This window comes from Streptomyces sp. NPDC047525, from assembly GCF_040643025.1.
GTDB classification, from domain to species: Bacteria; Actinomycetota; Actinomycetes; order Streptomycetales; family Streptomycetaceae; genus Streptomyces; species Streptomyces durmitorensis.
In genome coordinates, this window is sequence record NZ_JBEYTL010000020.1 from 59418 (window position 1) to 117088 (window position 57671).

Genomic DNA, 57671 nt, shown 5'->3' on the forward strand with positions numbered 1-57671 from the left:
GAGGTTCTCTAACGTCTGATCGAGCTGGTGCTGGATGTGCCTGCCGGCGTACGCGTGCGGCGCCGTTCCTCGTGACTGCCCCACTTTGCTGCTCAGCTGAAGCGGCAGGTCCGGGTCCTGGCGGAGGAATCGGCCGATCAGCCGTTCCGAGTGACCGCAGCCGTACGAATCGGCAGTGTCCAAGAAGGTAGCCCCGCGTTCGACAGCCCGATGGAGCCCGTCGAGAAAACTGCTGGTGGTCGTCGCCCCATCGAGGGCCCTACCTGGATCGGCTACTTCGCAGTGCAGCCCGAGTGGATGCGTGACAACACCACGGCACAGGTGGCGGGCTCCGAGATCATGAGCTGTCACGTGCTGCTCCCGCCCAGGATGAAGGCGGCGGTCACGACCTTGCCACGGTCGGTCGATTCAACTCCCCATGCAGTAGAGATCGCTGAGATCAAGTACAGGCCCTGCCCGTTCTCGGGTAGGGCCGCCAGATTGACTGCGCCGACCTCGTCATCAGCCAGGTCAGCCAGGACACTTTCGGGTGTGTCCGGAATGACGCTGGTGTCCGTTCCTCGGTCGACGACGCCTACGGTGACGCCCTTTTCGTAGAGGTCGAGAGTGAAGGACACCGGCCCACCTGCGTGCTGGATCGCATTGGTCACGAGTTCGTTGGTGACCAAGACGGTGTCGTCGATCCGGCTCGGGTCGGTCCGGCCATCCAGCGTTTTGCGCACCACCCCACGGACCCACACCGCGGGTTCAGCCACAGCAATGAGTTCGAAGGTACGGTGCTCGACCAGTTGCCCCAGGGTCTGGTCCTGGACGAGTTCGGCTGCAGTCGGCGGCACCGTCGTCTCCTCGCGTGTCGAGTCGCCTTGTGGCGCGGGCCGAAGGGTCGGGCCCTGGTTCTCAACCCTCCCCGACAGGCTGGCCGACGGATACGCCATACCTTGGCCACCTTGTGGCCATCTCGGTGGCTTGGATCTTGTCTGCAGCGCCCCGACGCTGCTGAGATCGGTCCACAGGGCCGGTTCTCGGGCCTGAGCGGGCACCAACGCATGGTCGACGACGGCAACTTGGCCACAAGGTGGCCAAGGTTTGGCGTATCCAAACCGCTTGGGATCGATCAACCTGGCAGAGCCGACGGCATCTGTCGCACTGTCCTCCTCTGAATGGCGGCGCAGAGCCTCGGATCAAGTAGCTGGACAGCGCGACCGCGACGTACTGGCAAGGACCGGGCCAAGCCCGAGAACACCGCACAGGTCGACGGACAACGCTGCCCGGGACCTTCGACACTGACCGGGACGACCTTCATGACCACCCATCGAATTCATCCCTCCGCGCGCCTGAGCCGGCAGTTCACGGACCGAAGCCAGCCCGAGCTCCTGGCCCATGAGCAGAACTCGCTCCACCGCGCCACGGTGGCTAGCTCGTGACCGGGCCCACGCCGGAACCACAGCCAGCAGCCCCTATGGCCGAGGTGGCCAGGCATCTCCGGCAGTCCGTCGAGAGCGCCGAGACAGACGACGTCTCTCCCTCCGCGGCGACGGCGCCCGAGTTGGTCGAATCCGCCCTGCTGCAACACCCGTCCGTCACGGCGGCCGCAGCGGTGGTGGTACCGCACTCCGCGCTGGGCACCACCATCGGGGCGCTGGTCGTGCTGGATGGCCACGCCTCGGTCGACGCAGTGACCGAGCACGCGCGGCAGCTTCTGCCCGAGGAGCTTGTCGTCCGGCCGGTTGCCCGCGTCGCAGAGCTGCCGACTACCCACGATGGCCGGTTCAACTCTCGCCGTGCGGAAGCAATGTTGATCGATGTTTCCGAGTTGCCGCTCGACGGCCCACCCCCGTCCCGTCGTCGCGCAACGGGCATCGCTCGCGAGTGGGAGGACCTCGTGCTCATTGCCGAGGACGAGCAGGTTCTGCTCGCTGGGGCGCTGAGAACTCTGCACACCAAACCGGAGCTCGAGGGTCTCATCAATCAGGCGTTGGGATACCCGGACTGGCCCATGCCGTTGACGCTCCTGCCGGACGTTGCACCCGATCTCGCAACAGCAGACCCCGACCTCGAGTCGTACTTCGAGATGTCCCAGGCAGCCACCGAGCACGTCCTTGAAGCCGTGAATCGTCACGGCTGGCCGCGGGCGCGGCGCGACGGCGCGCATGTAGCCGACGCTGCGTGGCTGCTGCTGCAGCACGCCGACCGAGAGAACCAGGCTCGTGAGGACGCTCTCGCCGCCGTCACCCAAGATGTAGCGCGAGGGCACTGCGACCCCCGCCACCTGGCGCTCCTGAAAGACCGCACGCGCACCGTGATGGAAGAAGAACAGATCTTCGGCACACTCATGCTGGCCGCAGGCGGACAGCCGCGCTTCCTCTATCCGACGCAAGCCCTAGAACAAGTCGAGCACCAACGACGCATCATCGCGATGCCATCCCTGTCGGAGGACCTGCCCAACGCCACTGTCCCGCTGCTGCCCTACGGACCCAGCCGCCGTGCCACCGGCCCCACTTCCCGGCATACGCCCAGAACACCGAACATCACCGAGCTGGCACCGCGCACGTACCTTCCCTGTCCCGTCCCCCACGGCGTCGTGCCCGTGTACCTGGCCGGCTCAGTCCAAGACCAGTCAGACCTGCGGGCACTGCGTGAGCGGATGTCGGCCCCCCTCCACTGCACCGCTCGCTGGCTCGACCTGGTTGCCGCGAAGCGCTGCGTCAGTCAGTTCGACGCGGGGCCAGCCGCAGACTGCGTTGCCTTCCAGCTCCGCACCGAGGACATCCTCCGGTCCCGACTCGTCATCGCGGCTCAGGGCGATGCCCAGATGGAAATCGGCATCGCTCTCGGCGCCGAGATCCCCGTTGTTCTCATAGGAGTCAGCGGAGATCCCCTGGACGCCCACCCCGCCATCGCCCGCGCCGCCGATGCCGACTGCGCCCTCGATGCGGCGATGGACTGGGCGGCCCAATGAGGACCCGCACTACGAACCCCCCAAGCAGTCCACATAGGTCCCTCGCACGTGCAGCTCACCGGGTCCTGTCACGTGCTTTCCAGAACGTGGCCATGAAATGGCAACCCTTGGCGCACGTCGCCGGACACAACCCGCATCCGCTCTTCCGATCTCCGGATTCACCCCATTCGGAATCCCCTGAAGGTCGGCCTACCTCTCCCCTTCCGGAGTTCCCATGATTCTCGCCACCCGTCACCCTTGGCAGCTTCAATGTGCTGCGACGCCACGCCCGAGGGCGCTGCCTGGTTATGGGATCCACGTTGTGAGTACGGGGTTGCGTTTAGGAATGCATGCGCTCGAGACAATGCGCGACACCGCCTCTCCGGTCGGACCAGTCCTTTGTTGCCAAGCCCACGGGGCGATGCACATTCCCGTTCCGGATGGCACGCGCGATTGGTGGGCCGGCGCCCACTCGAAGTGCACTGCAGGCACCGGGACTTGGGAGTGCAGCAACCTCGCTTCACCTGCCCCTATCGCATGTCCGAGGACAAGCTTTTGGCTCCTCCCGCACGAGAACGATCACGACACCACCGAGCCCTACGCGCTCCACACGGAACTGAGCTCCTCTCGTGCCCTGTTGCGGTTGGTGGTAGCCGCGTGAACACAGGGAGAAGGAGGGGACGCCACCGTGGTAGTCCACCTGTCGCTGGTGGTCGTCTTGGCAGTCGTCGTCGCGATACTCATCCGCAGCAGTGGATTGAAACCCTGGCACGCCGTCCTGGCCGTACTCCTCGGCTTCTATCTGCGCGAAAGCTCGCTCGCCCCCAGTATCAGCCGCGCTGTTCAGTCAGTAGCCGATGCAATGGCTCGATTGATCCTCTAGACCGGCCGTCGGGGCGTTGTACCGCCCCGGTCGTCGATGGCTTCGCCCCGTGGCCTTCCCTGCCCGTGAGGCGCGTCTCGATGGCCGATTACCTTCTGCCTCAACGTTCAGCCAGAGGACGTTCATGATTTCGCATGTAGTGGTTGAGACCTTCCTGAGCTCCGGGTTGGTGGGCGTATCCGGCGCGCTGGCTTGGCAGATCCGCGCCAAACGCGCGGTATGCGGCACACTGACCCAGGACCGGAATTCCTTGCGCGTGGCCGAAGGTTCTGCCCAAGAGAACCTTGAACTCGCGCAACGCAACTACCGCTTCTTCAATGCGGTGATCGACGAGACCAGACACTTCGTAGAGGTGCGCCTGCCCGCGCTGGTGGATGCCGAGGCGCGTCGGCACCCTGGGGTCGTCGTACCGGAGTTCAAGGACCCACTCCTCAGTCAAACCTCGCTCCCGGAGCTCCACACCCTCGCTGCGGCCACGGTCCACGAGGCGATCGAGGTAGTCCGGGATGACGTGAGCCGCTCAGCGCGCGCCGGCGTCCGCGCTGTAGCCGAGGACGCGCAGACAGCGCTCACCCGCTGCCACCAACTCATCGACGAGGAACTTAAGAAGCCTCCCGCTGTCGGGCCGCAGGAGCCGGATGACGCGCACCGTCAAGCCCTGATCGGCTTCGACCATCTGGTCACTCGGGCCCTGCACTTTGTACAGAGGCTGCGCATCTTGGCCGGGTCCTGGCCAGGAATCCAGCGTGCCGACTGCACCTTCGCGGAGATCATCGAGAGTGCCAGAGGCCGCGTCGACGACTACCGACGTGTTGCCTACACCTACCTGTCCGACACCGCGGAAGTGTTCGTCGAGGGCCTGGTGGCCGAGCCGCTCGCGGTGGCGTTGATGGAACTGGTCGATAACGCAACCTCGTTCTCCAGCGGCGAGGTCTCGGTGTACCTGCGGCGTGTGGAGACCGGCTACGTCATCGTGGTCGACGACGGCGGCCTTGGCATGAACAACTTTCAGCGCGCCGAGGCGGAGCGGCTGCTGTCCCAGGCCAACGACATGGATGTCACGAACCTGACCGATGAGCGTGCCCTCGGTTTCGCCGTGGTCGGACGCCTGGCCCAGACGTACGGGTTCCGGGCCGATGTCAGCGCACTGTCCCCAGCTGGCGGGGTGCGGGCGCAGCTCTGGATCCCTCGGGAGCTGCTGGGTGAGCGTCCCACAGAGCCCGCGCACGCACCTGGCCCCTCGGCGGACACGCCCCCCGGCCAGCGTCCCACGGCAACGACCACGCCCAACGTGGATCCGTCGGTGGTGCCCGGCGAGCAGGGCCTTCCGGCCCTGCCACGCCGGGACCGGCGCGCTGATATTGCGGTGACCGCCTCCGTGGGGATGGAGGCAGCCACCGACAGCGCCGACCCGGAGACCCTCGCCGAGCAGCTCGCCACACGACGCGCGGCCCTCGCTAAGGACCTCGAGAACTTCCCTGCTACCGAAAGTGGACACCACCATGACTGAGAACTCCGCCGACAATGTCGACCTGACCTGGAAACTGGACAAGATGACCGAGGTGCCCGGCATCATCGCTGCTTGCTTGGTAACCGTCGACGGAATCAAGCTCGCCTACTCCAATGCCAGCGTCGACGACGTCGACCGGGCTGCAGCGGCGCTCGCCGGCCTTCGGGCGCTCGGGGCCAACTTGACCGGGCTGTCCGGGAAGACGGCTGACGAGACGAAGGTGCGCCGGGTCACGCTGGACCTGAAGTCCTCAACCATTCTGCTGTTTACCGCGGGCACCAACTCCGTGCTGGGGGTCGCGGTGGAAGGCGACGAGGTAAGCCCCGCAGTGACCGTGGCTACCGGGATGGCCCTCAAGACCATCGCCTCGTTCGGCGAGTCTTTGGCGGCGGCCGAGCGGGCGGTAGCGCATCGGGAGCAGCAAGCTCGAATGGCCCGCGCCTCCACGCTCGCATGAGCCCGGACGGCCGCACGCGCTGGGGCATGGTGCGCTCGCACGCGGCCACGGGCGGAAGAGCCGTGCCCACCCGCAACACGCTGGACGAGGCGACCCTGCTCACCCCGAACCCGAGCCTTTCGCCCACCGGGTTGGGTGCACAGGCCAGCCGCGTCATGGGTCTGTGCTCGGGCGGGATGTTGTCCCTGGCGGAGGTCAGTTCCCATCTGAAGTTGCCCGCCGCCGTGGTCAAGGTCATCGTCTCCCAACTGGTCGACGACGGTCACCTTGCCGCGCAGAACCCCGTCCGTATTGCTGAAACGGACCGATCGCTGCTGGAGGCGGTACTCAGTGGTCTCCGTAAACTCTGACATCCGTTATGTGTCTGAACAGGTCACCCACTCGGTGAAGATCGTCATCTTCGGCGCCTTCGGAGTCGGCAAAACCACCTACGTGGAGACGGTCTCGGAGATCGAGGTCCTCAACACCGAGGAGAAGATGACGCAGGCCGGGGAGAGGATCGACAGTCTCGCGGACCTGGAACACAAGTACACCACCACGGTGGCGATGGACTTCGGGCGCCTCACCATCACCCCCGAGATTGTCCTGTACCTGTTCGGTGCCCCCGGCCAGCCCCGCTTCCACGACACAGCACGGGCCCTGTTGAGCGGAGCCATCGCCGGACTGGTTCTGGTCGATACCCGCAATCCCGACCGGGCCGAGGAGAGCTTCCGCTGGCTCAACCTCCTGGACACTGCCGGCCTGCCCTACGTCGTGGCAGTCAACTCCTTCGAGGGATACCGCCAGTACAGCCCGGAACAGATCCGCGATTCTCTGGCCCTGGCTCCGGACATTCCTCTGGTCTTCCTCGACGCACGTCGCCTGGCCTCCGCAAAGTCCGGGCTGATCGCGCTCGTCGAGCACCTGCTGTCCTATCCCGTTCTGGAGCTCACACGATGACCTCTCCCGCTCTGCCCCGTCTTTTCGGTGACGCGTACGCCGCGCAACCCCACGTGGCCATCGACCAACTGCGTTCTCTGGGCCCGGTTGCCTGGGCCGAGATCGACGAGGGTGTCCACGCCCTGGTGGTGACCAGCCACCGCGCCGCACTCGACCTCCTGCACGACACCGCGACGTACAGCAAGGACGCACGCCGGTGGTGGGCGCTGAACAACGGGCATGTCCCGAAGCACAGCCCAGTGCTGGCGCTCATGGGATGGCGCCCGAGCCTGCTGTACGCCGATGGCGCCACCCATCAGCGGCTGCGTGCCGCGATGGACGACTGCCTGGGCCGCATCGACCTTCAGGAACTGGAGGAGATCACCCGCCGGCACGCGGCCACGCTGATCTCCCGGGTCGCGCCGCTCGGCACGGTCGACGTCATGGCCGACTTCGCCGACACGGTGCCGTTGATGGCCTTCGCCGATCTGCTGGGATGCCCGCAGGAGGTCGGAGCCCGGCTCGTCGCAGCCTGCCAGGGGGTCATCAACGCGGGCCCCGGCGCGGGCCTGGCGGCGCAAGACCTCATCGGGTGCCTGGCCGAACTCGTCGGCCTCAAAAGGCACAGGCCCGGCCGGGACATCACCACGTGGATGGTCACTCATCACGCCCAGCTCAGCGACGAGGAGATTCTCAACCAGCTCTTCGTCGTGGTCGGTGCCGGAACGATTCCTACCGCGGCCTGGATCGGACAGAGCGTCCGCCTCCTGCTGAGCGACGAGGAGTACAGCCGCTCCCTGGTGGGCGGCGCCGTCACCGTGAAGCGCGCCATGGAGCAGACCCTGCGTACGCACTCCCCGATGGCGCACTTCTCGGTGCACTTCGCCCGCCACGACACAGTGCTGCACGGCATCCAGATCCCCGCCGGGATACCCATCATGATCAGTCATCAGGCCGCCAACACCGACCCGGCCCTGCCCGCCGAGACGCGCGGCGCCCGTGATCACCTGGCCTGGTCGGCAGGCCCGCACCGCTGCCCCGCGGTCGGACCGGCCACCCGCATCGCCCAGGCCGCCGTGGAGACCATCCTCGACCAGTTGTGGGCCATGCGTCTGACCGATCAGAGTGTTCCCAATCGGCCCGGGCCCTTCCATCAGTGCCCGAGCGCCGTGAGCGCCACGTTCAAGCCCGCCACCGCGGCCGCCCTCACCGCGGCCGCCTCGTCTGGAGGCACCGCGTGACCAGCACTCCGATTCCCCTCGACACAACCGGCCATCACCTGTACGAGCAGGCTGACCAGCTGCGTGCTGCGGCGCCGGCCGTCCGCGTTGAGATGCCCAGCAACCTGGTGGCCTGGTCCGTCACCCGAGGCGACGTCGTCAGAAACCTGCTGACCGACAGGCGGGTGTCCAAGGACGCCCGCCAGAGCTGGCCCGGCTACCAGCCCTTCTCCATACCGTGGCTGGCCGCCTGGGTCGATGTCGTCAGCATGTTCACCAGCGACGGCGCCGACCACAAGCGCCTCAAGGACCTCGTCGGCAAGGCGTTCACCGCGCGGCGGATCGAGGCAATGCGCCCGGCGATCGAGGCGATCGTCACCGGCCTCCTCGACTCCCTGGAGTCCACCACGCCCGGACGCACCGTCGACCTGCGCGCCGCATTCGCCTACCCCGTCCCGACCCAGGTGATCTGCGACCTTTTCGGCGTCCCAGATAGCCAGCGACCCGAGATGTTGCGGGTCATCGACTCGGTCCTGGACAACAGCGCCCCCGACCAGGAGGTAGCCAAGGTCCGCGACGACATGTTCGCCGCTATGCGCACCCTGATCGAGACCAAGAGCACCCATCCTGGCAACGACATGACCAGCATTCTGCTGGCCGCTCACGAGGAGGACGGCGACCGGCTCAGCCAGGACGAGCTGGTCAGCACCCTCATCCTCATGATCGGGGCGGGCTCGGAAACTGCCGTCTCGCTCATCAGCCATGCCGTCGTCGAGATGTTGTCCCATCCTGACCAACTCGCCGCAGTCCTCGCCGAGCCCGGCCGCTGGGACCACGTCACCGAGGAGGTCCTGCGTCTGCACCCACCGATCATGCACCTTCCGCTGCGATTTGCCACCGCGGACATCGACCTCGGCGAGGGCCTGGTGATCGCCGCCGGCGACCTCATCCTGATCGGGTTCGGCGCGCATGGCCGTGACCCACAAGTCAACCCTGACCCTGCCCAGTTCGACATCAACCGCACCGATCGGCAGCACCTCGCCTTTGGGCACGGCATCCACTTCTGCCTCGGAGCTCCGCTCGCCCGGCTTGAAGCAAGAGTGGCCCTGCCCGCCCTCTTCGCCCGCTTTCCGGGGCTACGGATCGCCGCCAACCAGGGCGACCTGCAGCCGCAGTCATCGTTCATCGGCAACGACTACCGCACACTGCCTGTCATTCTCGCCCCGGCCCACCCCACCATGACGGACTGACCAAGAAGACATAGGGATCGCCCAACCCGTGGGGCTGGATCGCCCAGGGCAACGCTTCGTGCAGCCGCTCCAGGTCCAGCCCCACGCCCTCCCGAACAGTCGCCACTTCGACGCGGCATGGGCACCGGAATCGCCATGTGCTGCCAGCCCTCTCCACACCCACCAGAACGCTGTGAACGCCTTCGCTAGCTGTCCCGAAGGACCCGGCGCCTGGCCCTCTGCCCGCTTCCCTGGAGCCCTCGCATGCCCACACACACCAAGAGCCCCAGCTGCTCTATCAGCCTGTTCGACGACCGCGTCCTGGCAGACCCGCATCCGACGTACGCGGCGCTGCGTGCGATGGGACCCGCCGTGTATCTGGAACACCACGGAGTGTGGGCCGTGCCGGGCTACGCCGAGGTGCGGACCGTCCTCAATGACCTCACGTTCAGCTCGGACGGCGGCGGGGCACTCACTTCGCAGGCCGACACCAGGGTCCTCTCCCGTTCGGTGCTCTCCTCCGACGGCGAGGAACCCGCCCGACTGCGTCACGCCCTGGCACGGCATGTCTCCGAGCGGTCGTTGGCTCGTCTCGGGGCAGATTTCTCCTCGCGTGCCGACCAGCTGGTCGCGGAGCACACCGCTAGCGGCTCCTTCGACGCCGTCGCCCTGGCCCGGCAGATGGTGTCCAACACCGTGCTGAGCCTGATGGGACTGCCCGAATCCGCTCAAGCCACTCTGGTCCAGAGCACGTTCGACGTGTTCGGCCCTGTGAACGCCAGCCTTCGGCAGGCGCTCACGGCGGCCGTTGCGATGCACACGGCCGTACACGGGCCGGCCGACCGCGACACTGTCGCCCCGGACTCCCTGACAGGCGCCCTCTACGCCGCAGTCGACCAAAGCAAGCTCCCGCAACCGGAGGCCATCCGGCTGGCCTGCGACTACATCTGCGCGAGCGTGGACACGACCGTCTTCGGGCTGGCCGAGGCGATCCTGCGACTCGCCCAGGACTCCACACAGTGGGCACGGCTGCGCCAGGATCCCACCCGTGCCGAAGCCGCCCTCCATGAGGCCTTGCGTGTCGATGCCCCCATACAGGGGCGGGGCCGGATCGTGACACGCACCACCGACTTGGGCGGCGTACGACTCGAAGCCGGGCAGCATCTGTGGCTGCTGTACGGGTCCACCGGCCGCGACGAACGCGAGTGGGGCGAGACTGCTGACACGTACGACCTGGGCCGTCCGTTCGCCGACCAGCATCTCGCGTTTGGCCTGGGCTCAGACCAGTGCACTGGGATGCCGCTGGCTCTGGCGCTGGCCAGCGCGCTGCTGCGCGCCCTCGCCGCTCGAGGTACGCACCTGACCCTGGCCGGAGACCCGGTCCGTGCCGTCACCCACGCGCTGCGCGGCTATTCCTCGGTCCCGGTTGCCGTCGAGCTCTCCCCACACACCTCGCAGCCCACGCCGACGGGCAGCCCGGTGCGGAGGTCGCGATGATTACCTGCCTGTCCGGGCTCCGGCTGCACGAGGCCGAGCTCGCAGACCTGATCTTCCGCCACCCTGGCGGTCCGCTGGCCGTCGGCCCCGGCTTCGAGATTGTCCTCGTGACCGAGGATCTCGCCCACGAGGCCGTCGCCCTCCTGGACGAAACTTCGCTGTCCGTCCACCCCATCGGCGCGGTAGTAGCGGTCGCCAACCGATGGGCGTTCTTCGTCCCCGACAAGTCGAGCGACCCCGCGTGGCCTGCCCACGCCGAACACCTCACCTGTGGAGGCACGTTCAGTCTCCCCCCTCCCCCCGGAAGAGACCGATCGCCCGACGGCTCCCGGTGGATCCGCCGGCATCTCGGCCGTCGCGTCCTCACCGCCCCCCTGCTGCTGCAGGTGGCCGTGGACGCCGCCAGCAGGCGGACAACCCGCATGTCCTGAACCAGGAGTTACCCGTGCCGCACCACACCACCTCACTCTCAGGCTGGAGCCGCCCGCTATGTCCCTCGCTCTGAAGGTCGCGCTGTTTGACTTGGACGCCACCCTCACCGACCACGCGGCCGCCTTTGACCTGTGGGCCGAAGAGTTCGCCGAGACCACGGGCTTCCCCCTGCAGTGGATCCTTCAGGCGGAAGAGCGTCACGCCGGTGCGCGGCACGAGTTCTTCAAAGAGATCAAGGAAACCTTCGGCGCCCAGACCTCCATCGCCGCTCTGCACGCCACCTACCGGCAGCGATCCGCCGAGATGGTCCCGCACCGGCCGGACGTCTGCGCAGCCCTGGAGGAGCTGGTGGCCGGCGGATGGGCACTGGGTGTGGTGACCAACGGAGCCCCCGATGCGCAGCGGACCAAACTCGAAGTAGCGCGACTGCGCCGCTACTTCGGCTCGGTCGTCATCTCCGGCGAGATCGGCGTACGCAAGCCAGATAGAGCGCTGTTCCAGCTGGCTCTGGACGAGCTCCAAGCCGACGAGGACGCATGGTCGGTCATGGTCGGAGACGGCCTGGCCACAGACATCGAGGGCGGGCTGCGGGCAGGACTGCACACCGTATGGGTCGCCGCCGGGCGTTCGCGGCGCCCCGGTGACCCCACACCCACCCACACCGTGGACAACGTGGTCGAGGCCTGCACGTGGTTGCATGCCAACGCCCCGAACACGGCGCCGGTCACGGAGCTCGCTCTCTAAGAGCGAGCGCCGACAGGCCGGAAAGGGTGGCAGGCCACTCAGCCCTGCTGCCACGCACCTTCCGCTCAGCCGCTCCAACGCCCAGACACGCGCGAGCACGTAAACCGCCACTGCGGGATCGGTCAGGCCCCGAGTGCGTGATCTTCCCCGGTATGCCCGCCGCACGAGCGGCGTCCCGCCCACCGACACATTCACCACGGAGCCCCGCCCCAGCGGCCCGGCGCCCTTCACAGGACGGACCTCATGGCCAGACGTATCGAAGACCACGCGTTCATCGGCGATTTACAGACGGCCGCCCTGGTCCGCCGGGACGGAACGATCAACTGGCTATGCCTGCCCCGATTCGACTCGGCTGCCATCTTCGCCGGACTCCTTGGCACCAACGACAACGGCGGCTGGCGCATCGGCCCGGCACCTCTGGCAGGCCAAGAATCCCCACCCGCCACCCGACGCAGCTACCGCGGCGACTCGCTCGTCCTGGAGTCGCAGTGGGACACCCCCACAGGCACCCTCAAGATCACCGATCTCATGCCACCACGCGAAGGTCCACCGCGTCTGATCCGGATCGTCGAAGCGCTCACCGGAACCGTCGAGGTGGCCTCCGAACTGTGCGTGCGCTTCGGCTACGGCAAGGTCGTCCCCTGGGTGAGCCAGGTAGAAGGCCGGATGTGCGCTCTCGCCGGGCCCGATGCAGTGTGGCTCGACACGGACGGGGACACCCGCGGTGAACAGCCCGCCACAGAAATGCAGTTCACCCTTGAGGCGGGCGAGCGGCTCGCCTTCACACTGAGCTGGCAGCCCTCACACGCCGGTCCACCGGAGCAGCCTGACGCGAACGAGGCCCTGGAAACCACCGAGAAATTCTGGGCCGCCTGGGTGTCCCAGTGCACCTATGCCGGGGAGCATCGCGAGGCCGTGGTCCGCTCGCTGATCACTCTCAAAGCGCTGACGTACGCCCCCACCGGGGGGATCATCGCCGCGCCGACGACATCGCTGCCCGAGGACATCGGCGGAGTCCGCAACTGGGACTACCGGTACGTCTGGCTACGCGACGCCGCGATCGCCATGTCCTGCCTGCTCAGCACCGGCTACCGCGACGAGGCCCGAGCCTGGCGCTCCTGGCTGCTGCGCGCGGTCGCCGGCGACCCGGAGAACCTCCAGATCATGTACGGCGTCGCCGGGGAGCGTGAGCTCCCGGAAAGCGAGCTGGGATGGCTCACCGGGTACCAGGAGTCGCTTCCCGTCCGCGTCGGCAACGCCGCAGCCCAACAGCGGCAACTGGATGTGTACGGCGAGGTAGTCGAGGCGCTGTACCTGGCGGCCCACGTCGGTCTCGAGCTGGACGAACCCAGCAACCATCTGCTGGGCAACCTTGTGGAAGCGGTGCGGGTCCACTGGGAGCTGCCCGACGACGGGATCTGGGAAGTGCGCGGCCCCCAGGCCCACTTCGTCCATTCCAAGGTCATGGCTTGGGTGGCGGTCGACCGCGCCATCAAGCTGGTCGAAGGGGGACACGCCCAGGGCCCGCTGGAGCTGTGGCGCGAGCTGCGGGACGCGATACACCAGACCGTGTGCGAAAGGGGATTCGATCCCGAGCGCAATACCTTCACCCAGTCCTACGGCTCTACCGAACTGGATGCCGCCCTGCTACTGATCCCGCAAGTGGGCTTCTTGCGGGTCGACGACCCGAGGACCGTCGGCACGGTCGAGGCCATCCAGCGCCACCTCTCCACCTCGGACGGATTGGTGCTGCGCTACCCGACCGAGGGGACGCGGGAAGGGATGGACGGCCTGCCCGGGGACGAAGGCGCCTTCCTTGTCTGCTCATTCTGGCTCGTCGAGGACCTTGCACTGATCGGCCGTCTCGGAGAGGCGCGGACCCTGTTCGACCGGCTCCTCACCAAGAGCAACGACGTCGGTCTACTTGCCGAGGAGTGGGACCCGCGGCTGCAGCAGCAAGTCGGCAACTATCCCCAGGCCTTCTCGGCCTGCGGCGTTGTGAGCGCCGCGCTCGCCCTCGAACGCGGCGCCAGGCGACAGCCGAGCGGCATCGAAGGAGGACTGCGTTGATCACCCGTCTCCTGGAGGCCGTGTACCAGGTACTCATCCTGACACCGGACCCCCTGTCGCCGACCCCCCTCCCCCACGATCAGCAGACCGCCACCTTCCGCACCGATGGCCGCGTGATGGTCCCCGAGCGGTGGGCCACCCCGCGCCGGGAAGCGCCGGCAGGTGATCTGACATGACACAGCTCTTGGACATCCCGCCCAGGGCACAACACCCGCACCGCTCTCTCATGGGCCAACCAGGCTGGCCCGACAACTACCGCTAATAGAGGCTCTTTCGCCACCACTGGCTAAGCACAGAAGCCACCTGTCACCACCGTGGCCACCCCTAGTTCGCGCACCGTCGGCGATCTTGGAATGCCACGGGCCACACCCAACCCCCATCTGGAGACGCATCCATGCCAAGCCCCACAGCCATAGCCACGAGCACGCCGAGACATCCGGAGCAGCTGTCCAAGTTCGACCCGCCTCTCGATCTTCCGGTCATCAAGAAGCGTCGTCGACTCACCGGCGATGAGTACGAGGAGTTCAGGACGAAGGTCCTGAAGGCCTACATGGAACGCCGAGCCAGCATCAACGACATCTGCGTCGCGACGACTCGATCCTATGGAGCAATCCACAAACTGCTGGTGCGAAGCGGGGGCGAGATGCGGCCGCCGGGAGGGGCTCGAGTAACGGTGAAGAGGTAGGAGAGTCTGCCTGCCTCTGCCGTCGACGGGCGGCAGCCCCCGCGCCCCTGCGCCCACCCGCACCACCTGCGGATTGCCTTCGTGCCGACCAACTCGGCATCGGCTTGGGCCCCTACTGGTCGAGCCAAGAACACCGTCAATACCGCGGCCCTCCGAGGCGCCGTGCGCCGGGCGAACGATTGAGACCCCAGCGCGCGCCGGACCTCCCCCGTCACGGTTCCTCGATGTACCGGAGACACCACCCTTGACCACGGCGAATCCGACCGACTCACTGATTTCACCCGCCGCCCCGGCACCACAGAGACCCCGCCGTGCATCCACGGCGTCAGTGCGGAAGGACCTGCGGCTCTACCACGTGACCCAGGTCGTTCAGACGATCGGCGGTGCGGTTTCGGGCGTGGCCGTCCCCATGGCGGCGCTGATCTATCTGACGCCCTCGATCATGCAGATGAGCCTCCTGATCGCGGCCCGAACAGCGCCCCTGACAGTGACGACTCTCCTCTCGGGCGTCTTGGTTGACCGCTGCCGAAGGCGACCTTTGCTCCTGTGGAGCAAGGCCACATCTGCGATCCTCCTGGCCTCCATTCCGCTGGCGGCGATCACCGGCGTCCTCTCCATGCCACTTCTCATCGTGGTCACGTTCCTGGTAGCCGCCGTCAACGACGTTTCCTCCACCGCCTTCGTCAGCTACCTGCCCTCTCTTGCCGGGGACCGATTCACCTCAGCGAACACTCATGTCTGGGCGCTGTGGTGTGGCGCCGAGGCGCTGGGCCGGAACCTCGCGGGCGTTCTGATCAGTCTCTTGGGAGCTGGGCTTGCGCTCCTCTCTGAGGTCGTCAGCTGCCTGATCGGCGCTACGTGCCTGGCACGGATGCGGACTCCAGAAGAGTCGCCGCCACCGCGCGGCGCCAGTATGTGGAACGAGATCCGCTCGGGCCTGACATACACGCGTAGTGAGCCGGTTGTATGGGCGCTGCTGCGCTGCTCCACCGCGAAGAATATGGCGCTGGCGGCCTGGGACACCCTCCTGCTGATCTTCCTGGTCCAGCAGCAGAATTGGTCTCCCCTCACGGTGGGGGTGGTGCTGGGGTGCATGGGCGGTGGGGCCATTGGCGCGCTGCTCGCCCCCCGATACAGGAACCGGTGGGGGGCAGGCCCACTCATGTTGGGCGCCCTTGGCGCGATTCCGCTGGCCATGGCCCCTGTTCTGCTGGTGGGCCAGGGCTCGGCCTGGCCCTTTGTGACCGGAGCAGCTGTCGCGGTGTGGTCCGCCTGCTCGACCGCTGTCGGCTCCACGGAGAGGGAAGCCAGGCAGAGTCTTTGCAGTCCGGAGTACCAGGGCCGTCAACAGTCCGTGAGCACTTGGATCTCTGTGGCCCCGTGTGCGTTCAGCGCGCTCGCGGCCGGCCAACTCGCCGAATTGATAGGCCTGCGACCTGCCATGCTCCTGGTCGCGATTGCATCCGCGGTCGGTTTCATGGTGCTGGCTCGCTCCCCTGCCCGACACCTGCGCCACCTGCCATCCAGCCCTCCAGGCGTGGTGGACGCAGTTCGCTGCCCCAGCGCCCCCGCTGTGCCGGGCTATTCCTCGCACCATCCCTCGGCGCCGCAGCGAGGCCGGTCATGAGCCACTTCGACATCACGGCACACAGCCACACCTCGGCAGCGGCCGATTCCGCCCCCGACCTTTGGCAGCAGTACGCGCAGGGTAATCCGCCGCCAGACAACGGCCGTATGGAATGGGCGTGTTACCCCGGATCCGGTCCTGGCACTGAGCTCCTGGGCCCGGTGCGCGGTTGCCGCGTCATCGAGGTCGGCTCGGGATTCGGACGCAATCTCGCCCACATCGCGCGGCGCGGCGCCGCCTCCTGCACCGGGATTGACGCGTCCGTATCCATGACAGAACGCGCCATCCAGCTCAACGCGCTACTGCCCAACCTCCACTACGTACACGGCGACGCCAGCACCCACCTGCGCCAGAACCTGGCTGGCGCGGACCTGGTCTATAGCGTCTATGGTGCCGTCGATTTCACGGCTCCCGACGTCCTGCTGCCTGCCATTCGCTTGGGACTTGCCGAAATGGGGCGGCTCGTACTTGCCACCTTGCAGTTCGACCAGCACGGTCAGCCACCGGACACTGAGGTGCGGCCCCGCACCATGCTGGTGCCACTCGGCCGGACCGGACGTCAGGCCGAGCTCCAGCGCTGGGTTCTCGACGAATCCGTGTGGCGCCGGCTCCTGGACCGGCACGGATTCACCGTGACCTCCAGCCGCCTCATCGGGCCTCCCGACGCTCAGGGGCTCACAGAATCCTGCCTGGTCATGACCGCACTGAAGGTGCTATCTCGATGATTTCCGATACAGCGGTGGACGGGTCAGCGCACACGTCAGCCGGATCCGGTCTCCTCCTAGCAGCGCGTCTGAACCACCAGCAGCTCAGTCTGCTCATTGTGCTGACCCCTTGTCCGTAACGCCGATCCGACCCAAGGAGCCCGTGATGCCTCCCGACCCCGAACATGAGCGCGCCAAGATCCTGCTACCGGCCATGGCCCGCGCCCTGGGGCGCATCCGATACCTCGCCGAAAGGGACCCCGTCATCACCGACGTGCTCGACACGATGGACCGGGCCATCGCGGAAAGCATCTCCATCCCCGTAGACCGAGTTCCGGAGGCGACCAGCACCGCCAAGTCCCCGACCGAGAGCGAGCGCGCCGTGGACGCACTTTTGTCACGGGCGTTGCTGGTACGGCCGGAAGACCTGACGGCTGGGCTGCGCGAATATCCCGACACGAGCGACCGAAGGGACGGCGTGGTGAACCCCGCTGTGACCACCATTGTCGTGTCCAGCGACGGCGCTGAACGGAGCGGAGCGCCGTACCAGATGCGCCCGCTGACCACCGACGCCGACTGGACGGCAGCCGGGGCGCTCATCACAGACCGCACCATCGCCCTCCGGCTGCGAGGCATCGAAGCGCGCGCCTTCTACATGGCCGCGCTCCAGGACCGCAACTCCCCTCGCACGGTGATCGGCCTGGTCGAGGACGAGCAGCTGCGTGCCTGCCTGATTTTGGAGCAGAGTGTCCTGCAGCCTGGTGACGAGTCGGCCCTCGACATCACACACGTCTGCATCGCGCCCTTGCCGGCGTCCGACCGCGTAGGGCATTTGCTCACGTTGTGGGCCGCCGACTACGCCGCACGCAGCGGCGCCATGACCGTCCGCGCGTCCATACCCGCGATCGACGATGCCAGCGTTGAGAGGTTGCTCGCCCATGCGACCGGCCTCGGCTGGATCAACGTCGGCAAGGGGGTCGACAAGGACGGGAACCGGGTCATCCGGCTGCGGCTGGGTGCACAGGCATACAACGGACTGTCCGCGATGGTGCGCTGCACCGTTCCCCGCCAGGGGTTGGAGGGGGAGGCGCGGGAACTGTGCTGACCGAAGCCGAAACCGAGAGCGGCCGGGGCTTCACGCTGCCGCCGCCCACCCGCCTGTCTCCGCGTCAACAGCGCCCCCTCTACGCCCCTCCGCGTCCTGCGCCGGACCTGGCCACCCTCCAGTCGGAGCGCGCCATCATCAACCGTGCCGCTACCCGTTCTGCCAGCCCTGGTCCCGCACGCGTGCTGCTGTACGCACTGACCGGGCCCGACCGAGGGCCGGGAGACGACCTGGCCGCCGCCCGAGGGTATGCCGCCGCACACGAACTGACCCTCGTCGAGCCGCCGATCGTCGACACCCTTGACCCGGTCGACGTCCGCCGCGGTGTCGAGGCTCCGTTGCAGCGTGCTGGCTACACCCGCGCGCTGCGGACCATCGCCAGCAGCAAGAACGTGCACGGTCTGATCGCGGTGAGTTACCCGGCGATCTCCCCGGACCCGCATCTGTACGACGCCCAGCTGCTCTGGTTTCAGGCCCACACGTCAGGCCTGTGGCTCGTGCGATCCGAGAACACCATCTGACGCCCCTGCTCGGAGCCCTAACTCATGAGGAGGCCCTATGCCCATCGTGCACGCCATGCAGCCCGCATTCGGCCGTCTCTCAACCGTACGTCCATCGCTGACCAGTTCCGCGGTACTCCTCCACCGGGATCGGCTCCATGCCCGCTCGCATGCGCTCGCGATACAGCACTCCGGCCAGGTGATCGACCTCATGGTGAATGAGCCGGGACAGGCCGTGGGTGAACCGGGACAGGTGCATGGAGCCGTCCAGGGCGCTGTGTTCGACGACGATGCTCAGCGGGCGGGGCACGAGGCCTCGTACGTCGAAGTAGCTGAGGCAGCCCTCGTACTGCTCGTCCTCTTCTGCGGCGAACTCGGCAACGGCAGCGTTCAGCAGCACGATCGGGTCCGCGCCGGCATCCGGCGGGATCACGACGGCGGCGGATCGGTCGATGCCAAGCTGGGGAGCGGCGATGCCCATGCCCTTCCCGAACGTGTGGAGTTGACGCACGCGGGCGACCGCGTCCATGAGTGCGCTGACGACCTGCTTGGCCTCATCGGCCTCGCCGGGAAGGTCGAAGGGGCGTGCGGGGCGGGCCAGGATGGGATCACCGTCCTGGATGATCCCGGCGTTGGCCATGGCTTGGCTCGCGGACAGGGTGCTCACGGGGTCGTTCTCTTTCTCGTCGACTGCGTTCTTCAGACGCCATTCAAGGCGGAAACGGGCGTGCAGGGGCGGGTCGAGCGTTGTCCAGGAGAAGACGCTCTGCTCTCCTCGCTCGGTGCGCCGCGGCCGCGTGCGCAGCGGCGCGACGTCGGCGCTCATGGACGTTTCGGTTCCCCAGACGGACGGTTCGAGGTCACGGGGGAAGGCAAGTTCCACTGCCAGACGTCGGGTGGGGAGCCTCACCGCTCGCTGGAACCACGGGCCCCATTTCTCCGCGCCAACGGAGTACGAGTAGGCGATCTCCGCCTCCTGTCCGGGGTAGAGGGGGAAGCGGCTTTTTGGGTTCTGGAACTGCAGCCAGACTTCCTTGAACGCGTCCCGGTCGTGCTTGACGGTCCAGGCCATCGGCTCGTCTCCGCAGTGCGCCGTCAGCTGGAGCTCCTCCCAGGTCAGCGGGTTGCGGCGGTAGAGGGCGTTGGACCGTTCAGGCTCGGACGGATATCGATCGACGGCGATGCGCACGAGGTAGCGGGTCACGGGGTCGGTGCCGTTGTTGCGCAGGAGTCGGCGCATGCTCAGGTGGAAGCGGCCTTCGTCGTAGTGGAGCGCTGCTTCGTCCTCCAGGACCAGCAGTCCGGAGCCGGATGGCGGCTCGCTCAACTCTGGAGCCTGCGGGGACGCGTCGGTGCGTTGCCACGCCCGCCACAGGGCTCCACCGGCGTCGAGTGCTGCCTCGACGCGGCGCGCGAGCTGGAGGCTGCCGTGTTCGCGTCCGGCCTCAAGGTGGCTCACGTACGAGGGGTCGATGTTGAGGCGCCGTGCGAGACCTGCCTTCGACAGGCCCCGCACGTTGCGCCAGTGCGTGAGTTCCGCAGCGAAGGTCGCCCGTTCCTCGCTCCTCAAAGTGACTGTCCTCTCCGGGAGTTGCTGAAGATCGTGAGTGAGCGCCCCTCACGGTCGCCTCATCCTGCCCGGCTGGAGCCCAATGGTGCTAGGCGGCGGCCTCGGCCATGCTCTCGGGCGCCGTGCCCGCCGCCCTCCACGGACCTGCCCGCCACTTCCGAAGGAGCGGCACGGTGAACACCAACACCACTGCCCGCCCCACGGTCGCAGACCAGGGCGAAGAGCCGGCGGCCAGCCGACCGGTCGGCGCCTCCGTACGAGATGCGACCGCTGAGCAGCGACGCCGACCGCATGGCGGCCGCCGCCCTCGTAAAGGGCCGTGCCCGCTGGCTTGCCGAGACTTGCCCCCGACTCACGAAGGAAGATCATGGATCTCAGTGCCGTTCAGATGCCGCCCGGGGCCTTCACCATCGGCAAGAAGTTCGGATTCGAGGCCGGCCACCGCCTTCTCGGGCTGGCGCCCGAGCACAAGTGCGCCCGCCAGCACGGCCACAGCTACGAGGTCGAGGTCCAACTGACCGCTCCCACCCTGGAGGCGCCCGGCTTCGTGACGGACTTCGGCGCGCTCGCCCCGTTCAAGGAGTTCCTGGCCCACGAGCTGGACCACCGCAACCTGCACGAGATCCTCCCCTTCGAGCCGACCTCCGAGAGCCTGGCCCAGTTCCTGGCCGGCTGGTTCATCCAGAACCTCCAGCCCGAGATCCCCGGCCGTCTGGTCGCCGTCCTCGTACGCGAGTCGGCGAGCAGCTGGGCCCGCTTCGATGTGGAGGAGCGATGACCACCTCCGAGCCGATCGACATCGACCCGGCGGCAAACGACACCGCACTCCGCCTGATCGTCGCGGAGTGCTTCGGCGTCGATGTGCCGACCTTCCAGGGAGAGGGCCCGAGCTGCGGACACCCCGCCCTGTTCATCCGCGTGAGCCGGTGCAACCTCAGCTGCGCCAAGTGCGACACGAAGTACACGTGGGACTGGTCCCAGTTCGACCCGCAGAGGGAGTCGACGAAGCGGAAGGCGGAGGACCTCTTGGCCTGGGCCACGTCCTCGTCGGTGGAGCTGGTCGTGATCACCGGTGGGGAGCCGCTGCTCCAGCAGGTTGGCCTGGTACCACTCGTCCATGGACTGCTGGCCGCCGGGAAGCGGGTGGAGTTCGAGACGAACGGCACCATCGCGCCGGTGCCCGAGCTGGTAGTCGACGGGGTCCGCTTCAACGTGTCGCCCAAGATCGCCAGTTTCGGCATGGACGAGGCCAAGAGCGTGGTGCCCGCCGCGCTGGAGGCGTTCGCAGGGTCCGGGCGGGCGGCGTTCAAGTTCGTCGCCTCCTCGGTGTCCGACCTCGACCGCATCGCCGAGCTCGCCGACGCACACAACCTCGCGCCAGTGTGGGTGATGCCCGAGGGCACCACCGCGGACGCGATCACCGCCACGACCCGGGTCATCGCGGACGCGGTCGCAGCCCGGCACTGGCACTTCACTACCCGGCTGCACGTGCTCGCTTTCGCGGACGCGCGAGGCCGCTGACCTCCCGAACCGCCCCTTCGTTCCCCAGCCCCCGGAAGCGAGAGAAGCCCATGACGACCTCCGTCACCAGCCCTGAGAGGGCCCTGAGTGCCGCCGTACCCACACCCGCCCGGTCCGCGCCGGGCATCGACACCGACCGCGTCGCCAGCCTGATCGCCCAACTCCTGGTCGAGCTGGGCGAGGACCCCGCCCGGGACGGGCTGATCGGCACCCCTAGCCGCGTCGCGGCCTGGTGGAAGGCGTTCCTGTCCCCCGACGGCGCCGCCGTGGACACCTGCTTCACCGAATCCCAGCTGAGCGACCAGCTGGTCATTGTGGGCGGCATGACCGTCTGGTCGCTGTGTGAGCACCACATGCTGCCCGTGAGCCTGGAGGTCACCGCCGGATACGTACCCGACGGTGAGGTGCTGGGCTTGTCCAAGTTCGGGCGGATCGCGCAGCGTTTCGCTGGTCGGCTCCAGGTCCAGGAACGCTTCACCCGCCAGGTCTTCGAACACCTCATCGGCGTGATCGGGCGCGAGGACGTCACCGTCCGCGTACGCGGTACGCACCTGTGCATGAGCATGCGAGGCGTGCGGATGGATGCGGCCCGCACCACCACACTCCGGGCCGGCGGCCAGTTCCGAAGCGACCCGGTGCTCTCCCAACAGTTCCTTACCCTCGCCGCCGCCCAGTGACGCACTCCCAGGTCCCAGCCAGCGATCCGACCGACAAGGAGGTTGAGCTGATGGCGCCATCGCCAACTACACCGTTACGTGCTGGCTGGCCCGGCCCGCTGCTCCTGACGTGGGACGACCTCACCACGGCGACGGCAGCCCTCGCTCATCAGGTGGCGGCCGCAGGGGTGCCGCAGGTGGTGGTGGGTATCGTCCGCGGCGGCATGATCCCCGCCGCGTGGCTCGCCCACCGGCTCGCGATCCGCGACGTGCGGGCCGTTGAGGTCACCCGCACCACCAGCGACGGCATCAACGCCGCGAAGAGCACGGTCCCCACCGTCCGTAACCCCGCGTCGCTCGGCGACCTCACGGGCCTGGACGTCCTGCTCGTCGACGACATCGCCGGCAGTGGCGTGACCCTCGCTGACACGGCCCGAATGATCCACGACCTCGGCCCCGCCCGGGTGCGCACCGCGGTTCTCGCGGTGAACCGGGCCAACTGGCCGCAGAGTTCCGACCCCCACCACGACATCGACTGCATCGCCTCGCTGACGGACACCTGGGTCGTCTTCCCCTGGGAGGAGCAGCATGAGCGCTGAACTGGAGCACCCGGCCGGACGCGCCACGGATCGGTGGGAGCCGGGCACGACGGCCCCTGCCTTTCCCGGACCCCGTGCCGCTGTCGGCCGTGTCCTGCCGTTGTGGGTGAGCGTCGAGGGTCTCAACGGGGTGGGCAAGAGCGAGGCGATCCGTGTGGTTGCGGCCGAGCTGGGCCCGCGGTGCCTGCGGCTGAGCGAACTGACGGATAAGGAAGGCGACACGCTGCCGAGCCAGGTGATCGCGGCTCTCCGCGCGACGGGGGACGTCTTCCTCCGGACGGGGCATCCCGTGGTCGAGACCCTGGCCTTCCTCGCCCTGAAGGTCCGCGAGTACGAGCGCCTGAGCGAGAGCGACTTGTCCGGCGTGGAGGTGATCCTCGAAGACCGCGGCGTCGACAGCACGGCCATCTACCAGGCGGTGATCCTGGCCGCCCAGCACCCGGGCGTGCAGCCGATGGCACTGGCGGAGCGCATCCTCGTGACGATGGCCCCGTGGCGTCCCTCCCCCGACGCGACGGTCCTGCTGACCGGTGACCGGAACACCGCCACCAGCCGGTTCGCCGCCCGGACCGGCCAGCAGCTCGACGGCCGGGATCTGGCAGTGATCGAACAGGCCGAGGTCCTCTACCGCGACTTCGCCATCGCTCACCCCGACCGGTTCATCGTTCTGGATGTGGACAGCTACAGCCGGAACGAGAGCTCGAAGGCACTCCTGGCGGCCGTGGAAGACCTGATCCAGCGGCGGGAGACTGTCCATGCGTCGTGACATCACGCTCCTGTGGGGCTTGCGCTCCCGCTGTGCCGTGGCCTGCCTGTACTGCTACTTCGGCACCGTGGAGGAGCACAAGGCCAGCCCGCCGGACCAGCTCGGCATCCTGTCGCACATCTCCCGCAACGACCTGAGCCGGGATCAGATCACCGCGTTCGCGCGGACCCTGGAGGACTCCCCGGTCGAGCGGGTCGTCATCGCCGGCGGCGAGCCGCTGGACTGGCCCGCCGCCCTGGACCTGATTGAGATCATCAAGAACGCAGGATGCGAGGTGGTCATCGCCACCAACGGCATCCCCCTCACTCGACCTGGAATCGCCGAACGTCTCGTCGAGCTTCAGGTAGATGGCGTATCCGTATCCATGGACAGCGTGGACGCGGCCTCCAACGACCGCCTGCGGCCCTCCCGCTCGGGAAAGTTCGGCCACGCCGACGTGGTGGCCGGCATCCAGGCACTGCTGCGGGCCCGCGGCACCGGCCCGGCGCCGCGGGTCGGGATCTACAGCGTGATCATGAGGCCGACGCCGCAGGAGATCACCCAGGTAGCGCGGATGGGCGCCGACCTCGGCGTGGACTACTTCGTGCCACAGCCGATCTCCCTGGCACCCGGTCACAAGCTGTTCGATGAGCTCGCGCACACACCCGAGGACACGATCTCCGTGGCTCAGGAGCTGGCCCAGCTGCAGGCTGACCCGGCGGGCCTGGAGGTTCCCTCTCCCGGCTCCATGTTGCGCTTCGTCTCCGCGATCTCCACCCAGGCCAGCGGTCGTGTGCAGGAGTGCTTCGGCGGTGCGCGGCTGTTCTTCATCCAGCCGGACGGCTCGCTGTGGGACTGCCCGTCCGATCGCCGGATCGCCGCGACCCCCGCCGAGCGGCGGCGCACGATCGCCGGGGCGGACGCCCGGACGTTGTTCGACGGGCGGCCCCCGTGCACGGACTGCTCTCACTTCAGCCGGGACTGCGTGAACATGTGGCCCTTGGTCCTGGACATGCCCCGCCTGCTCAATAAGGAGGCCAGCCGGTGAACCTTCCCCCGGCCCCCGACAGGGCGCCGCTCCTCCAAGAGATGACCGCCAGCCTGTCGGCCATGCCCGACCCGGCGGCCTCCGGCCATCTGCGCATGTTCGAGGACGAAGCCGCGCACGCTCTCGGCACCGCGCACGCGGTCGCCGTGTCCTCAGGTACCGCAGCCGTGCACGCCGCGCTGTCCGCCTGCGGGATCGGACCGGGGGACGAGATCCTCGTCCCGGCGCTCACCGTGATCATGACCGTGGCGCCCCTTCGCGCACTCGAGGCCACGCCGGTGTTCGTCGACAGCGACCCGGCCACCCTGGACCTGGACTACGAGGACGCGGCCCGGAAGGTCACCGCGCGGACCCGGGCGATCATCCCGGTCCACCTGTGGGGCCGGATGGGAGATCCCGGCGCCCTGGCAGCGTTCGCGTCCGAGCACGGACTCGCGGTCGTCGAGGACGCGGCCCAGGCCGTCGGCACCGTCCGGAACGAACAGCTGGCCGGCGCGGTCGGCATGGTCGGCTGCTTCAGCATGAAGGACGGCAAGATCCTGTGGAGCGGCGAAGGCGGGTTCCTCACCACTGCCAGCGGCCAGGTCGCCGAGCACGCGCGCGCCTTCCGCAGCCACTGGCAGCCCGCCCCGCCGGGAGAGGCCCCGCACAGCCGTCTGGCAACCAACTCCCGCCTCGCCGCACCCCTGGCCGCCCTCGCCCTGGCCAACCTCCGCCGCCTGCCCGACCTGATCGAACGGCGCCGCGCCCAGACCCGCTACCTCCTGAACGCCCTGGAGCAGGTCCCCGGACTAACCGCCCTCGCTCCCGGCGCGGATGAGGAGTGGAACGGCTTCTCCCCGCTGCTGCACATCGGCCTGCCCCGCGCCCGGGCATTCGCCGAACATCTCGCGCAGCAGGGCGTGCCGAACTCCACCGGCAGTTTCCGCCTCGTGCCCTGCGACACCCGGCCCCCGTTCCCTACGCCGGAGCAGCCGTGCCGGGGCACGGCCGAGATCCTCGACCGCACACTCGCCATCGTCCTTGCCGAGGGCGACACCCAGGCCACCCTCGACCACTACGCCGACGTCGTCGCCCGGGCGGCGGCCGCCGCGTGGGCACCGTGACCACCGACCGGGGAGCCGGCACCGCCGGACCCCTCCGCGACAGCCGCTCCGGCGCCCTGTCCTCGTCTCCGAAAGGATTCCCGCCCGTGACGATCACTTCGGTACGCCACGCGTGCACCCGCGGCCCGCTGATCTCCGCCGAAGGCCTCAACGGGGTCGGCAAAACCTACCTGACCAACCGCGCCGTCGAAGCCCTCGACGAGAAGCCTCTGATGCTGGACGAATTCTCCCAGTGGGCGAACGGGCGCCCCGGACTGGGCGAAGCCCTGCTCCAGGCGCTACGCGAGGCCAGCACCGGCGACCCGTTCCTCCGCGGGGGCACCCCCATGGCCGAGGCTCTCCTCCTGATCGCCATCAAGCGCCATGACTTCGACACCCTGCTCCCCGACCTGGCCGGCGGGCGCACAGTCGTCGAAGGCCGCAGCGTCGACACCACGGCGGTGTGCCAGGCACTGCTGCTGCACCCCGACCACCCGGACCAGGCCCTGGAGGCCGCCCTGGCCCTGCTCGACCTCGCCTCCTTCTACCGGCCACTGCCCGATCTCACGATCCTGGTCACCGACGACGCCGACCAGGCCCTCGCACGCGCGCAACGCCGCGACCGGCGGGTCTTCACCCCCGAGCAGGCCACATTCATGCGCAAAGCGTGCGCGCTGTTCGAACGGGTCGCCGCCACCGATCCGGCCCGCTACCGCGTCATCGACCGGCGCGTCATCGACGAGTACGAGGCGGCCGCGCAGATTCGGGACTGGATCGGCGGCGCCAGCCCCGGCCTGGTCTGCCTGTGTGAGCCGTGGGCGGGCGAGGGGGCGCCGTGCATGTGCTGCGGACACCGCGCGGAAGCGGTGACGGTATGAACGAGACGACCCTCCCACCGGGCAGCCCGAACCCCACCCCCGGCGTGAGCTGCTCGCCGGCCATCCCCGACGGCATCCTGGCCGTGATCTTCGACTTCGACGGAACCCTCGCCGACACGACGGTCAACCAGGAGCAGTCGCTGCGGACGGCACTCCAGCCGTACGGACTCGGCCTGGACACGGACTGGTTCCACCGGCACTTCGGCCTGTCCATCCACGACCTGCTCGCCGCGCTGCCGGGCGCACGGCAGCTGCCCCACGACGAGATCATCCGCCGGAGCCGCGCCCACCTCCTGGCCCACATGCACGCCATCGCCCCCATCGCGTGCAGTGTCGCGCTCTTACACGCGGCGCGCGAAGCCCGGCTGCCCTGTGCCGTGGCGTCGGCGGCCAGCCGCATCCTCGTCCATCCCGGGATCGAGGCCCTGGGCCTTAGCCCCCAGTTCGAAGCCGTCGTCACCCGGGAGGACGCCGCCCGCGGCAAGCCCGCCCCCGACCTGTTCCTGGAGGCCGCCCGCCGCATCGGCATCCCGCCAGAGCGCTGCCTCGCCGTGGAGGACGCCCCGGACGGCATCGCCTCCGCGCTAGCCGCCGGCATGCACGTGCTCAGGGTGATCGACGGCCACTTGACCCCCACCTGCGCGAGCGCCGCGGACACTGCGGGCCTGCCATCAGGGGCCAGCGCACCGATGCCGCGCGGCTGCGCGCTCGAGCAGGCCGCCGCCCTCAGCGGCCCCCCATGGGCCCCCGCGCCGCCTGCCGCCGATTCCGACCGGTGACGGCCCCAGCCGTCGCAGCAGAGGAGCATGATGCCCGTCCTCCACTCGACCAAGAACCTGAAGATCGCCACCCCTGTCACGGAAGACAGTGCGGGCGTCGGGATCTTCGAATACACCGACGCCTACACGGTGTTCCACTACGGCCGGATGCCGGACCTGATCCCCGGCAAGGGCGAGGCCATCGCCCGCATGGCCGCCTTCAACTTCGCCCTGCTGAAGGCGGCCGGCGTGCGGACCCACTTCCGCCGGTTCATCGCCCCCCACCACATCGAGTTCGATCTCGCCCGCGCTCCTGCCCCGGACGCCGTGCCCCTGGCCCCCGACGTCCGCAACACCCTGCTCCCCGTGCAGGTCCTTGTCCGCACCGAACTCCCGCAGGGCAGTTCCGTCCACCGCCGTCTCGCAGCCGGCACCCTCACCCCGGCTCAGGCTGGACTCAGCTCCCTCCCCGAGATCGGGGAGGAGCTGAAGGACCCGCTCGTCGAGTTCGCGACCATGCTGAACGACGTCAACGAGTACATCGACACGGCGGAAGCCCAACGCCTCACAGGTCTGGACGACGACCGGTTCCAAGCCCTGCTCGACACCACCGTCGCGGTCAACCGCGTGCTGACCGAACACGCGCGCACGGTGGGCCTGCGGCACTGCGACGGCAAACTCGAGTTCGTGGTGGCGGCCGACGGCGGCCTCGTGCTCGCCGACAGTCCCGGTACGCCCGACGAGAGCCGCCTGCTCTTCGACGGCGTGCACTGCGGCAAGCAGGTCCTGCGGAACTGGTACGTCGACAACGGGCTCGAAGTCCCCGTCAGTCAGCTGATCGCCGAAGGCGTGCCCCGACACCGCTGGCCCACTCCCACCTCACTGCCGGACGAGTTCCTGCCGGTGATGTCCGACCTCTACCGGTCCCTGAGCGAGACCTGGACCGGCGAGCGCCGGTGGAACGCGCCGGATCTTCCCGCGGCCACGGAGGCCGTGGCTCAGGTCATCGGGCGCTGACGAGAACCCACCCGGGCAGGCGCCGGTGCGTGCTCTCCTCGATGAGCAGGGCACGCACCGGCCGTGCCACCCAACCGAGATGAACGGCGGACGCATGGGCAGCTTGACCGACGACCCCGACTTCCGGGCAACGACGTTCGTGGTCGTCGACTTCGAGACGACGACGCCGACGGGCTACCCGGCGCAGCCCATTGAAGTCGCCGCTCTCGCCCTGCGCTGCCCGGACGGCGCGTGGACGGAGGCCGGCCGGAGTACCTCCCTCATCCGGCCGCCCGCGTTCGCCCCGGTGACACCGGCCGACACGGCCCAGACCGGCCTGACAGCGGCCGAACTGGCAGGCGCCGCGGACGTAGCTCACGTTTTGGGCGCCCTGGACCGGCGATTCACCCCTGGCGGCCGGTACCTGCTGGTGGCCCAGCACGCCGCAACCGAGGCGAACGTCATCCACAACGCCCGCGAGCACTGCCCGACCCTCTCCCGTGTCGACTTCCTCGACACCATCCCCCTCGCCAAGTACCTGGTCCCGGGTCTGGCGAACTACAAACTCGACACCCTCCTGGCGCACTTCGCCATCGAGCAGCCGGCCGCCCGCCACCGGGCCTACGCCGACGTCGACGTCACCGCGCAGGTGTTCCTCCGCCTCCTCGGTGCCGCGGACGACACCGCGCAGCTCGCCGACCTCGCCGCCCTGGTGAAGGTGGCGGGGCGCACCGCTAAGAGCAACATCCCTGTCCAGGGCGGACTGTTCGACATCTAGCCCGTCCGCCGGATGACGAGCCATGCAGTGCCACTCGCAGATTGGACGGTACGCATCATGACGATCAAGGAAAAGACCCACGGCGACGAGGTCCAGGTCCCGTTCTGGTTCGATCCGCTGTGTCCCTGGGCCTGGATTACCTCGCGGTGGCTACTGGAGGTCGAGCAGGTCCGGCCGGTGCGCGCCGACTGGCGGATCATGTCGCTCGCCTACCTCAACCTCGACCAGCGCGAGGGCAAGGGCCTCAGCGAGGACTACCAGAAGCTGATGAACACGGCCTGGGGGTCGGTGAGGGTCTGCGCCGCCGCCGCCGAGCACGCCGGCCGCGCCGTGCTGGGGCCGTTCTACACGGCCATCGGCACCCGGCTGCACAACCAGCGGCGCCGCGAGGATCCCACCGTCATCACCGAAGCCCTGGCGGAAGCCGGGCTGCCGGCCTCGCTGGCCGCGGCGGCCACCAGCACGGAGTTCGATCAGCGCATCAAGGACTCGCACCACGAGGCGTTCGACGAGGTCGGCCTCGACGTCGGGACCCCCGTCCTGCGGATCGCCGGCACGACCCTGTTCGGCCCCGTTATCACCCCGGCCCCCCGCGGCGAAGCCGCCGGACAGCTCTGGGACGGCCTGGTGATGGTCGCGGCGACGGACGGCTTCTTCGAGCTCAAGCGGAGCCGCAACGTCAAGCCGTCCTTCGACTGAGCCCACCGCGACCCGACCGGCTCCAAGGACACGCAGAACCCCCGGCCCCGCACCGCCGGTTCGGCCCGAGCGGATCCAGATCACCTCCACGCCCGCTACGTGCGGCACCCGACCACGAGAACGAGGAACCCGTTGGAGTACGACGCCCTCACCGGCTGGGACGACGACACAACCGCCGAGACCTACGCCGCCTTCACCCGCGCCTACCCCATGTACAGTGCCTCCAGCCGCGACCTGGCCGCGCGTGCAGGCCTCCCCCGCAGCCGTGTGATCGTCGATCTGTGCGGCGGCACCGGTACGACGGCCGAGGCGATCCTTGCCCTGGCGCCGCCCGACTCCACCGTCATCTCCCTCGACAGCTCCGCCGCCATGCAGAGGATCGGCCGCCGGCTTCTGAGCGACCCCCGGCTGGCTTGGGTCAACGCACCCGCCGAAGCTCTGGCCGACCATGTCCGTGCACGCAGCGTCGACGCCGTCGTGTGCAACTCGGCGGTGTGGAAGACCAACGTCGCTGCCGTGGTCGCCGCGGTGCGCCGTGTCCTGCGGCCCGGAGGCCGGTTCGTCTTCAACATCGGCGGCGCCTTCGCCGACGTCACCCACCCCGACGCCTTGCCCCCGCCGCCCCAGCCCTCCCTCAGCGTCCTGATCGAGCAGATCGCCACCCGGGACTACGGCATCGTCCTGCCGACGGCCGCCGTCCCCCCGAAGCTCCCCCTCCCCCTGGTCACCGGGCTGATGGCCGATGCCGGGCTGCACGTTGTCGCCACGGAGGTCACCGGCCAGCACACCACCATCGCTGAGAGGGCGGCCTGGCTGTCCATCCCCGTCTTCGCCCACCCCGAGGGCGCCCTCTCCTACGAGCAGAAGATGGCGATCCTCGCCGAGGCCACCGCCAAGACCAAGCCAGACGACGTCACGGTGACGAGCTGGCTCGTGATCGTCGCCGAGCTCCCGGAGGAGATATGACGCCGAACGCGCTTGCCCCGGCGTCATCTACGACGGCATCTTCCCTGTCCGCGCCACGAGAGCTGCCGGTGGCGGAGGGGTTACCTGATTCCGGTCGAGGTGGTGACCGCCCGCGCGATCCGGGGCCCGACGAGGCGCTCCGCCAGATACAGCGGGTACCAGGCGGCACCGGCTACCTCGGACTCCTGGATACGCCCGACCTCAGCATCGGCCGTCGTAAAGAGGTAGCCGAAATCCAGGTGGTAGTGGTCCGGCTCGCTCTTCGCGGGCCTGGCCGGCACCCGTCCGAACTCGACATAGACGGGGTGCGCGGAGACGGGGACGACCTGGCCGGGATCGATGCCGGTCTCCTCGGACAGCTCCCGCAACGCCGCGCCGACCAGCGTCTCATCAGTCGGCTCAAGATGCCCGCCCGGCTGCAAAGTGATCCCGTACGCGAGGTGCTCGATCAGAAGGACCTCGGCGCCGTCACGGATCAGCAGTGCGCCGGCGGTGACGTGCATCGGGAAGGTCCGTCGCGAGGCGAACCTCCGGCCTTCGGCCAGGAGCCGCAGTGGCTCCGCCAGTTGTCCGGCCTCCTGCGGGTAGCGCTCAAGGTAGGCGGCGAGCACTCCCGCGATGTCGGAGTCAGTGATCGCCACAGGTCATCGTCCTTCGTTCGGCCCGAGGAGGGGTCCCGCCCAGAGGGCCGCTCGAGGGCGGCCACCAAGCACGTGCACAGTCAGCTCCACAAGGGTCGTGGCGTACCGGAAGTCCCGCACTCTACAAGTCCGCCGGGCCCCAGACGCACCAACGCACCCATTGGCTTACGGCGCTTGGGAACCTCGGCGATTCGGCCAACCCCCCCTTTGCGCCAGTGCCGTTGCGGGAGCTGGGTCGGTGCAGATTCCACGGTTCCTCGAACGCCCTATCCCGGGACTTCAGGACCGACCGAAAAACGTGTGTTCGATATCAGGGCTGTGTCGTTGAGCCTCGCGAACCAGCCGTGACGACCGACAGGGGGATCGACTTGACCTCGGGCAGCACAGCCGCACAACCGAGCACGGACGAAGCAAAGGGGACTCCACCGGACAGCGGAGGTGCGGCGCAGGAGGAGGAGTTCCAATACCGGGACGCGTCCCGGCTCCAAGCCGGCGCGCAGATGACGACGACCACGATGGCGCGGCGACTGCCCGTGCTGGTGCGACGATCGTTGCGGATGGCGTGGGAGGTGGACCGGGGCGCGACGGCCGGGCTGCTCGCGTGCCAGATCGGCACCGGCGTGCTGGCCGCGCTGGGCCTGTTCGCCGTGACCGGGACCCTCACCGCGCTGATCTCCTCGGGCGACATCACCGAGCGGCTGCGGGAGGCGGCTCCGCAGCTGGCCGTCATCGCGGTGGCCGCCGGGCTGCGCGCCCTGCTGGGGGTCACGGTGACCTGGCTGACCGGGCGGCTGCGCCCGGTTCTCGCCCGGGCCGCGGAAGTCAGCATGGTCGAGGCGGCTCTCGGCGCCGAGGCCGCGGCGAACAACAAGCCGGGGTACAACGACCAGTACGACATCGCCGACCGCGGCGCCCAGGTCACTCCCGACCTCGTGGAGGAGGCTCAGGACGTTCTGGCCGCCACGGCGACCCTCGCCGCCGGTGCCACGGTCCTCACCGTGATCCACCCGATTCTCTTGCCTCTGCTTCTCCTGGCGTGCCTGCCGCAGGCCGCCGCGTACGTGCGCGCGGCCCGCGTCGTGTACCTCGCGGGCCTGGAGACGTCGGGGCGGCGGCGGATGCTGCACAAACTGCGCTGGCACATGTCCTACATGGAGTCCAGCGAGGAGATGCGGGCCTGCCTGGCCGGCCCCTTCCTCCTCGGCCGCTACCGGCGCCTGGCCGCCTCCGTCAACGTCTCCGAGCGCGAAGCCGCGAACACCGGGGCCTGGATGGGCCTGGCCGGGGCGGCGGCTGGCGGAGTCGCCTCGGCGGCGGTCTGGGCGACCCTGCTGTGGCTGCTGGTCTCCGGCCGGATGGACCTGGCGGCGGGCGGCGGCGCGGTCTTCGCGTTGCAAACGGCAACCGGCTCGGTGCGGGGCATCATCAACGGCGGGGCCCGGCTCGTGCGCACCGGCTGGTACGTGCAGGACTGGCAGAACTTCCTCGACAACGCGCACGGGCAGGCGATGGTGGCCTCGCGTGGCTCCGAGGTGCTGTCGGCGCCACCGGAACGGTTCGAGGTCCGCGACGTCACCTACCGGTACAACGGTGCGGAGGAAGACAGCCTGGCCGGGGTGTCGCTGAAGGTACGGCGCGGGGAGATCGTGGCGCTGGTCGGGGAGAACGGGTCAGGGAAGACGACGCTGTCCCGGCTGATCTGCGGTCTGCTGCTGCCGACCTCCGGGGATGTGGCCTGGGACCACAAGACCACCGCGCGGCTGGAGCCGTGGAAGGCGTGGAAGCACGTGGCGGTGGCACCGCAGCGATTCACATACCTGCCGCTGACCCTCCGCGACAACGTCACCCTCGGGCAGGGCGACACCAGTGACGCCGCGCTCATGGCGGCCTGCGAGGCGTCCGGAGCCGCGGAAATGCTGCCCGCCCTCCGTTCCGGCCTCGACACCCTTCTGACCAGCGAATGGTTCGGCGGCCACCAGCTGTCCGGCGGACAGTGGCAACGCGTCATCCTGACCAGGGCCTTTCACCGGAAGGCCAGCCTGCTGGTGATGGATGAGCCCACGGCCGCCCTCGACGCCCGAGCCGAGCACCACGTCTTCACCGGCCTGCGGGATCTAGCCAAGGACAGGGCCATCCTTCTGATCACACACCGCCTCGCCAACGTCGCTGTGGCTGACCGGATCGTCGTTCTCGACCAGGGCCGCCTGGTCCAGGAGGGGACGTACGCGCAGCTCACCCGCGACCCCGGGCTCTTTCGGACCCTGTGGGAACTGGAGCAGCGCACCGGCGGTGCGCCCGGTCCCACCAATGACTGAGTGCCCGCTCCTCGCGGGAGCGCGCCCTCCTCGCGCGAGTGGCCGCTGTAGACCGGCGTCGGCCGCAAGTTCCCCCGGGCACCACGGACCCCACTGAAGGTGAGAACGAAGTGCCGCTCAGCCACACGAAGATCCGCAAGACCGTCGAAACGTACCTTGCCCGTCATCCTGACGAACGGGAGTCGCTGGCGCCTCTCCTGGAGGGACTGGGCCGCGCTGAGAGTACCTTCGGCCGCTCGACGCTGCCCGGCCACGTCACGTGCAGCGCGGTGGTCATTTCTCGCGGCCGCCGCGTTCTGCACATCGCACACCGGGCCTCCGGCGGACTTTTGCTGGCGCCCGGCGGACACATCGAGCCCCAGGACCGCACCCCGCTCGCGACGGCCCTGCGGGAGCTGTCCGAGGAAGCCGGGATCGCGCCTGCTGCGCTGTGCCTGACCCCTCAGCTCCTCGGCTCCCCCATCGACATCGACGCCTCGCCCTCGAAAGGCGAGCCCCGCCCCCAGCACTACGACTTGCGATACGCCTTCTACGTCGTCGACGAGGAGCCTCCGACCGTGGCTCTGCAGGAGGAGAAAGTGTCCGGGGCGCAGTGGCTGGCGTTCGAGGACGTCACCTCACCGACGCTGCGCGCCAAACTCCTGACCAGCGGCCTCGATGGGCAGCCTGAGCCGGTCAACGCCTCCGCTCTCATTCACAACGGGCAGGGCTCGTACTTGCTGCAGCTCCGCTCGGCGAACCGGCCGATCTGGGAGCCCTGGGTCATGTCTCTCCCCGGCGGCGGGCGCGCGCCAGGTGATGAGGATCTCGAGCACACGGTGCGCCGTGAACTCGCCGAGGAGATCCCCGAACTGCACCTGGACGACGTGCAGCCGTATGCCGTGGAGGCGGCCACGAGCGTCGACGGCCTGCAGGTTCCACTCACCGTTTTCACCGGCGAGTGGCGTGGTGATCCCCGCGGGCTCCGCACCCACGAGGGGGTCCTGCTGCACTGGGCCGGGCCCGACGAACTCGACGAGCTGCGACTGAGCCCAGGCCTGGCGGACCTGATCCACCGCCATGCCACAGAGCATCCGGCCCAGATGGCGCCGGCCGACCCTGTCCCGCCGACATGGGACGGAGGGAGCAAGACCGTCCTCAACGGCGTCGGGGTGCACCTGTACCTCCAGGACACCGAGGGCCGGGTCTTGCTCGGTCTGCGCGATCCCAACAACCGCTACGCAGCCAGCACTTGGCACTTCCTCGCGGGCAGGTTGGAACGGGAGAGCGCCTCGTCGTGCCTCGTGCGCGAGGCCTTTGACGAGGCCGGTCTGATCATCGATCCCGCTTCCCTGGAGCTCGTCCATCTTGCCCACGTTGTCGACGCCCCAGGTGGACTGCCGCTCATGCAGCTGGTGTTCCGGGCCCATCGGTGGCAGGGCGTCCCGCAGTTGCGTGAGCCGGACAAATGTCAGGCCTGGCAGTGGTGGGATCCTAAGGCCCTGCCGGAACGGCTGGTGCCCTATGCCCGCACAGCAATCAACGGCGTCGCCGCTGGCCTCCTCTACAGCGAGATGGGCTGGTGACGGCGGACCTCACCCTCGTGGCCTCTGTCCGTCACGGGCCGCAGCCTGCCGCGCAGAGCGCCGTGGCGGCCATTCCGAGGTGTAGCGCGCGGCCCGACCCGGAATCGGAGAAGGCGCTCGCCCGGTTGGTGTTCAAAAGCACTCATATCCACGGTGCCCAGAATCTCTAGGGCTGCTGCCCACATATCGCGACACCTCAACTTCCGGTCGGGTCTGACCGGTCAGACCGCCAGCGTGGCCCGAAGGGGGTCTCTATGGATGGCCTCACGACACGACAGCAGGCACTCCAGCAGCCTTACCTTGTAGTGGCCAGGGGCTAAAGAGAGCCTGAGGGGCGGGGAGGGCGCCCTTGAGGGCTTGTTCGCACCCGGCTGTCTCTAGTGAAACCCCAGGTCAGAGCAACTTCTCTGAACCAACAGTGGCTGAAGGGGCTGAACCTTCAGGTTACTGAGGCTCTTGCGAGCGAGGGTATGCGGGCGCGCGTGATGTATCGATCCTAAGTGCGCGCCCGCGCGTGTGAAAGCTCCTGGCGGCACGATAACTTGGAAGTTCAGTCCCTTCAGCCACTGGCCCCATGATTGCAAAGCCTCTGACCTGCGTAAACATTCAAGGGGCGCAGGGGCGGAAGGCAGCCCCTGCGGAGCAGAACCAGTCCCTGCGCGGTGGTTTAGCCCCTGGCTTCGGGCGTGGTTGGGGTTGTCGGGTGCGGATCACTGTGAGGGCTGGCCCTTCGGAGAACTCTGGCTCGACCAACGGCGGATGCGTATCTGACACCGCAGGCCAATGGGTGGGTATGCCGAGGATCCAGCCCCTTCCGCCCCTCTCAAAAGACGTATTAAGCGGTATAAGGGGCATCTTTGGCGCTACTGTCTGGCAGGCGTCACCTTGATGGGGACTACGAGTAGGCCGCCGGAGAGATCGAAGAGGGGCGGAAGGGGCTGAACTCAAGGCATCGTGTCAACTCTCTGGCTCAGCGTCCCAACGCTTACGTTCTGGTGCGCTAGGCTCGCTGCTGCAGACGTGAGACTTCAGCCCCTCTAGCCCCTTACTGATCGAATGCCATCGCACTGACCTGCTTCTTTATCGACAGCTTGCGCAGTGCTCCAGACCCTGAGCAAGGACTGAGCAGGATGTCCCGCCCTCCAGAATCCGCTGCCGTATCACCGGAGTCGTTGCCGGTAGATAGGGCGATCTGGTGCGCGCAGAGGGGCTGGCCAGTGCACCCGCTGGTCCCAGGACTGAAGGTCCCCGCGGCCAACTGCCCGTCGTGTCGGGTGCAGAACCATTCTGCTGAGCAGTGCTCGTGCCTTCGGGCGGGTCGGTGGTGCCACGGGTTTCACGCTGCTACTACCAACCTCACGCAGATCCGAACATGGTGGGATACGCAGCCTCGGTTCGGGGTGGCGGTCTCCTGCGGCCCTGCCCGCCTGGTCGTGCTCGACGTTGACGCGCACGCGAGCGAGTACCCGTCACGTGAACGACTACTTCCAGGTATCCCTATCCCCGCAGCGATCGACCTGGCCGGGCTCGAGAGCGGCTTCCACACGCTTGCACTGCTGGCTGCCTATCGCAGACAGCAGAATCCCTGCGATGACCACACCACTCTCCGGGTCGAGACCGCGTCCGGCGGCATGCACGTCTGGTATGCCCTCCCGGACGGCATGCGCATCCGGTCATCGTTTGGGGCTGGAGCCAAGGCGGCGTTGGCCTGGCAGGTCGACGTACGTGCTGAGCGGGGATACGTCGTAGCACCCGGCGTGCGCACGAAGAAGGGCAGCTACAGGCCGGTGGGAACAGTCCGGATCCCTGCCCCACTTCCCGAGTGGTTGGCGAAGGAGCTGATCCGAACCGGCCACGGCATAGCCGCCTCGTGTGAGCCTCTTGGCAGAACCCCAGGCCCGCTGATCCGACGAACCAAGGAGCCGGTCGACGGGCTCACCAGGCTGCTTGACGACGTACAAGCCTGCGCGTCAGCGAGGGAAGGCACCGGCTTCACGAGCAAGTTGAACGTGGCCGCGTTCACTGCCGGAGGTCTCGTCGCAGCCGGTCGCATGTCGCATGTCGAAGCAGTTGACCGTCTGACGCAGGCCGCGGAAACAGCGCGCCCCGCTCAGCAGCACAAGATCACCCGAACCATTCGCGACGGACTCAAGGCGGGGGCCACGCGCCCGCTCCACCTCGAAGGACGTTCATGAGCACACCGAGCGACCGCGCTCAGGCGGGCTTCGATCCGCAAGGCGTCGCGCAACAGATGATCGACCACAATGAGCCGGTCGTCGAAGCGCCAGGCCTGCCCGCGCAGAAGGCGAGTCTCGAAGTCAGCGAGCCCGTTGCAGCTGTCCCCAGCCGCCGACCGGTGGGGCGGCTCCCCCACGACCTCACCGACCGCGGAAACGCTGAACTGTTCGCCGACATGTATCACGGGAAGTTCCGCTACGTGGACGGCAACGGTTGGTACTCCTGGGACGCGGGCCGCTGGAAGCTCCGCGGAGGCGAAAGCGCTGCAATCTGGGCGGCCGGAGACATGGCATCTCAGATGCCCACCGTTGATCCCACCGGGACCTTCTCGCAGCAAGATGTCGTACGCCACCGCCGCTACTCGTCGTCCACCAGCGGTATGAAGGCCATGCTTCAGCAGGCGAAGGCTTCGCCCGTGCTATCACTGGACGCCGGAGAGCTTGATGGTGATCCGTATACGCTCTGCACACCGGCCGGTGTGGTCAACCTCAAGACGGGTCACGTCCGGTCGGCCGATCCCTCTCGGGACTTCAACTCCCGCTGCACCCGAGTCGCACCGGCCGCAGAGATGGAAACCCCGCGCTTCTTCGCCTTCCTCACCGACACGTTCGGCGACGACGCTGACGGCAAGGAGATGATCGAGTACCTCCACATTCTGTTGGGGTACTCGATCACCGGCGACGTCGGCGCGCAGGTTCTCCCCTTCTGCCACGGCGAGGGCGCCAACGGCAAGAGCGTGCTCCTCGACGCGGTCGTGCAGATCCTCGGTGACTACGCGCATTCGGCTCCTCCCGGCTTTCTGATGGATCGCGGCGGTTACACCGAGCACACCACGGAATTGACCGAACTGTACGGTCGCCGCCTTGTGGTGTGCAGCGAGCTGAAGGCGACGGACCGGTTCAACGAAGTGAGGATGAAGCAGCTGACGGGCGGCGAGCCGGTGACCGCGCGCCGCATGCGGCAGGACTACTTCACTTTTCCGCCGACGCATCACCTCTGGTTGCTTGGCAATCACTACCCCGAGGTCGCTACGGGCGGTCATGCCTTCTGGCGTCGTCTGCGTCTCATCCCGTTCGAGCACAAGATTCAGGACGATCGGAAGATCGACAACCTGGCCCGGATTCTGGTTGAAGAGGAAGGGCCGGGCATCCTGGCGTGGCTGGTCGAAGGGGCGCGCCGCTTCCTCGCGACTCGAGCGCCCGGAGCCGACCGAGACAATCTCGACGGGCCCAAGAGGGTGCGTCTGGCCACGGCCGGCTATGCGGCAACCGAAGACCATATCGGGCGATTCCTGACAGAAGCCACGGTGAAGCAGTCGAGTGCGAGGGTGCTGCAGTCCCAGCTGTATCTGCTTTACGGGGAGTGGTGCCAGTTGGAGGATGTCAAGCGGGCCACGGGCCGCGCTTTCGCTGATCGCGTCCGGAAGGAACTCGGGCTGAAGTCCGCTGACGAGATGATCAAGTCCAACGGTGTCCGGTTCTACCCTGGCCTGGCGCTGCGGACCGGAGACGAATAGTCGCGGAGTTTGTGCCGAAATGTACACCGAGGCGACGGGCGGCCACTACGCAGGGCCGCTGCGCCCCACTAAACTGAAGAGGGATAGGTGGACACGGGCCCGAGGCTTGAGCGACCAGCCCGAGGAAACCGAGAGCAGAAAGGGGTGCGGACACCATGAGCTCGCTACTCACTGACACGGACGTCGCCGGCGAATCCACCATCGTGTGGCTAGAGGACATCGCGCCTTTGGAGTACGTGCGCCAGGCCGTCCACACCACTCCCTACCGGGTCGGTAAGCCGCCTTTCGACGGCTTGGGTCGCCTGGTGGGCTACGCGGAGCTCTCATCCGCCGTTCAGCGCGACCCTGAGACGAGCCTGTTTCACCGGAGGGTCTTCTATCTCGTTCCCCACGACCGTGACTCTGAGCCTGACGGCGACTACCAGACCGGCTCTCCTGGCGAGGCCGTCGATCCACTCACCGTGGCCGCCCGGCGTACGGGCGTGAAGACTGACCGCTCCCAAGGGCGAGCGATAACTCCGGCCCCCGCAGGGGCGTAGAACCCTGGAGCTGTGAGCTCCGCAGCAACTGTGGGCCCGGCCTCGCGAATCGCGAGGCCGGGCCCACAGTTGCTCTTGCCTGCCCTCTGACGAGCGATTGCGATAGCCTCCGCAAGCCGGGACGGTCTCTCTCCAGGTCAGAGAGGGTGCCTCGCTCAACAGTGGCTGGAGTGGCTGAACTTCCAGCTTCCCCCCCCCGGGGGGCATCACGTCGTCTGTCGGCTCTGGATGGCGCGACACGGGACTTCAGCCCCTTCAGCCACTCGATGATGTTGGAGGACTCTTTCTCCCGCTATAGGCCGCGCTTAGAACGTCTAACAGAATGACGGCGTCGAATCTCGATGGCCTGGCCCAGGTTCATCCATAAATGAAAGCGATCAGCGACCTGGATAGCGTCCGGCGCGCCTTCGGCCGCGCCTTCCGCGTAGGCGCCGGCCCGGTCCCGGCAGATCACCCTGACACCCGGGTGGTCGGCGAGCCAGGCCGCGAGCGTGCTCAGCCCTGCGGGTCGGAAGCACGTCAATGACCTGGTGCGTCTGGCCGTCCGTCAGCACTGTGCTGTAGGTGTGGGCGCGCCGGGTCGCGAAGTCGTCGACGCCCAGGACCCGGGGGGGCGCCCAGATCGGATCCGGCAGGGCCATTACCCGCCGCAGCAGCGTCATGCGTCCCGCCTGAATGCCCAGTACGGCGGTTATCCGGGCACGGGCTCGGCCCGCGAGCGCCAGGCCAATCCGCCCCGACAGCTCGCTCAGCCGCAACGTGCAGCGGCCGTACGGACTGGTCAGGCCCGCCAGCTGTTCGGTGAACGTGTGCTGTTCACAGTCCGCGTTGCCACAGACGAAGCGGCGCACGGTCAGTTCGATCTCGACTCGTCGCCCGCTCAGCGGCACGTCTCGCAGCCGCCGCAGATACCGGTCGTGCACCCGCATCGAGCCGTGGCCACAACCGGGACAGACCCCGTCCGTGCCTTTGCCACGAGCTCGGATCACCACAACTTCGGTGCTTAGAGTCACGGAAGTGACCTTCACTTCGATCCCCGCGAAGACCAACTTCGTCCATTCCCACCCGCAGTTGCCCATGCCCGGCCCGTCGACCAACACACCGGGATTCAGCCCGGATTACGTCGATTTGAGGGAGCGTCAGGTATCGGCGAATGCCGTGGGGCGCACGACGGCACATGCCTGCAATCGAACAGCGACATCACTCGCAGTGACCACTCCCCGTCATCTGTGACAGACCCCGCTGGTGAACGGCCTAGCCTCTGTAACGCGCCGCGATCTGCCCGAATCAGCGACTCGGCCCCTGCGTTGACGCTCCGGGTTTCTCCAGATGGATCATTCCGCGGACCCAGGCCGATGATCAGGAGCCGCCGAGCAGCGTGTATCGCTTGCGGTGCTGACCAACGATAGAAGGGGACTGCACCGGGAGCAGGCGTGGGCCCACTAGTCTCTGCCAGGCCGCTGCGGGCCAGCCTCCCTGGAGAGCAAAGAGCTCCCGCACAGACGCGTGTCTCATGGCCGGAGACCGACGTAGACGTAGCCCAGAGAGGGCGCGTACCGGGGCCATGCACCTGGTGGCTGGCCTGGGAATCGCCTGGGGATGGCGGCGCCACATGTGGTGGTCGGTGGGCGTCGAAACCGACCACCGACCATCAAATGTCCACGGCGGCTATTGGAAGCTCGATGCCACGCTGCGCTCGAGGAAACCTTCGAAGGCGTCCTGCTCCTGGGCCATGCTGTCGAGGAGGTCCGAGACCGCCACACTCACAATCTCGAAGGGTTGGACCTTCAGGGTCGGCATCGTCCGCAGCAGATTCATCAGCCGTGTCAGGAGTGCACCCCCAGACTCGGTCAGCGGGCAGATGGTGCGGGTGTGCCCCAACTGGGACGCATAATCGTCATCGTTGATGTAGTTCCGATAGGCGATGGCCCGGTCCGCCATCTTGAAGACGACATCCTTCTCGTCCTCGATGCGCTCGGCGTCAGCCTCCGCAGGATTGAGCTCCGAGAGTGCCCCCTGCAGCGCTGTGTCGACGTAGTGTCCTGCGATGAGCCGGGGCGTCGGCATGCGTGGCGTGACACGAGCCATGACCGCCGTGTCGATCGCAATCTGGGTGGCGGTTCGCTCAAACGTGAGTCCGTACAGCTGAACGTTCCGCGGCTTCGAACTGTTCTTCTTCACCTCCCAGTACGTGTTCAGAAGTGAGGCATACCGCGGAGCCTCCTCGAACAGTTCCCGCATGTTCCGTTCGCGATTTTCTTGACGCTGGTCCGCCGTGAAGGGTTTCGAGGTATTGCGGCGCGGTCGTCGCGTCGGCAGACCGGTGGATGGCCCCCAACTCGCGACGGCGTGCGTCGACTCTCGACGCGCCACAGCGGCCGTCGTCGCAGTGGTCTCGGCGGCCGGGGCTGCTGGACCTGCGTGGCTCGGGCTGGGATCGGTCGTCGGCTGCTGGGCTGCTGGGCCAGCTACGCCGGGGGCAGGAACTGTGTTTGCCTGCGGCGGCTCGCTGTGCCCATGAAGCTCCGCCGGTGGAGCGACTCGGGTGCTGGCCAGGACCTCGGCCGTGTGGATCTCGGCGCTGGCCGGGAGGGTAGCTGGTGCCTTGAGTTCCTGATCAGCGGCACTCTGGAGGGCCGGTTTGGTCTCGTCGAGGGGCTGGTGCGGTACCAGCGGGGGCTTTGGCGCGACCGGGCTCTCGCTCGCGACCGGGCTCTCGCTCTCGACCGATCGTGAGGACTCCGCAGATCCGGCTCCGAATACGTCTGCGGGCAGGCCCCCCGTGTGCTCTTCGTCTTCCTCGCCGAAGCCGCCGAAGTCGAGGTCGGGCAACTTCAGGTTGGATGCTCCCTTGCCTTGTTCCGTGGAGCCCCCTCGAGACCTTCCGGACCCCGAGCTCTTCTTAGCCGGATCCTTGCTGGCCCTCGTGCCGCCGCTCATACCGTGGCCTCCTTAAGCTGCAGATTGCGGGTACGGACCCTGGTGATTACGGCACGAGCCATGGCTGCGTGATCGTTTGCAATGTCGATGGCGCGCTTAGCGTCAATGAGACGCCCGTTCTCATCCCTGGGACGCTCCGCGACCTCCTCTGTGAGCGGGTCAATCCACTGACCGGCGGCCGCGCGGGCGAACTCGTGGGCGAGCATGCCGGAGTTGCGCGCCTCCTTAGCTAGTACGCGGCCTTCACGAACGTAGTCGTCCAGGATGACGTCGGGTGAGACGTTGTATCGCTGGAGAGCCATGCGGAGCTTCTGCCAGACGATGGTCAAGTCGCTGGTGGGATTCCCCTGTACCTTCCTGAAGCCCAGGAAGCACATGGCCGCCACGCCCAGCTCAGGGTTGGTCTTACGGGTGCTCCTGGCCAACACAGCGAGGTTCGCAAGACCGCTGACGGACGCGTTGTCTGAGTCCATCAAGGGAGCGGTGAGGTGCGTCGTCGCGGCCAGGCCGAGCTGCTGGAGACTGCGATCACCAGGTGAGAAGTCGATGACGACCCAGCGGTACAGATGGCTGATCTGAGCCAACAGGAGGGCTAGCAGGAGATGCGCGGCCCGTCCGTGTGTGGCGACAAGTGCCCCTAGCGCATCGATGATCCTCGCATTGTTGGCGCCGGCAGGTACAACATGCAGGAACTGACGGTCAGTCTTGATGACGTGGAGGGGCGCGTCATTGGTGACGGCGCTTGCGAGGCCCGCACCCTTGTCATTGAACTTGGACCGGGAAAGACCGAAGTCGTGAGAGAAGCCGTCCCCCTGAAGGTCCAGCTCAAGATGTAGGATCGGCAGGGCCTTCTTCCCCTGCTTCGCGAGCATCTCCTGTTCAGCGGCGAGCATGCCCGCCATGTTTGCGGAAAGCGTCGTCTTGCCCTGACCTCCCTTCCCGATGGTGACTCCGATGACGTTCCGGAGATAGGGACGGATCTGGCGTACCACTTCAGCCAACAGGTCGTCATGCTCATCTTCGTAATGGGCCGGGAAACGCCGCACTACCTCTAGACGACTCTTCAAGTCCGTGAAGCTCTCGAGCTCCAGCAGGTCATCAAGATTCTTCGGTACGGCTGCACCCAAGGACTCGTCCAAGGCTCCTCCAGTGATCTCTGATGCGCCAGGATGCACACGCCAGCGCCCGTCAAAGCAGCCTCTCAGTCGTGCACGCACCCCTTCGGTTGCATCGGGCACGGTACACGCAGGCGGCTGCTCTTGTCACTTACCGTCAGATGGTAGGTGACAGCGCACATTTGATGCGGAAGCACCATGCTGGGCTTCGCACCCCGCGCATCCCCCCTCCTCGCCGACCTCCTTCCCTACTGCCGGTCTGACCTGTGAGGTGCTGAGTCGGTGAATGAATGAATGAATAAAGATTGTGAATATGTGAATGCGCAGGTCAGGAGGGGTGTCGACTCGGAATCCCACCTGTCGGTGCGCGGATGGCGCCGGAGTTGCTCTGTCTGGCGAGCGGTGTTCGCGCCGTGGATCGCACATCCAGAACAATCACAAAGGCGCAATCTCCATTCACTCCCACATTCTCGGTCTGTTGGACAACGGCTCAGCAGCCGCTCAGGGGCTTAGGCGTACAAGAGTTGAGTCGCAATGCATGGCGCCCCTCCGATAGGTGAGGCGGTGGGAGTTGTTCGAGCCAGTGCTGTCCGAGTGGCGCGTCGAGCGCCACAGCCCGTGCTTGGACTTGGGCTGGCTGTCAAGGCGTGACCTGCGCGAGATCATGAACGCGATCCTGTATGTGGACCGCACCGGCTGCCGGTGGGCCTACCTCCCGCACGAGCACGACTTCCCGCCCTGGCAGTCGATCTAGGGCTACTTCGCCAAGCTCGACGGGCTACTGGCGGAATTGGTGCGCCAGCAGGACGGCAAACTCCCTCACCCCTCGGCTTGCGTCGTCGACGCGCCGAGCATCAAGACCTCCACCTCCGTGCCATCCACTAGTCAGGGCATCGCGGGCGAGAGGATCGTGGGCCGCAAGCGCAGCATCTTCACCGACACGCTCGGCCAACCACTGGCAGTCCTGGTCACTGCGGGCGTGCAGGACTCGACCGCGGTCCGCACGCTCCTGCAGCTGGGGCGCGTCGACATGACCTCGTTCTCTGCGACGGGGGAGTGGCAGGTGGTATTGGACAGAGGTCGTGGACCGTCGACCGCGGTCGGTCCGGTTCGTCGACTGCCTAGGCACTGAGGTTGACCTGTCGAGCTCGCTGTTGAGCTCGCTGGCGAGCTTGTACGTCGCCTTGGGCGACGAGCTCTGCTTCTATGCCGTGGACCGCTTCGCTGATCGCGAGGGCACGGACGTCAGCGTGCAGGAGGAGGGCGAGGCTGACGACGTCAGGGAAGAGGTCGACCTTGTCGACGGTACTGAGCTGCACGGCATGGATGTGCAGCTCGACGACCGCGGGCAACTTGAAGGTGTCCGAGAGGAGTTCCTGGCGTTCCTCGAGCCCGAGGGAGCTCAGGGCTACCCCGCGGCTGGCACCTCCAGCCGCATTGCCCTGCGAGTGGCTGCCCTGCTAGCGCGAGATGCGACGGCGTAGCACCTGCGCATCAACAGGCAGAGAATGATCAGTGGATCGTCCTTCACGAGCTCTCGGGCCGGTACGGAACCTTGGCAGCCCCCCGGACTGCGGCTGCCTCCCCGGCGTAGTCCTCGGCGGGCACGCTCTGCACCACAGCGGCTGGCGGCCGACACCACGGTGGGACGGCGTCGCCGGCGGAGCGAGCGGCATCCGGGGGCAATGATGCCCGGGTCCTGATGCCCACCCCTTCTCTACGTCCACTCCATGCGCGTAGCGCCGGCATCGCCTATCGCAAACAACCAGTCCAACGTGTGCGGTAGTTCGGCAGTCGGCGCCTGCCGAAGTTCGCCATCCCGTGGCATGGGCTGCCTCAGCAGCAGGTGAGACAAGGAAGTTCGCCCCGGGTGTCACACCGCGGACGAGATCGGCACCTGTAGCAGACGAAGGGGGTACCCCCTCGCCGTCGCGTATAGAAGCAGGAGTCCCTTGATGACCGCCGTTCATCCGACCTCGCCCGTCCTCTCCGGGGATGTCCTTGCCTTCGCGCGCCATCTACCGACGGCACGACTGCCACGGTTGGCTCAGCGGCGCCTGCCGGGCGGGCCGGGTGCCTGGCCTCTGCTGGAGGTGGCCGGCCACATTCCGCATTCGCGCAAAGGTGCGTTGGCCCTGGCGCGTGCAGATGTCCAGGACGCCCCCGAGCCTCTGTGTGCCAGACGGGCCGAGCATTGGATCCACGTGGCCAAAACTGCCGCGCAGGAGTCGACGACACTCCTCCATGGGGGTACTGCATCCTCAACCGGTACCGCGCGCCACTCGTGCTTGCCGAATTACCTGAACGTGAATTTCCGGCAATTGAGTATCCGGAAAATTCTGGGCCTGGCAGTCCATTCGCTGCGACACAACAATCGGCCCTCGGGCCGGAGCGCGTTGTGGGAGACGCGCCGCTTGCGTCGGATAAGAGAGGGATCCGCGGTGCTTCACCTGTCGCTGGCGACGGCTTGCAATCCATCGGCGGAGTGCGCGGCTCGACGGAGCCGACCTCCGCGCGTGAATCTGCCTGCCGGGCGAAAGGGTGACCGCGGCCTGCCGCGAGCACCCCGCCGGGCCTGTCAAACCGGCCAGGTATTCCCTAGCCACCCCTCAGGAGGGCCGACATGAGCCAGCGTCCCCTCCGACACGGCGCGTCCAACACGTCGCGTCGGCCTGCACCGCTTGCTGTGCACTTCACGTCGCCTGAAGCGGAAGTTGATCTGCCGGCGCAGCCGCGGCCGACGGCGGGGGAGTGCGATGACTGGCTGCTCAGGCCGTTCTCGGGCGGTCCGCCCGCTCCCGAGCGCTGACGCACTCCGCTGCGCGAGCAGCCGCCCAGAACTCATCCCCACTCGCGAGCGAAGTGGCCTCTCGCCACGCCGGACTCGCACTTGCATCCGTTCCCACCAGGAGTGTCACTTGATATCCCCCCACTTTGTCCCTGCTAGACGACAGAGCCACGTCCGCGCGGTTGTTATCGCAGGCACGACGCTCATTGCACTCACCGGGTGCGGCGCTGGATCGGACGGCAGCGATGCCGGGCGTGATGATGCCAAGTCCAGCACAAACAGCCCGGCCCCCAAGGGTGCGGTGACGCCCGCTCAAGCCTCAGAGCTCCTGGACAAGTACGTGGAGGTCAACAACAAGGCGAATGCGACCCGCGACGCAGCCTTGCTGGGAACGGTGGAAGGCGGGCAGCTCTACGAACAGAGCAAGGCCGACTACAAGCTCTTCAAGACCAAGTCGGCCAAGGACCAACGCGACTACGCCTCCCCGTTCTTCTACAAGAAGCGTGCGTACTTCATGCCCGCAGGGGAACCGTGGTTCGTCGTCGGTGCGCAGTCCACCGGGAGTAAGGAGTGGGCACTTCTGACCTTTGAGAAGGAGGACGGGAAGTGGAAGGTGGTGATGGGGGTCTACTCGCCGGACGCCCTGCCCGCCATCGACGTCAGCAACCACGGACTCGCGACCGCCCTACCGGCATCCGCTCCGGTGGGCGGGATGGCGCCGGATGCCGTCAGCGACGCGTATGAGGACCTCTTCGTCTCCGGCGGCAAGCACGGAGGCAATCAACTGGCGACGACCGAGCCGACCAAGGCTGCGCGCGAGTACTACCGAGAGCGCAACAGTGGCAAGAACGCCAAGATGGCGACGACCACCTACAAGATGGTTCCGGCCAAGCACGACAAGACCTACGCGCTGAAGCTCAAGAACGACGGCGCCATCGCCATGTTCCCCACAGCGCATACCTCCGCGTTCGCCCTCAAGTCGGCCTTCCTCTACAACTACAAGATCGATCCTGACAAGGAGGAGTCCGTCTACAACTCGACGAGCCGGCCTGCGGTGCTCAACGAGTACCAGGGCCAGGGCCTCGCCGAGTTGACGAAGACCGGGAAGCCGAAGGTCCAGTCCCGCGAGTACCGTCTCGTGGACTCCCGGTGACCGCGAACACCGCCCCCCGGTCGGGCTCATTGCCAACTCGTTGCCGCACGCGCTTCGTATCCATCCCGCTCGACGGGACCTGGGAGGCCGAACGCGACCTCCTCCTGGCGCAGTTCATCGCGGAGCGCCTGGCCGATGTCGCCGACACAGGCTGCCTGGCGGAGCGGAAGCTCGCCGCGGGTGTGATGGATGTCTTCACCGAGTGGACCACCAAACGCGACCTCGCGGCCGCCACCGACGAGGCCGGTCTGTTCCAAGGACAGATCAGCGCCCTGGGGTGGACGCTGCGCGTCTTGGCCCACAGCGCATGGGGCAACGCCCCCGGCTGGGAGGCAGCCTTCCACCCGTCTGCAGCGCCGCCCGCGCGCACTCTGGAGAACGCCCCGTGAGCACGCCCCTGCCGTCCGGACTTCCGCACCCGCCCACCGAGCTGATGCCTTCCGGCCAGATTCCATCCTTCGTGACGTGTCGGCAGTGCGGTGCTGTCCCCGCTGCCCAAGTGACCTTCCGAGGCCACCAGGGGGTGCTTCTCTGGATGCGCTTCTCCAGCGTGAGCGGGCCATTCTGCCAGCCGTGCGGCACCTCGATCTTCCGGGATCTCTCCGGCAAGACCCTGTGGCAGGGCTGGTGGTCACCGCTGTCGCTCGTTCTGTTCACCCCGGCGACCCTGATCGTTAACCGGGTGGCCCTCGCCCGCCTCAACAAGCTGCCGCCCCCGATTCCCGGACAGCCAGGGCCACAACTGATGCTTGGCGTGCCCGTCCTGCGCCGACTGTCCTCCCTGGCGGCCGTTGTCCCACTGGTATGGGCGATCTGGATGATCGCTCGGATCGCCAACGGGACTGCCTAGTGCTCCCCACGAGCGAAGGTGTATGCCCCGAAGCCGCGCCGGGTCGGCCGGCCCAAGCCGCGCGCGCAGCGGCAGTCTGCGCGCGGGCCTGCCGTAGGGGAGCCCAGGCACCGCCGTCCCTGACGGCACGCGATGACCGGCGCTGAGCCTTTCGCGTAACCCCATCACAAGATCAACCCCGAGGGCTGTGGCCTTCGGTCGTTCGATATGCCAAGACAAGTGAGGAATGAAAATGACTACGTGGACTCGTGCCGTTCCGGTAGCCGTCGGGGCTCTGGTCGCAGCGGTTGCGTTGACTGGCTGCAGCGACTCGGGTTCGGAGAAGAGTGAGGACAAGGGCAGCTCCGGCTCCCATTCCGACGACTCCGGATCGCAGGCGTCACAGGACAAGACCGCCTTCCGCCTGGGCGAGGCCAGCCCGGAGCAGAAGAGCGATATCAAGGCTTCGGCCGGGGCCCAGTACACGGTCACACCAACCAAGGTGGCGACTGGAACGAAGGCTGACATGGACAAGTCCGGCCTGGAGCAGGATAAGGAAGACGGCCCCCAGGTCCCCGTCTACGTGTGGTCAACGCTCAGCCACGACAGCGGCAAGACCATGGAGCTCGGCGACATGGACGATGACCTCGTGGTCCGGACGGACGCGGACACACGCACTCGTGCACTCATCGTTCTGGGGGGCGGAGCGAAGTGGCCCAACTGCCCGGCCCCGGACACCTCGAAGACGGTGAGTGCCGGCCAGTCGGAGAAGATCTGCTCCGCCTTCCTCATCCCCGAGGGGGAGAAGGCCGCTGCCGTAGAGCTGAACAGGGGCTACTCCAAGGAGCCCTTGGAATGGCCCGTCAAGAACTGACGGTGCCCCTGGAGCTCCGGGTGGTGAAGCCCGGAGCTCACCGGAGGCGCGGTGCTCCTGGATCGGTTCTTCGTCCGCGCCGCCCGGCTCGCCACGAGGACCTCACCCCCTGGCGGTGAGGTCCTCGTCGTTACGCCGCGAGACGCAGTGAACCGCGAACATCGCCCGCAACCGCGGAGGTTGAGGGGAAGGAAAGGTCTGGCGCAGGTGTCACACCGGAGCCGGACCCGACACCTGTAGCAGATGAAGGGGGAGCGCCCCCTCGCCGCATCTGAAACCCGGAGCGTCCCGATGACCACCGTTCCTCCGACCTCGCCCATGCTGGCCGAGGACGTCCTCGCCTTCGTCCGCCAACCACCGACGGCACGACTGGCACGACTGGCTCAGGCGCGCCGGCTGCTGCGCGAACCACATGTCCGGCCCCTGCTGGAAGAGGCCGTACACATACCGCAGCTGCGGCCGGGAGTGTTGGCGCTGGCGGGGGTCGATGTCCAGGACGCCCCCGAGACGGTGTGCGCGGCACGCGCCGAGCACTGGATGCACGTATCGCAGGCCACCTGGCAGGAGTCGGCCGCGTTCCTCGCCGACGTGGCCTGGCAGGCCCGGCGCGACGGCCGCCGCCTGGCCGAGGAGATCCCCCGCGACACCTCATCCACGCGCGACCCGATCACTGCCCGCACCCGGATCCACCTTCTAGGGCTCGCCCTGCGCTACGACTTCCGCCGTGTCGCGCTGGAGGAAGCGATGCGCGAACACCGCGGCCCCTGGGACGTCTTCACCCGCGCGCTGTTCGCGTTCGCGTTGCTCGGCCAGTCCAAGCCACAGGGACTGCAGGTGATGGACGGGGTACTGGCGTACGCCGCCGACGATGTGAAGGTGCTCCACACTCTGCTGCACGGACTGTGGCTCGGCGACGGTCTCCCTCAACGCCACCAGCACATGCTGGGCCTCCTCTCCCGCCCTCCGTTCCGTGAGCGCACCGACCCATTGGCGCTGTTCCGGGAAGCAGGAACCCTGCGGGAGATGCACTGCTTCGGCGAGGCCTTGGCCACCATCGACCGGGCGTTGGAGCTGCTGCCGCCCGGCGACCCCGGAGTCCACGACGACCTGATCCGGGAACGAGCACTGGTCATCGTGGCCCGCGACGTGCACGAAGCGGCACGCGCTGGCGTCGCGCAGGCAAGTCGGCTGGATCGTACGGGTCGGTGGGGCTGAGTACGGACGATTTCCGGCGCCGCGGAAGCGGGAAATCTACTGTTGGTTTCGACGATTGGGGGCGTCGTGGTGCGGGATTCTCGGCTCGTGCAGACCGCTGTGATCGGCGATGAGAAATCCGATGTGCCTGTGGTCCTGCCCACGGAGCCCATCGCTCTCGACGCATTCCGGCAGGCCCACACGGATGACGAGTTCTGGTGCGGACTGCTTCTGGGCGGCTGCGGCGCCCGCCTGTCCTCGAAACTCTATACGGACAGACAGTGTCACTTTCAGCATAATCCGCAGAAAAGCGGGCAGACACTTACATGCCGGAGGCGGGGGATCGGCGAATCGTCGGCAGACCACCTCTATATGAAGGCTGCCCTGCAGAGCTCACTGACAGATCGCGGACGAACCGCTCGCTTCACCTACCCCGACCCCATCGGCTCCCTGGTGGATGTCCATCTCGAGGACGGCGCACTCCTTCGCGTTCACCTGGACGGGCAGGTCCGACCGGCCTGGGGCGGCCCTGCCCCCATTCTCGCCACCGGTGTCGCTCTGGAGCCGGGCACACTCGCACGCTGCAGATACGTCTACCGAGTCCGCTTCGAACCGGACGGCGTCAGCCGCCGTGTGTGGATCGGCACCGAAGCCCTGGCGCACCCCACCGAGTGGACACCCCTCGCTGAATGCGAATGGGGAGCAGAAGGCCCTCTCACCGAGGCGGCTGCCCGGATCCTCCGGGAGGATCTGGCGGCCCCGGCAGCGCGCTCCCAGCCGCTTCCCGAGGCAGTGACGCACCTCATCCGAGGGCTGGAAACGGCACAACGCTCCGGGACCGTCGAACACGTGCGCCGGTTGTGCGACGGCAGCGGCCCCTTCCTGGGAACCTTGGAGCCGTACGCGCGGGCGGAAGCGCAACAGGCCCTGGACGAGGCGCTCGTATGGCTGGAGGGACATGCGGGCTATCAGCAGCAGCAGTTCGCCGACCTGAAGCGTGCAGTGGACGAAGGGCGCGCCTGGGACGTGCGCGAGCACTACAACCAAGCCACTGCCCTGACGAGACGTGGCGCCAGCGCTGCCGAACTACAGGTGCTGACGGAGGCCCGCGCGTTCCTCCAGGAGAAGAACCACCGCCCGGCAGCGGATACCGCAACTCCTCGAGAGCGCGCGCTGCACAGAACCGCTCCTCCCCAGGCGCGCGCCACGGCTTGGCCCCGCCGCACTCTCACGGCGCAGCCGTACAGCGGCAAACGCGCTCAGCAAGTGGCCGCCGCGCAGAAGGTCCGGCGTCTCCTGGGGGACCTCCAACGGCCAAACGTCTCCGCAGCGCGCCGTGCGAAGAAGATCCGGGACCTCAAGGCAGCTGTCGAGCAGGCCAGGGACGCCCTTGCGTGGACAGACCGGCAACGGGTGCGCGCGATGCTGAAGGACGACGTAGCGGCCCAGCCGGCCACGTCCCGATCAGCTCCGCCGCCCACCCTCAGCCTGTCCGCCGAAGCTCTCGCATCAGCAGCAGCCGCGGTACGCGGCGCGTTGAAACGAACAGCTCGCGCCCAACAGATGGTCACCTGGACCGACCTGAAGGATCAGCTGGGCTCGGCCCTGCCCCGCATGTCTGAAGAGGACCGGCGCGAGCTGATAGCCAGGGTCGATGAAGTGGCGCAACGAGACGAGCCGCTTCTTTCAAGCATTCTGGCCGCGGGCGACCCCCAGCTGGCCGAGGCGTACCGGTTGAGCCTTATCAACCAAGGCGGACACCTCCCGCCCGAGGACCGGGAGGCGCTGCGGGACGTGATCGACGCGGACGTCCGGCAGACCCACGCGTACTGGCGGCACAGGTGAACATCGAGATCTGTCAGAGCCCCCGCTCAGCGCTGCTCTCGACCCGCTACCCCCGCCTGAACTCAGCGTCCTCGGCGGCCTGAAGCAGTTCGATCGCCAGACGGCGAGCGACTACGGGGTGGACGTCGCGCATGAGTACCTTGTGGGCAACCTCCGACTCTGTGAGCTCGCCGACCAAGCGCACTGCCCCCACCGCCAGGGCCTTCACCTGGATAGGAGGACGCTCAATCTCGGGAAGATCCATTCTCCTGGCCCAACCTTGTCTGTGGGAATGCCTTGCTGAAGCATTTCGTGAGTCGGATCCCCTACTCCGCACCACCCAACGGAACTTCAGCACTCAGGTCGGCGTCCCTGTCTGCTGAAGCACTCGCTGGCCACCGAGAGAAGACGGGGGAGCGCAACCTCACGAGGCGCGGCGGGAGCGGTCAGCAGCAGCCGTACTCGCAGCCGCGGTCCTCGCACAGGAGCAGGGCTGGGATGTACTGCGAGCTGTCGGCACGGCCCCTGAGATCTGAGGGAAGGTCGTCGAAGCCGAGCCCGCATGCCCAGAGTGTGGCGATGACATCGTCCAGATCTTTCACGCGTGCAAGGGCTCCGTCGGGCCATCGTCCGTGCAGATGCGTCGGCATCGGTGGAAGGGCCTTGGCTGCCGGTCCGAGCTCGCTGACGGTGCGGTCGGCCCCAACCAGACGTGCGGACACGAACTCACCGTTCCGCTCAGCGACGATCAGGGCGCGCGCCGCGGGGTACATGGCACGCAGCGCCTCGATGAGATCCCCGGCCACGCGTACGGCCGCCTCGCGCTGCTGCCGGTGGAGATCGGTCAAGCGAGACCAGGCCGTGGGGCCCGCCTCCTGCGCCTGGTCGTGGCCCAGTGCCTCGGCGATCCGCACGGCACAGCGTCGGGCCTCGGGCTCTTCCGGGATGTGCCCGTCATCGTCGGCGACTAGCCCCAGGAGCCGCACGACCTCGCCGCGCGTACGAGTGCCCAACGGGATGCCGTTCTGCAGCTGCCGGGCCGCCTCACGGATGAAATCGGATTTGGACATGGAGATCCTCCAGAGGGTTCATGCCACGTGCGGCACATGGCAGCACGTAACCTAATCAAGATTAAGTCATAATGCATAGTGAAATCTGAATAAGAATTGACACATCCGGGATGGTGCGTTAGATTCGCGTTAGACTCACGCGACTGGAGGAAGACGATGCCCGACCTCATGGAGGCGGTACTCGCGCGATTCCCCGAGGACGGGCCGGTGCCGCCACTGCCCTGCCCGGCGGAACGCGCCCGGCTTCGCGAGGAGTTCGGGTGGACCAAGACCCAGCTCGGCCAGGCCTTGAACGTGTCGCGCGAAACCGTGTGGACCTGGGAGAAGGAGCCGCCCCGCACGCCGCGTGGCGAAAAGGGGCAGCGCTACGCCAGATATGTTGCCTACTTCGCTGCCGAACTCGCCCGCGCGGGCGCCGCCACCCCCACCCCGCCCCCGGCTCCCGCACCCACGGACCCGCACCCCGGCGACAGCGGTGAGGAACTGCCCCTCCCGTTCGACTACGACATCGAAGACCCGCCCGACCTGACCTGGGACACACCTCCGACGTCGACAGCCGAAAGTGAGTCCACGGCCGGGTATGACGCCCCCGGCTCCTGGACCGAGCTGCCCGAGGGCACGACCCGGCGGTGCGTCCGGTGCGGCAGGCCGACGACATTCGTCGTCAACGGCCAGCCTCGCCACGTCTACCTGGAGGCCCACTCCCGCATGGGCATGCCGCGCTGCGATAGCCAGCCAGTCGTGGCCCCGGTGCCCGCTGCTCCTGCCTCAGGCATACAGGACGCCGCCCCCGTGCCAGCCCTCGCCGCCCCCGAAGAGACCACTACACCGGCCCCAGCGCTGGCCCCGCCGCCCGCTGCACCAGCCCCCGCGCCCGCCCGGCCCAAGGCCCCGGCCCGCTCACGGACCCCCGCACCCGACTCCCGCCGCAAGAAGGGTAAGAAGCCGGCCGTGAAGCCGGTGGCGCCCGAGCACGCCGACGGCCCCCTCGCCGTTCTCGACCTCACCGATGGCGCGCTGACCGCCCACCTCACCGATGGCCGCACCGTGCCGTGCCCGGCCAAGACCATCCAAGCGATGGCCACTTGGGCCCTGGACAAGAAGCGCATTAACCTCGGCGCCGCCAAGCTCCACGACAACGGCTACGACCAGGACCCGCTGATCGTCCTCACCGAAGCGGCCGTGGCCCACTTCGGACTGCCCGCGGACCTGGAGGACCAGGAAGAGCTCCGGCTGCCCGCCGACCACAACGTCGTCAAAGCCGTCACCCGGGCAGGCTGGGAGCTCACCAAATCGGGCTTCGGCCCCTGGGCCCGCATCTTCAAGCGCCTCGACGGCAAGCGTCACTGCGTACAGCTCGCCGTCGCTCCCTGGCGCGCCCTGGAGACCCGGGCCTGGGGCCACGCAGCCGAACTGCCCGCCCCTGAACTCGCCAGGCTGCTCGGCTCCTTCTCCAACCTGATCATCACCCCCCGCGGAACGGTCGCCGTCACCGCCGAGGAGCTCATGACCGCACTGCGGCCGCCCACCAGGGCCGAATGGAGCGAAACGGAGCACAAGTACGTCTCCGCGAAGGTGCCCGACACCCTCCACACCGTCGTCGACCCGGCCCCGTGCGAGGCCCCCGACGAACACCCCATCGTGGCCGACGACTACCCAGAAGAAGGCACCCGGCCCGTCAGCGAGGCCCTCGACGAGGAAGCCTGCATCTGGATCCGCCCCTTCGATCTGATCACCGAGGACGAGCGGTCCCGGCCGAACGTCGTCGCCCTGGACGTGTCGGTCGCATTCCTCGCGGCCTGCCGCCGACTCCATGTCGGCACCGGCCCGGCCATCCACCGACCCCACAACCCCCACTTCGACCCCGACCTGCCCGGCTCCTGGTACCTGGACCTCTCCCACGTCGAGATCGACAAGCGGCTGCCCAACCCCTTCACCTCCAGCGGCGAGCGGCCCCAAGGTCCCGCCTGGTACGCCACACCGACGGTCAGCTACGCCGTCGAACTCGGCGCGGAGGTCCGGCCCCTGGAGGCGTGGGTCCGTGAAACCCACAGCCCCTACCTCCAGCCCTGGTACGAGACTCTGCGCGCGGCCTACCTGACCACGATGGCCTCCCTCGGTGTTACCGCCGACCTCGACGACGAGGAGTTCCTCGCCGCGATGGCCGCCTACAAGGACGGCGACCCGGCCCTGGTGACCCTGGTCAACGCGATCAAGTCCACCGCCAAATCAGGCATCGGCAAGCTGCGCCAGCGTCCTAACATCGGCCTCAACTACGTCTTCGGCGAGCCCTGGCCCGCACTGCACCGCAAGACCTGGCGACCCGACATCCGCGCCATGATTCTCTCGAAGGCGCGGATCAACATGCACCGCAAGATGAGCAACCTCGCCACCACCGCCGACCGCTACCCCCTCGCCGTCAACACCGACTGCGTCATCTACGCCGCTGACGACCTCTCCCCGCTGCCGGTCCTGCTCGACCCCGACGGCCAGCCAATCCGCGGGGGCTTCCGGCTCGGTGTCAACCCCGGCTCGGTCAAGCACCAGGGCTCCCAGACCATGGCCTGGGCGCTGGACCTGCTCGCCGACGACGTGAACATCGCCAACGAAATCAAGGACGTCTCGCTCCTCCGTGTGGCCTGAGACCAAGGGAACTGACTGACCGTGGGACAGATCGAAGACCGCCTGGAGGAGGCCGTGGAGACTGCCTTCTCCCAGCCGATCCCCAAGAGCATCGGCGCCCGGGTCCGCTTCCTGCTCAAGCAGGAGAAGGGCCTCAGCCGCGCCGAAGCCGCCCGCGCCGTCGCCGAGAAGCTCGGCAAGAGCCAGCGCACCGTCGAGCGCTACCGCGACGGCAAGATCAAAACAGCCAAGCCCGACACCGCCGCCCTCATCGAAGCCGAGGTCAACAGCCTCTGGCAGCCCCTCGTCAAGGCGAAGAAGCTCCAGGCGGCCATCAGCAGTCGCGGCATCAAGGTCGACGTCCGCGCCAAGTTCGGCTTCAAGGCTCCCAAGGGCACCACGAACGACCCCCGCTACCGGCGCCTGACCCGACGCTTGGACGCCGACACCACTCGCGCGCTCTACGAAGCCAAAGCGGCCGGCGCAGACGAGGACGAGCTCGCCCAGATCGTCGCCGACGGACTGCGCGACGACTATTTCAAGGACGGCGGGAGCCGCGCACAGAGCCTGCAGGAGGTCGCCCTTCAACAGATCGACCACATTCGCTTCAGCCTCGGCTGACCCGCCGCCCCCCCGACCAGGCTGAAAGGGCGACCACTACGTGTCTGCAACGACCACCGCTCCGCCCCGCACGGTGCGATTGCGCAAGCACCAGAGCCGCGCCGTCCACGCCGCCCACACCGCACTGCGCCACGCGGCCCGTACCTCTGTCGTGATGGCCTGCGGCACCGGCAAGACGTACGTTGCCGCCCGCATCGCCGCCCGCGTCGCCCCCCAAGGCACCCGCCTCGTACTGCTGCCCACCCTGGAACTCCTCGCCCAGACCATCGACGAGTGGCGCATCGCGGGCATGAGAGGCCCTGTACTCGCCCTGTGCTCCAAGCGCCCCAACACCAGCAGCGAGTCCGTCGCGTTCACCACCGACCCGGCCGCCCTCACTGCCGCGGTCCACCACAACGACAGCCTCACCGTCTTCGCCACCTATCACTCACTGGGCCGCATCCGGCAGGCCCACCGTGAGTACGCCCTGCCGCCATGGTCGATGATCGCCGTCGACGAAGCTCACCGAACCAGCGGTGACCTGGGCAAACGCTGGGCTGCCGTTCACGACGACGAACTGGTGCCCGCGCACCAGCGCCTCTACCTCACCGCCACCCCCCGCATCTGGTCGGCCGGCGAACCCGGCGACGACGAAGACCCCGCACTCGTCGCCTCCATGGACAACGTGGCCCTCTACGGCGAGACCAGCTACCGCCTCCCGCTCGCCGAAGCCATCGACATAGACCTACTCGCGGACTACCGCGTCGTCGTCATGGAAGTCCACGAGGCCACCATCCGCACCCGCCTCGGCATCTCCGACCGCGCCACCGAAGCCGAACTGCGCCAGGCCGCCCTCCAGATCGCAGTCCTGCGCGCCATGGCCGAACTCGACCTGCGCCGCGTCGTGAGCTTCCACCACCGCGTCGCCGACGCCCACGACTTCGCCGCCACACTCCCCGAAGCCGCAGCCCGCCTCTACGCCCTGGACGAGACCGGCACGGGCTGCCCCGACCCCGGCGACCTGTGGACA

55 protein-coding genes and 1 pseudogene (2 of these 56 cut by a window edge) are annotated in these 57671 nt (G+C 67.7%); 47 read left to right on the forward strand and 9 right to left on the reverse strand.

The genetic code is table 11. From position 1 onward, the window contains the following. Together ABZ833_RS38540 and ABZ833_RS38545 are read right to left on the reverse strand one after the other, a co-directional pair. A protein-coding gene (locus ABZ833_RS38540; protein WP_361057323.1) for an aldo/keto reductase crosses the window boundary here: on the reverse strand, positions 1 to 351 show its 5' end (the start). 705 nt of this gene lie to the left of the window's left edge; only the first 351 of its 1056 coding nucleotides appear in the window; its start codon is at positions 349 to 351; the stop codon falls past the left edge of the window. Continuing rightward, positions 348 to 935, reverse strand: coding sequence for an ATP-binding protein (locus tag ABZ833_RS38545; protein WP_361057326.1), 588 nt, complete (start codon positions 933 to 935; stop codon positions 348 to 350). The genes ABZ833_RS38540 and ABZ833_RS38545 overlap by 4 nt, the downstream gene beginning before the upstream one ends. A 524-nt stretch (positions 936 to 1459) precedes the next feature. Here ABZ833_RS38545 and ABZ833_RS38550 point away from each other — a divergent pair. The 18 genes from ABZ833_RS38550 to ABZ833_RS38635 all read left to right on the forward strand — a co-directional run bounded on the left by ABZ833_RS38550 (position 1460) and on the right by ABZ833_RS38635 (position 18540). Continuing rightward, a complete protein-coding gene (locus ABZ833_RS38550) occupies positions 1460 to 2959 on the forward strand; it encodes a hypothetical protein (protein ID WP_361057329.1) in 1500 nt (499 codons plus the stop codon). A 667-nt stretch (positions 2960 to 3626) separates the two neighbouring features. Further along, a complete protein-coding gene (locus ABZ833_RS38555) occupies positions 3627 to 3821 on the forward strand; it encodes a hypothetical protein (RefSeq protein WP_361057332.1) in 195 nt (64 codons plus the stop codon). A 124-nt stretch (positions 3822 to 3945) separates the two neighbouring features. Next, positions 3946 to 5331 carry an ATP-binding protein gene (locus ABZ833_RS38560; protein WP_361057335.1) on the forward strand — a complete coding sequence of 462 codons (1386 nt, stop codon included), beginning with the start codon at positions 3946 to 3948 and terminating at the stop codon, positions 5329 to 5331. Then, positions 5324 to 5788, forward strand: coding sequence for a roadblock/LC7 domain-containing protein (locus ABZ833_RS38565; protein ID WP_361057338.1), 465 nt, complete (start codon positions 5324 to 5326; stop codon positions 5786 to 5788). The genes ABZ833_RS38560 and ABZ833_RS38565 overlap by 8 nt, the downstream gene beginning before the upstream one ends. Positions 5789 to 5850: 62 nt before the next feature. Beyond that, positions 5851 to 6138 (forward strand): DUF742 domain-containing protein, encoded by a 288-nt coding sequence (locus ABZ833_RS38570; protein ID WP_361057341.1) that lies wholly within the window; start codon positions 5851 to 5853, stop codon positions 6136 to 6138. 10 nt (positions 6139 to 6148) lie between these two features. Further along, on the forward strand, positions 6149 to 6727 hold the full coding sequence (locus ABZ833_RS38575) for an ATP/GTP-binding protein (RefSeq protein ID WP_361057343.1): 579 nt from the start codon (positions 6149 to 6151) through the stop codon (positions 6725 to 6727). Then, positions 6724 to 7947: a cytochrome P450 gene (locus ABZ833_RS38580; RefSeq protein ID WP_361057346.1), complete on the forward strand. Its 1224-nt coding sequence runs from the start codon at positions 6724 to 6726 to the stop codon at positions 7945 to 7947. Before ABZ833_RS38575 ends, ABZ833_RS38580 begins: the two co-directional genes overlap by 4 nt. After that, positions 7944 to 9176, forward strand: coding sequence for a cytochrome P450 (locus ABZ833_RS38585; protein ID WP_361057349.1), 1233 nt, complete (start codon positions 7944 to 7946; stop codon positions 9174 to 9176). Before ABZ833_RS38580 ends, ABZ833_RS38585 begins: the two co-directional genes overlap by 4 nt. Before the next feature lie 243 nt (positions 9177 to 9419). Next, the gene (locus tag ABZ833_RS38590; protein WP_361057352.1) at positions 9420 to 10652 is read left to right on the forward strand and encodes a cytochrome P450; all 1233 of its coding nucleotides are present in this window, start codon (positions 9420 to 9422) and stop codon (positions 10650 to 10652) included. After that, positions 10649 to 11083, forward strand: coding sequence for a hypothetical protein (locus ABZ833_RS38595; protein ID WP_361057355.1), 435 nt, complete (start codon positions 10649 to 10651; stop codon positions 11081 to 11083). The genes ABZ833_RS38590 and ABZ833_RS38595 overlap by 4 nt, the downstream gene beginning before the upstream one ends. Positions 11084 to 11141: 58 nt before the next feature. Then, positions 11142 to 11828, forward strand: a complete 687-nt coding sequence (locus tag ABZ833_RS38600; RefSeq protein WP_361057358.1) for an HAD-IA family hydrolase — start codon at positions 11142 to 11144, stop codon at positions 11826 to 11828. A 243-nt stretch (positions 11829 to 12071) separates the two neighbouring features. Further along, positions 12072 to 13898: a glycoside hydrolase family 15 protein gene (locus tag ABZ833_RS38605; protein ID WP_361057361.1), complete on the forward strand. Its 1827-nt coding sequence runs from the start codon at positions 12072 to 12074 to the stop codon at positions 13896 to 13898. Further along, a complete protein-coding gene (locus tag ABZ833_RS38610) occupies positions 13895 to 14074 on the forward strand; it encodes a hypothetical protein (protein WP_361057364.1) in 180 nt (59 codons plus the stop codon). The genes ABZ833_RS38605 and ABZ833_RS38610 overlap by 4 nt, the downstream gene beginning before the upstream one ends. Positions 14075 to 14292: 218 nt before the next feature. After that, positions 14293 to 14583, forward strand: coding sequence for a helix-turn-helix domain-containing protein (locus ABZ833_RS38615; protein ID WP_361057367.1), 291 nt, complete (start codon positions 14293 to 14295; stop codon positions 14581 to 14583). 328 nt (positions 14584 to 14911) lie between these two features. Further along, positions 14912 to 16210, forward strand: coding sequence for an MFS transporter (locus tag ABZ833_RS38620; RefSeq protein WP_361057370.1), 1299 nt, complete (start codon positions 14912 to 14914; stop codon positions 16208 to 16210). Continuing rightward, a complete protein-coding gene (locus ABZ833_RS38625; protein WP_361057373.1) occupies positions 16207 to 16935 on the forward strand; it encodes a class I SAM-dependent methyltransferase in 729 nt (242 codons plus the stop codon). Before ABZ833_RS38620 ends, ABZ833_RS38625 begins: the two co-directional genes overlap by 4 nt. A gap of 145 nt (positions 16936 to 17080) precedes the next feature. Further along, positions 17081 to 18019 (forward strand): hypothetical protein, encoded by a 939-nt coding sequence (locus ABZ833_RS38630; RefSeq protein ID WP_361057376.1) that lies wholly within the window; start codon positions 17081 to 17083, stop codon positions 18017 to 18019. Next, positions 18013 to 18540 (forward strand): hypothetical protein, encoded by a 528-nt coding sequence (locus ABZ833_RS38635; protein WP_361057379.1) that lies wholly within the window; start codon positions 18013 to 18015, stop codon positions 18538 to 18540. Before ABZ833_RS38630 ends, ABZ833_RS38635 begins: the two co-directional genes overlap by 7 nt. 79 nt (positions 18541 to 18619) lie before the next feature. Here the strand turns inward: ABZ833_RS38635 and ABZ833_RS38640 are convergent, their stop codons facing one another. After that, on the reverse strand, positions 18620 to 20089 hold the full coding sequence (locus ABZ833_RS38640) for a peptide deformylase (protein WP_361057382.1): 1470 nt from the start codon (positions 20087 to 20089) through the stop codon (positions 18620 to 18622). Positions 20090 to 20456: 367 nt separating this feature from the next. Between ABZ833_RS38640 and ABZ833_RS38645 the strand changes: the two genes are divergently transcribed. The 13 genes from ABZ833_RS38645 to ABZ833_RS38705 all read left to right on the forward strand — a co-directional run bounded on the left by ABZ833_RS38645 (position 20457) and on the right by ABZ833_RS38705 (position 30818). Further along, positions 20457 to 20867 (forward strand): 6-carboxytetrahydropterin synthase, encoded by a 411-nt coding sequence (locus tag ABZ833_RS38645; protein WP_361057385.1) that lies wholly within the window; start codon positions 20457 to 20459, stop codon positions 20865 to 20867. After that, entirely contained in the window at positions 20864 to 21610 is a 747-nt protein-coding gene (locus ABZ833_RS38650; protein ID WP_361057388.1) for a 7-carboxy-7-deazaguanine synthase QueE, read from the forward strand. The genes ABZ833_RS38645 and ABZ833_RS38650 overlap by 4 nt, the downstream gene beginning before the upstream one ends. 50 nt (positions 21611 to 21660) lie before the next feature. Next, positions 21661 to 22287: a GTP cyclohydrolase I gene (locus ABZ833_RS38655; protein ID WP_361057391.1), complete on the forward strand. Its 627-nt coding sequence runs from the start codon at positions 21661 to 21663 to the stop codon at positions 22285 to 22287. Between the two features lie 50 nt (positions 22288 to 22337). Continuing rightward, positions 22338 to 22865 (forward strand): phosphoribosyltransferase family protein, encoded by a 528-nt coding sequence (locus ABZ833_RS38660; RefSeq protein WP_361057394.1) that lies wholly within the window; start codon positions 22338 to 22340, stop codon positions 22863 to 22865. Then, complete coding sequence (locus ABZ833_RS38665; RefSeq protein WP_361057397.1) at positions 22855 to 23631, forward strand: thymidylate kinase; 777 nt, start codon at positions 22855 to 22857, stop codon at positions 23629 to 23631. Before ABZ833_RS38660 ends, ABZ833_RS38665 begins: the two co-directional genes overlap by 11 nt. After that, positions 23621 to 24658, forward strand: a complete 1038-nt coding sequence (locus tag ABZ833_RS38670) for a radical SAM protein (protein WP_361057400.1) — start codon at positions 23621 to 23623, stop codon at positions 24656 to 24658. The genes ABZ833_RS38665 and ABZ833_RS38670 overlap by 11 nt, the downstream gene beginning before the upstream one ends. Continuing rightward, the gene (locus ABZ833_RS38675) at positions 24655 to 25764 is read left to right on the forward strand and encodes an aminotransferase class I/II-fold pyridoxal phosphate-dependent enzyme (RefSeq protein WP_361057403.1); all 1110 of its coding nucleotides are present in this window, start codon (positions 24655 to 24657) and stop codon (positions 25762 to 25764) included. The genes ABZ833_RS38670 and ABZ833_RS38675 overlap by 4 nt, the downstream gene beginning before the upstream one ends. A gap of 86 nt (positions 25765 to 25850) precedes the next feature. Then, positions 25851 to 26621 carry a thymidylate kinase gene (locus ABZ833_RS38680; RefSeq protein WP_361057406.1) on the forward strand — a complete coding sequence of 257 codons (771 nt, stop codon included), beginning with the start codon at positions 25851 to 25853 and terminating at the stop codon, positions 26619 to 26621. Then, a complete protein-coding gene (locus ABZ833_RS38685) occupies positions 26618 to 27400 on the forward strand; it encodes an HAD family phosphatase (RefSeq protein ID WP_361057409.1) in 783 nt (260 codons plus the stop codon). Before ABZ833_RS38680 ends, ABZ833_RS38685 begins: the two co-directional genes overlap by 4 nt. Before the next feature lie 27 nt (positions 27401 to 27427). After that, a complete protein-coding gene (locus tag ABZ833_RS38690; protein WP_361057412.1) occupies positions 27428 to 28396 on the forward strand; it encodes a phosphoribosylaminoimidazolesuccinocarboxamide synthase in 969 nt (322 codons plus the stop codon). A 94-nt stretch (positions 28397 to 28490) separates the two neighbouring features. Continuing rightward, a complete protein-coding gene (locus ABZ833_RS38695) occupies positions 28491 to 29153 on the forward strand; it encodes a 3'-5' exonuclease (protein ID WP_361057415.1) in 663 nt (220 codons plus the stop codon). Positions 29154 to 29210: 57 nt separating this feature from the next. Next, entirely contained in the window at positions 29211 to 29852 is a 642-nt protein-coding gene (locus ABZ833_RS38700) for a DsbA family protein (protein ID WP_361057418.1), read from the forward strand. A gap of 132 nt (positions 29853 to 29984) precedes the next feature. Next, complete coding sequence (locus ABZ833_RS38705; RefSeq protein ID WP_361057421.1) at positions 29985 to 30818, forward strand: class I SAM-dependent methyltransferase; 834 nt, start codon at positions 29985 to 29987, stop codon at positions 30816 to 30818. A gap of 80 nt (positions 30819 to 30898) precedes the next feature. On the opposite strand, the gene ABZ833_RS38710 is transcribed toward ABZ833_RS38705, so the two are convergent. Next, complete coding sequence (locus ABZ833_RS38710) at positions 30899 to 31459, reverse strand: NUDIX domain-containing protein (RefSeq protein WP_361057424.1); 561 nt, start codon at positions 31457 to 31459, stop codon at positions 30899 to 30901. Positions 31460 to 31803: 344 nt separating this feature from the next. Between ABZ833_RS38710 and ABZ833_RS38715 the strand changes: the two genes are divergently transcribed. The 5 genes from ABZ833_RS38715 (at position 31804) to ABZ833_RS38735 (ending at position 39632) form a co-directional block, all read left to right on the forward strand. Then, positions 31804 to 33774 carry an ATP-binding cassette domain-containing protein gene (locus ABZ833_RS38715; RefSeq protein WP_361057427.1) on the forward strand — a complete coding sequence of 657 codons (1971 nt, stop codon included), beginning with the start codon at positions 31804 to 31806 and terminating at the stop codon, positions 33772 to 33774. Between the two features lie 110 nt (positions 33775 to 33884). Then, positions 33885 to 35339, forward strand: coding sequence for an NUDIX domain-containing protein (locus ABZ833_RS38720; RefSeq protein WP_361057430.1), 1455 nt, complete (start codon positions 33885 to 33887; stop codon positions 35337 to 35339). 1130 nt (positions 35340 to 36469) lie between these two features. Further along, entirely contained in the window at positions 36470 to 37534 is a 1065-nt protein-coding gene (locus tag ABZ833_RS38725) for a bifunctional DNA primase/polymerase (RefSeq protein WP_361057433.1), read from the forward strand. A 56-nt stretch (positions 37535 to 37590) separates the two neighbouring features. Next, positions 37591 to 39093 (forward strand): phage/plasmid primase, P4 family, encoded by a 1503-nt coding sequence (locus ABZ833_RS38730; protein WP_361057581.1) that lies wholly within the window; start codon positions 37591 to 37593, stop codon positions 39091 to 39093. A gap of 155 nt (positions 39094 to 39248) precedes the next feature. Next, positions 39249 to 39632, forward strand: a complete 384-nt coding sequence (locus ABZ833_RS38735; protein WP_361057436.1) for a DUF6009 family protein — start codon at positions 39249 to 39251, stop codon at positions 39630 to 39632. Between the two features lie 292 nt (positions 39633 to 39924). Here ABZ833_RS38735 and ABZ833_RS38740 read toward each other — a convergent pair whose 3' ends face one another. From ABZ833_RS38740 to ABZ833_RS38755, 4 genes are all read right to left on the reverse strand, one after another. Then, positions 39925 to 40086, reverse strand: a complete 162-nt coding sequence (locus ABZ833_RS38740; RefSeq protein WP_361057439.1) for a transposase — start codon at positions 40084 to 40086, stop codon at positions 39925 to 39927. Continuing rightward, positions 40010 to 40732 carry a transposase family protein gene (locus ABZ833_RS38745; protein ID WP_361057442.1) on the reverse strand — a complete coding sequence of 241 codons (723 nt, stop codon included), beginning with the start codon at positions 40730 to 40732 and terminating at the stop codon, positions 40010 to 40012. The genes ABZ833_RS38740 and ABZ833_RS38745 overlap by 77 nt, the downstream gene beginning before the upstream one ends. A 568-nt stretch (positions 40733 to 41300) precedes the next feature. After that, positions 41301 to 42572, reverse strand: a complete 1272-nt coding sequence (locus ABZ833_RS38750; RefSeq protein ID WP_361057445.1) for a hypothetical protein — start codon at positions 42570 to 42572, stop codon at positions 41301 to 41303. Further along, positions 42569 to 43711, reverse strand: coding sequence for a ParA family protein (locus tag ABZ833_RS38755; RefSeq protein ID WP_361057448.1), 1143 nt, complete (start codon positions 43709 to 43711; stop codon positions 42569 to 42571). Before ABZ833_RS38755 ends, ABZ833_RS38750 begins: the two co-directional genes overlap by 4 nt. 532 nt (positions 43712 to 44243) lie before the next feature. Between ABZ833_RS38755 and ABZ833_RS38760 the strand changes: the two are divergent. From ABZ833_RS38760 to ABZ833_RS38795, 8 genes and pseudogenes are all read left to right on the forward strand, one after another. Next, positions 44244 to 44699 (forward strand): annotated as a pseudogene (locus ABZ833_RS38760) (transposase); the annotation flags it as partial. Positions 44700 to 44769: 70 nt separating this feature from the next. Continuing rightward, positions 44770 to 45171 (forward strand): hypothetical protein, encoded by a 402-nt coding sequence (locus tag ABZ833_RS38765; RefSeq protein WP_361057451.1) that lies wholly within the window; start codon positions 44770 to 44772, stop codon positions 45169 to 45171. Between the two features lie 1605 nt (positions 45172 to 46776). After that, positions 46777 to 47628, forward strand: a complete 852-nt coding sequence (locus ABZ833_RS38770; protein ID WP_361057454.1) for a hypothetical protein — start codon at positions 46777 to 46779, stop codon at positions 47626 to 47628. Next, positions 47625 to 48017 carry a hypothetical protein gene (locus ABZ833_RS38775; protein WP_361057456.1) on the forward strand — a complete coding sequence of 131 codons (393 nt, stop codon included), beginning with the start codon at positions 47625 to 47627 and terminating at the stop codon, positions 48015 to 48017. The genes ABZ833_RS38770 and ABZ833_RS38775 overlap by 4 nt, the downstream gene beginning before the upstream one ends. Before the next feature lie 146 nt (positions 48018 to 48163). Next, positions 48164 to 48478, forward strand: a complete 315-nt coding sequence (locus ABZ833_RS38780; protein ID WP_361057458.1) for a hypothetical protein — start codon at positions 48164 to 48166, stop codon at positions 48476 to 48478. A gap of 232 nt (positions 48479 to 48710) precedes the next feature. Then, the gene (locus ABZ833_RS38785; RefSeq protein ID WP_361057461.1) at positions 48711 to 49331 is read left to right on the forward strand and encodes a hypothetical protein; all 621 of its coding nucleotides are present in this window, start codon (positions 48711 to 48713) and stop codon (positions 49329 to 49331) included. 291 nt (positions 49332 to 49622) lie between these two features. After that, entirely contained in the window at positions 49623 to 50546 is a 924-nt protein-coding gene (locus ABZ833_RS38790) for a hypothetical protein (protein WP_361057464.1), read from the forward strand. An 87-nt stretch (positions 50547 to 50633) separates the two neighbouring features. After that, complete coding sequence (locus ABZ833_RS38795) at positions 50634 to 52370, forward strand: hypothetical protein (RefSeq protein ID WP_361057467.1); 1737 nt, start codon at positions 50634 to 50636, stop codon at positions 52368 to 52370. A gap of 425 nt (positions 52371 to 52795) precedes the next feature. Here ABZ833_RS38795 and ABZ833_RS38800 read toward each other — a convergent pair whose 3' ends face one another. After that, positions 52796 to 53419, reverse strand: coding sequence for a hypothetical protein (locus tag ABZ833_RS38800; protein WP_361057470.1), 624 nt, complete (start codon positions 53417 to 53419; stop codon positions 52796 to 52798). 156 nt (positions 53420 to 53575) lie between these two features. Between ABZ833_RS38800 and ABZ833_RS38805 the strand changes: the two genes are divergently transcribed. The 3 genes in view from ABZ833_RS38805 to ABZ833_RS38815 are tightly spaced (at most 40 nt apart) and all read left to right on the forward strand, a layout consistent with a single transcriptional unit that may run on beyond the window. Further along, positions 53576 to 56062 carry an XRE family transcriptional regulator gene (locus ABZ833_RS38805; protein WP_361057473.1) on the forward strand — a complete coding sequence of 829 codons (2487 nt, stop codon included), beginning with the start codon at positions 53576 to 53578 and terminating at the stop codon, positions 56060 to 56062. Between the two features lie 21 nt (positions 56063 to 56083). Next, positions 56084 to 56662, forward strand: coding sequence for a terminal protein TpgA1 (locus ABZ833_RS38810; RefSeq protein ID WP_361057476.1), 579 nt, complete (start codon positions 56084 to 56086; stop codon positions 56660 to 56662). Between the two features lie 40 nt (positions 56663 to 56702). Beyond that, on the forward strand, positions 56703 to 57671 hold the start of the coding sequence (locus tag ABZ833_RS38815) for a Helicase associated domain protein (protein WP_361057479.1). Its footprint extends 1440 nt past the window's final position; 969 of the gene's 2409 nt are visible here — the first part of the coding sequence; its start codon is at positions 56703 to 56705; its stop codon lies beyond the right edge, outside the window.

Coding starts and splice junctions, on each gene's coding strand:
- ABZ833_RS38605 (WP_361057361.1), top strand. CDS start 12,072: ATGGCCAGACGTATCGAAGACCACGCGTTCATCGGCGATTTACAGACG.
- ABZ833_RS38550 (WP_361057329.1), top strand. CDS start 1,460: ATGGCCGAGGTGGCCAGGCATCTCCGGCAGTCCGTCGAGAGCGCCGAG.
- ABZ833_RS38750 (WP_361057445.1), bottom strand. CDS start 42,572: ATGAGCGGCGGCACGAGGGCCAGCAAGGATCCGGCTAAGAAGAGCTCG.
- ABZ833_RS38690 (WP_361057412.1), top strand. CDS start 27,428: ATGATGCCCGTCCTCCACTCGACCAAGAACCTGAAGATCGCCACCCCT.
- ABZ833_RS38600 (WP_361057358.1), top strand. CDS start 11,142: ATGTCCCTCGCTCTGAAGGTCGCGCTGTTTGACTTGGACGCCACCCTC.
- ABZ833_RS38790 (WP_361057464.1), top strand. CDS start 49,623: ATGACCACCGTTCCTCCGACCTCGCCCATGCTGGCCGAGGACGTCCTC.
- ABZ833_RS38660 (WP_361057394.1), top strand. CDS start 22,338: ATGGCGCCATCGCCAACTACACCGTTACGTGCTGGCTGGCCCGGCCCG.
- ABZ833_RS38735 (WP_361057436.1), top strand. CDS start 39,249: ATGAGCTCGCTACTCACTGACACGGACGTCGCCGGCGAATCCACCATC.
- ABZ833_RS38545 (WP_361057326.1), bottom strand. CDS start 935: ATGGCGTATCCGTCGGCCAGCCTGTCGGGGAGGGTTGAGAACCAGGGC.
- ABZ833_RS38665 (WP_361057397.1), top strand. CDS start 22,855: ATGAGCGCTGAACTGGAGCACCCGGCCGGACGCGCCACGGATCGGTGG.
- ABZ833_RS38625 (WP_361057373.1), top strand. CDS start 16,207: ATGAGCCACTTCGACATCACGGCACACAGCCACACCTCGGCAGCGGCC.
- ABZ833_RS38650 (WP_361057388.1), top strand. CDS start 20,864: ATGACCACCTCCGAGCCGATCGACATCGACCCGGCGGCAAACGACACC.
- ABZ833_RS38800 (WP_361057470.1), bottom strand. CDS start 53,419: ATGTCCAAATCCGATTTCATCCGTGAGGCGGCCCGGCAGCTGCAGAAC.
- ABZ833_RS38725 (WP_361057433.1), top strand. CDS start 36,470: ATGTCCCGCCCTCCAGAATCCGCTGCCGTATCACCGGAGTCGTTGCCG.
- ABZ833_RS38685 (WP_361057409.1), top strand. CDS start 26,618: ATGAACGAGACGACCCTCCCACCGGGCAGCCCGAACCCCACCCCCGGC.
- ABZ833_RS38670 (WP_361057400.1), top strand. CDS start 23,621: ATGCGTCGTGACATCACGCTCCTGTGGGGCTTGCGCTCCCGCTGTGCC.
- ABZ833_RS38655 (WP_361057391.1), top strand. CDS start 21,661: ATGACGACCTCCGTCACCAGCCCTGAGAGGGCCCTGAGTGCCGCCGTA.
- ABZ833_RS38780 (WP_361057458.1), top strand. CDS start 48,164: ATGCGCTTCTCCAGCGTGAGCGGGCCATTCTGCCAGCCGTGCGGCACC.
- ABZ833_RS38700 (WP_361057418.1), top strand. CDS start 29,211: ATGACGATCAAGGAAAAGACCCACGGCGACGAGGTCCAGGTCCCGTTC.
- ABZ833_RS38595 (WP_361057355.1), top strand. CDS start 10,649: ATGATTACCTGCCTGTCCGGGCTCCGGCTGCACGAGGCCGAGCTCGCA.
- ABZ833_RS38695 (WP_361057415.1), top strand. CDS start 28,491: ATGGGCAGCTTGACCGACGACCCCGACTTCCGGGCAACGACGTTCGTG.
- ABZ833_RS38730 (WP_361057581.1), top strand. CDS start 37,591: ATGATCGACCACAATGAGCCGGTCGTCGAAGCGCCAGGCCTGCCCGCG.
- ABZ833_RS38615 (WP_361057367.1), top strand. CDS start 14,293: ATGCCAAGCCCCACAGCCATAGCCACGAGCACGCCGAGACATCCGGAG.
- ABZ833_RS38590 (WP_361057352.1), top strand. CDS start 9,420: ATGCCCACACACACCAAGAGCCCCAGCTGCTCTATCAGCCTGTTCGAC.
- ABZ833_RS38630 (WP_361057376.1), top strand. CDS start 17,081: ATGCCTCCCGACCCCGAACATGAGCGCGCCAAGATCCTGCTACCGGCC.
- ABZ833_RS38580 (WP_361057346.1), top strand. CDS start 6,724: ATGACCTCTCCCGCTCTGCCCCGTCTTTTCGGTGACGCGTACGCCGCG.
- ABZ833_RS38560 (WP_361057335.1), top strand. CDS start 3,946: ATGATTTCGCATGTAGTGGTTGAGACCTTCCTGAGCTCCGGGTTGGTG.
- ABZ833_RS38805 (WP_361057473.1), top strand. CDS start 53,576: ATGCCCGACCTCATGGAGGCGGTACTCGCGCGATTCCCCGAGGACGGG.
- ABZ833_RS38565 (WP_361057338.1), top strand. CDS start 5,324: ATGACTGAGAACTCCGCCGACAATGTCGACCTGACCTGGAAACTGGAC.
- ABZ833_RS38645 (WP_361057385.1), top strand. CDS start 20,457: ATGGATCTCAGTGCCGTTCAGATGCCGCCCGGGGCCTTCACCATCGGC.
- ABZ833_RS38785 (WP_361057461.1), top strand. CDS start 48,711: ATGACTACGTGGACTCGTGCCGTTCCGGTAGCCGTCGGGGCTCTGGTC.